Annotated in this window: 54 protein-coding genes (2 of these 54 only partly in view); 21 read left to right on the top strand and 33 right to left on the bottom strand. The window is 62.1% G+C overall.

What is annotated here, in order from left to right:
* Both R8871_RS02065 and R8871_RS02070 read right to left on the bottom strand, forming a co-directional pair.
* Nucleotides 1-201: the 5' portion of a DUF6765 family protein gene (locus tag R8871_RS02065; protein ID WP_175048823.1), read on the bottom strand. Its footprint begins 873 nt before the window's first position; only the first 201 of its 1074 coding nucleotides appear in the window; the start codon lies at nt 199-201; its stop codon lies off the left edge, out of view.
* Between the two features lie 408 nt (nt 202-609).
* Nucleotides 610-957: an FKBP-type peptidyl-prolyl cis-trans isomerase gene (locus R8871_RS02070; RefSeq protein ID WP_246287459.1), complete on the bottom strand. Its 348-nt coding sequence runs from the start codon at nt 955-957 to the stop codon at nt 610-612.
* Nucleotides 958-1229: 272 nt separating this feature from the next.
* On the opposite strand from R8871_RS02070, the gene R8871_RS02075 reads away from it, so the two are divergent.
* Nucleotides 1230-2519 (top strand): NRAMP family divalent metal transporter, encoded by a 1290-nt coding sequence (locus tag R8871_RS02075; protein WP_175048825.1) that lies wholly within the window; start codon nt 1230-1232, stop codon nt 2517-2519.
* A gap of 76 nt (nt 2520-2595) precedes the next feature.
* Here R8871_RS02075 and R8871_RS02080 read toward each other — a convergent pair whose 3' ends face one another.
* Together R8871_RS02080 and R8871_RS02085 are read right to left on the bottom strand one after the other, a co-directional pair.
* Nucleotides 2596-3462 (bottom strand): carbon-nitrogen hydrolase family protein, encoded by an 867-nt coding sequence (locus R8871_RS02080; RefSeq protein WP_175048826.1) that lies wholly within the window; start codon nt 3460-3462, stop codon nt 2596-2598.
* Between the two features lie 269 nt (nt 3463-3731).
* A complete protein-coding gene (locus R8871_RS02085) occupies nt 3732-4718 on the bottom strand; it encodes a zinc-dependent alcohol dehydrogenase family protein (protein ID WP_175049939.1) in 987 nt (328 codons plus the stop codon).
* Between the two features lie 420 nt (nt 4719-5138).
* Between R8871_RS02085 and R8871_RS02090 the strand changes: the two genes are divergently transcribed.
* Nucleotides 5139-6527: an FAD-binding oxidoreductase gene (locus R8871_RS02090; protein WP_175048827.1), complete on the top strand. Its 1389-nt coding sequence runs from the start codon at nt 5139-5141 to the stop codon at nt 6525-6527.
* Nucleotides 6528-6751: 224 nt separating this feature from the next.
* A complete protein-coding gene (locus R8871_RS02095; RefSeq protein WP_175048828.1) occupies nt 6752-7342 on the top strand; it encodes a BPSL1445 family SYLF domain-containing lipoprotein in 591 nt (196 codons plus the stop codon).
* A gap of 238 nt (nt 7343-7580) precedes the next feature.
* Here R8871_RS02095 and R8871_RS02100 read toward each other — a convergent pair whose 3' ends face one another.
* Nucleotides 7581-9140, bottom strand: a complete 1560-nt coding sequence (locus R8871_RS02100; RefSeq protein ID WP_175048829.1) for a methyl-accepting chemotaxis protein — start codon at nt 9138-9140, stop codon at nt 7581-7583.
* A gap of 196 nt (nt 9141-9336) precedes the next feature.
* Nucleotides 9337-9876 carry a YbaK/EbsC family protein gene (locus R8871_RS02105; protein ID WP_175049940.1) on the bottom strand — a complete coding sequence of 180 codons (540 nt, stop codon included), beginning with the start codon at nt 9874-9876 and terminating at the stop codon, nt 9337-9339.
* Between the two features lie 207 nt (nt 9877-10083).
* On the opposite strand from R8871_RS02105, the gene R8871_RS02110 reads away from it, so the two are divergent.
* The 3 genes from R8871_RS02110 (at nt 10084) to R8871_RS02120 (ending at nt 13323) form a co-directional block, all read left to right on the top strand.
* Nucleotides 10084-11415 carry a YihY/virulence factor BrkB family protein gene (locus tag R8871_RS02110; protein ID WP_175048830.1) on the top strand — a complete coding sequence of 444 codons (1332 nt, stop codon included), beginning with the start codon at nt 10084-10086 and terminating at the stop codon, nt 11413-11415.
* A gap of 501 nt (nt 11416-11916) precedes the next feature.
* Nucleotides 11917-13104, top strand: coding sequence for a porin (locus R8871_RS02115; RefSeq protein WP_175048831.1), 1188 nt, complete (start codon nt 11917-11919; stop codon nt 13102-13104).
* A 33-nt stretch (nt 13105-13137) separates the two neighbouring features.
* Complete coding sequence (locus R8871_RS02120; protein WP_175048832.1) at nt 13138-13323, top strand: hypothetical protein; 186 nt, start codon at nt 13138-13140, stop codon at nt 13321-13323.
* Nucleotides 13324-13365: 42 nt separating this feature from the next.
* On the opposite strand, the gene R8871_RS02125 is transcribed toward R8871_RS02120, so the two are convergent.
* From R8871_RS02125 to R8871_RS02165, 9 genes are all read right to left on the bottom strand, one after another.
* On the bottom strand, nt 13366-14238 hold the full coding sequence (locus R8871_RS02125) for a proteasome-type protease (RefSeq protein ID WP_175048833.1): 873 nt from the start codon (nt 14236-14238) through the stop codon (nt 13366-13368).
* Nucleotides 14239-14476: 238 nt separating this feature from the next.
* The gene (locus tag R8871_RS02130; RefSeq protein WP_175048834.1) at nt 14477-15304 is read right to left on the bottom strand and encodes a transglutaminase family protein; all 828 of its coding nucleotides are present in this window, start codon (nt 15302-15304) and stop codon (nt 14477-14479) included.
* Nucleotides 15305-15317: 13 nt separating this feature from the next.
* A complete protein-coding gene (locus R8871_RS02135; RefSeq protein ID WP_054040396.1) occupies nt 15318-16268 on the bottom strand; it encodes an alpha-E domain-containing protein in 951 nt (316 codons plus the stop codon).
* 173 nt (nt 16269-16441) lie between these two features.
* Nucleotides 16442-17851, bottom strand: a complete 1410-nt coding sequence (locus R8871_RS02140; RefSeq protein ID WP_054040394.1) for a circularly permuted type 2 ATP-grasp protein — start codon at nt 17849-17851, stop codon at nt 16442-16444.
* Nucleotides 17852-18264: 413 nt separating this feature from the next.
* The gene (locus tag R8871_RS02145; protein ID WP_175048835.1) at nt 18265-18720 is read right to left on the bottom strand and encodes an HU family DNA-binding protein; all 456 of its coding nucleotides are present in this window, start codon (nt 18718-18720) and stop codon (nt 18265-18267) included.
* A 441-nt stretch (nt 18721-19161) separates the two neighbouring features.
* The gene (locus R8871_RS02150) at nt 19162-19932 is read right to left on the bottom strand and encodes a tetratricopeptide repeat protein (RefSeq protein ID WP_175048836.1); all 771 of its coding nucleotides are present in this window, start codon (nt 19930-19932) and stop codon (nt 19162-19164) included.
* Entirely contained in the window at nt 19929-21971 is a 2043-nt protein-coding gene (locus tag R8871_RS02155; protein WP_407673117.1) for a bifunctional 2',3'-cyclic-nucleotide 2'-phosphodiesterase/3'-nucleotidase, read from the bottom strand. Before R8871_RS02155 ends, R8871_RS02150 begins: the two co-directional genes overlap by 4 nt.
* 211 nt (nt 21972-22182) lie before the next feature.
* The gene (pdxR, locus tag R8871_RS02160) at nt 22183-23661 is read right to left on the bottom strand and encodes a MocR-like pyridoxine biosynthesis transcription factor PdxR (protein WP_175048838.1); all 1479 of its coding nucleotides are present in this window, start codon (nt 23659-23661) and stop codon (nt 22183-22185) included.
* Nucleotides 23662-23820: 159 nt separating this feature from the next.
* The gene (locus tag R8871_RS02165) at nt 23821-25362 is read right to left on the bottom strand and encodes a peptide MFS transporter (RefSeq protein ID WP_175049941.1); all 1542 of its coding nucleotides are present in this window, start codon (nt 25360-25362) and stop codon (nt 23821-23823) included.
* Between the two features lie 943 nt (nt 25363-26305).
* Between R8871_RS02165 and R8871_RS02170 the strand changes: the two genes are divergently transcribed.
* The 8 genes from R8871_RS02170 to R8871_RS02205 all read left to right on the top strand — a co-directional run bounded on the left by R8871_RS02170 (nt 26306) and on the right by R8871_RS02205 (nt 33859).
* Nucleotides 26306-26878, top strand: a complete 573-nt coding sequence (locus R8871_RS02170) for a cupin domain-containing protein (protein WP_120294344.1) — start codon at nt 26306-26308, stop codon at nt 26876-26878.
* A gap of 181 nt (nt 26879-27059) precedes the next feature.
* Nucleotides 27060-28676 (top strand): peptide ABC transporter substrate-binding protein, encoded by a 1617-nt coding sequence (locus tag R8871_RS02175; protein ID WP_175048839.1) that lies wholly within the window; start codon nt 27060-27062, stop codon nt 28674-28676.
* 16 nt (nt 28677-28692) lie between these two features.
* Nucleotides 28693-29631 (top strand): ABC transporter permease subunit, encoded by a 939-nt coding sequence (locus R8871_RS02180; protein WP_175048840.1) that lies wholly within the window; start codon nt 28693-28695, stop codon nt 29629-29631.
* Between the two features lie 3 nt (nt 29632-29634).
* Nucleotides 29635-30549 carry an ABC transporter permease gene (locus R8871_RS02185; protein ID WP_175048841.1) on the top strand — a complete coding sequence of 305 codons (915 nt, stop codon included), beginning with the start codon at nt 29635-29637 and terminating at the stop codon, nt 30547-30549.
* 1 nt (nt 30550) lies between these two features.
* Nucleotides 30551-31546 carry an ABC transporter ATP-binding protein gene (locus R8871_RS02190; RefSeq protein WP_175048842.1) on the top strand — a complete coding sequence of 332 codons (996 nt, stop codon included), beginning with the start codon at nt 30551-30553 and terminating at the stop codon, nt 31544-31546.
* A complete protein-coding gene (locus R8871_RS02195) occupies nt 31543-32571 on the top strand; it encodes an ABC transporter ATP-binding protein (RefSeq protein ID WP_175048843.1) in 1029 nt (342 codons plus the stop codon). Before R8871_RS02190 ends, R8871_RS02195 begins: the two co-directional genes overlap by 4 nt.
* Nucleotides 32572-32743: 172 nt before the next feature.
* A complete protein-coding gene (locus tag R8871_RS02200) occupies nt 32744-33370 on the top strand; it encodes a hypothetical protein (protein ID WP_175048844.1) in 627 nt (208 codons plus the stop codon).
* Between the two features lie 21 nt (nt 33371-33391).
* Nucleotides 33392-33859 carry an Imm50 family immunity protein gene (locus tag R8871_RS02205; protein WP_175048845.1) on the top strand — a complete coding sequence of 156 codons (468 nt, stop codon included), beginning with the start codon at nt 33392-33394 and terminating at the stop codon, nt 33857-33859.
* Between the two features lie 152 nt (nt 33860-34011).
* Here R8871_RS02205 and R8871_RS02210 read toward each other — a convergent pair whose 3' ends face one another.
* Nucleotides 34012-34890: an IclR family transcriptional regulator gene (locus R8871_RS02210; protein ID WP_175048846.1), complete on the bottom strand. Its 879-nt coding sequence runs from the start codon at nt 34888-34890 to the stop codon at nt 34012-34014.
* Nucleotides 34891-35193: 303 nt separating this feature from the next.
* On the opposite strand from R8871_RS02210, the gene R8871_RS02215 reads away from it, so the two are divergent.
* From R8871_RS02215 to R8871_RS02245, 7 genes are all read left to right on the top strand, one after another.
* Nucleotides 35194-36285, top strand: coding sequence for an ABC transporter ATP-binding protein (locus R8871_RS02215; protein WP_175048847.1), 1092 nt, complete (start codon nt 35194-35196; stop codon nt 36283-36285).
* Complete coding sequence (locus tag R8871_RS02220; RefSeq protein WP_175048848.1) at nt 36278-37192, top strand: ABC transporter permease; 915 nt, start codon at nt 36278-36280, stop codon at nt 37190-37192. The genes R8871_RS02215 and R8871_RS02220 overlap by 8 nt, the downstream gene beginning before the upstream one ends.
* Before the next feature lie 16 nt (nt 37193-37208).
* Nucleotides 37209-38003, top strand: coding sequence for an ABC transporter permease (locus R8871_RS02225; protein WP_054040373.1), 795 nt, complete (start codon nt 37209-37211; stop codon nt 38001-38003).
* Entirely contained in the window at nt 38003-38434 is a 432-nt protein-coding gene (locus R8871_RS02230; protein WP_246287316.1) for a (2Fe-2S)-binding protein, read from the top strand. Before R8871_RS02225 ends, R8871_RS02230 begins: the two co-directional genes overlap by 1 nt.
* A complete protein-coding gene (locus R8871_RS02235; protein ID WP_175048849.1) occupies nt 38431-39864 on the top strand; it encodes an FAD/NAD(P)-dependent oxidoreductase in 1434 nt (477 codons plus the stop codon). Before R8871_RS02230 ends, R8871_RS02235 begins: the two co-directional genes overlap by 4 nt.
* The gene (locus R8871_RS02240) at nt 39857-40984 is read left to right on the top strand and encodes an NAD(P)/FAD-dependent oxidoreductase (protein ID WP_175048850.1); all 1128 of its coding nucleotides are present in this window, start codon (nt 39857-39859) and stop codon (nt 40982-40984) included. Before R8871_RS02235 ends, R8871_RS02240 begins: the two co-directional genes overlap by 8 nt.
* A gap of 71 nt (nt 40985-41055) precedes the next feature.
* A complete protein-coding gene (locus tag R8871_RS02245) occupies nt 41056-42102 on the top strand; it encodes an ABC transporter substrate-binding protein (RefSeq protein ID WP_175048851.1) in 1047 nt (348 codons plus the stop codon).
* Here the strand turns inward: R8871_RS02245 and R8871_RS02250 are convergent, their stop codons facing one another.
* From R8871_RS02250 to R8871_RS02330, 17 genes are all read right to left on the bottom strand, one after another.
* Nucleotides 42103-42402: a hypothetical protein gene (locus R8871_RS02250; RefSeq protein WP_175048852.1), complete on the bottom strand. Its 300-nt coding sequence runs from the start codon at nt 42400-42402 to the stop codon at nt 42103-42105.
* 63 nt (nt 42403-42465) lie between these two features.
* Complete coding sequence (gene panE, locus R8871_RS02255; protein ID WP_175048853.1) at nt 42466-43401, bottom strand: 2-dehydropantoate 2-reductase; 936 nt, start codon at nt 43399-43401, stop codon at nt 42466-42468.
* Nucleotides 43402-43676: 275 nt separating this feature from the next.
* Entirely contained in the window at nt 43677-44642 is a 966-nt protein-coding gene (locus R8871_RS02260; RefSeq protein ID WP_175048854.1) for a nucleoside hydrolase, read from the bottom strand.
* The gene (locus tag R8871_RS02265) at nt 44639-45028 is read right to left on the bottom strand and encodes a cytidine deaminase (RefSeq protein ID WP_175048855.1); all 390 of its coding nucleotides are present in this window, start codon (nt 45026-45028) and stop codon (nt 44639-44641) included. Before R8871_RS02265 ends, R8871_RS02260 begins: the two co-directional genes overlap by 4 nt.
* A 20-nt stretch (nt 45029-45048) precedes the next feature.
* Entirely contained in the window at nt 45049-46326 is a 1278-nt protein-coding gene (locus R8871_RS02270) for a NupC/NupG family nucleoside CNT transporter (protein WP_175048856.1), read from the bottom strand.
* 194 nt (nt 46327-46520) lie between these two features.
* Nucleotides 46521-47705, bottom strand: a complete 1185-nt coding sequence (locus tag R8871_RS02275; RefSeq protein WP_175049943.1) for a thiolase family protein — start codon at nt 47703-47705, stop codon at nt 46521-46523.
* A gap of 48 nt (nt 47706-47753) precedes the next feature.
* Nucleotides 47754-49184 carry an efflux transporter outer membrane subunit gene (locus R8871_RS02280; protein ID WP_175048857.1) on the bottom strand — a complete coding sequence of 477 codons (1431 nt, stop codon included), beginning with the start codon at nt 49182-49184 and terminating at the stop codon, nt 47754-47756.
* 10 nt (nt 49185-49194) lie between these two features.
* Nucleotides 49195-50766: a DHA2 family efflux MFS transporter permease subunit gene (locus R8871_RS02285; RefSeq protein WP_175048858.1), complete on the bottom strand. Its 1572-nt coding sequence runs from the start codon at nt 50764-50766 to the stop codon at nt 49195-49197.
* Between the two features lie 6 nt (nt 50767-50772).
* Entirely contained in the window at nt 50773-51861 is a 1089-nt protein-coding gene (locus tag R8871_RS02290; RefSeq protein WP_175048859.1) for an HlyD family secretion protein, read from the bottom strand.
* Between the two features lie 87 nt (nt 51862-51948).
* On the bottom strand, nt 51949-52371 hold the full coding sequence (locus R8871_RS02295) for a MarR family winged helix-turn-helix transcriptional regulator (RefSeq protein WP_175048860.1): 423 nt from the start codon (nt 52369-52371) through the stop codon (nt 51949-51951).
* A gap of 80 nt (nt 52372-52451) precedes the next feature.
* Entirely contained in the window at nt 52452-52874 is a 423-nt protein-coding gene (locus R8871_RS02300; RefSeq protein ID WP_175048861.1) for a MarR family winged helix-turn-helix transcriptional regulator, read from the bottom strand.
* A gap of 194 nt (nt 52875-53068) precedes the next feature.
* Nucleotides 53069-54073, bottom strand: coding sequence for a formimidoylglutamase (gene hutG / locus R8871_RS02305; protein WP_175048862.1), 1005 nt, complete (start codon nt 54071-54073; stop codon nt 53069-53071).
* Entirely contained in the window at nt 54070-54843 is a 774-nt protein-coding gene (locus R8871_RS02310; protein WP_281370214.1) for an amino acid ABC transporter ATP-binding protein, read from the bottom strand. The genes hutG and R8871_RS02310 overlap by 4 nt, the downstream gene beginning before the upstream one ends.
* Nucleotides 54840-55508 carry an amino acid ABC transporter permease gene (locus R8871_RS02315; RefSeq protein WP_175048863.1) on the bottom strand — a complete coding sequence of 223 codons (669 nt, stop codon included), beginning with the start codon at nt 55506-55508 and terminating at the stop codon, nt 54840-54842. Before R8871_RS02315 ends, R8871_RS02310 begins: the two co-directional genes overlap by 4 nt.
* Before the next feature lie 17 nt (nt 55509-55525).
* Nucleotides 55526-56281: a transporter substrate-binding domain-containing protein gene (locus R8871_RS02320; RefSeq protein ID WP_175048864.1), complete on the bottom strand. Its 756-nt coding sequence runs from the start codon at nt 56279-56281 to the stop codon at nt 55526-55528.
* 73 nt (nt 56282-56354) lie between these two features.
* A complete protein-coding gene (locus R8871_RS02325) occupies nt 56355-57104 on the bottom strand; it encodes an IclR family transcriptional regulator (protein ID WP_175048865.1) in 750 nt (249 codons plus the stop codon).
* A 225-nt stretch (nt 57105-57329) separates the two neighbouring features.
* On the bottom strand, nt 57330-57671 hold the 3' portion of the coding sequence (locus tag R8871_RS02330) for a transglutaminase family protein (protein WP_175048866.1). It continues 549 nt past the right edge of the window; the window shows 342 of its 891 coding nt (coding positions 550-891); the start codon falls outside the window, past its right edge — the gene reads right to left on this strand; it ends in the stop codon at nt 57330-57332.

The raw sequence follows: 57671 nt of genomic DNA on the forward strand, positions 1-57671 counted from the left end.
TTCCGTGTTGGTGTAGTCGAATAGCTTGTGCGCCGTAGCAAAGCGCTCGAAAGTCTCGCCACCGGCAAAACGCAGTATTCCTGACGTGGTCGCGTCGTCGACATACTGGCAGGCATGGGCCACCGTGAGCGCATCGGCCGGCTCCATCCCGCCGAGACGGGCGACGATATAGACCACCCCGTAGTGAAAGTCGATATTCATGGAAAACGCTCCTGAGGCGCGACGAATGACGGCTAGATCTTCCGGAATGCGCAAAGCGGCGATTGCAGTGTCGCCGCACGCGCAGAGGGTAAACGACCGAGTGCAGCAGGACTTTAAAAAGAACGCTACTACTTTTAGGGGAACGGGCACGCCGCCCCTACCCCACACGTGATCTGAATGCACTCGCCGCGCTGCGTGACAATCGGATTTTCGTCAGCCGGGTGAGGCGAGAACTTCTATTCTTTTAGAAGATCCAGTCGATCGGCAATATGTCAGGTTCGATCATCGCGAGAGTAGCTCGACTTTTATCGCAGACGGATTTCAGTGAACAAATGCAGTGCCCTGAAAAAGAAAAACCCCGCTTCGGTCTCCGGGGCGGGGTTCAGTCTCAGCGCATTTCGTACGGTATTACTTAACGATACCTACGAGTTCGACTTCAAACGTCAGATCGCTATTCGGCGGAATCGGGCCGACTCCGCGCTCGCCATAGGCCGTGGCCGACGGGCAGGTCAGCTTGGCCTTCTCACCGACCTTCATCTTTTGCACGCCTTGCGTCCAGCACGGAATCACGCGATTGAGCGGGAAGGTTGCCGGACCGCCATGCTTCGCCGAGCTGTCGAACTCGGTGCCGTTAGCAAGCGTGCCGCGATAGTTGACCTTGACGACATCGTCTGCGGCCGGCTGGGCGCCCGTGCCCTGCGTAAGATGTTCAACGACTACGCCGGAAGGCAGTTTCTCAGTGGTGGAAGCGGCCATCGCCGTCGAAGAAAGAACAGCCGCGGCGACCAAAGCAACGATAGATTTCAAAGCGAGTCTCCAGGTGGGTAGTGCGTGTCATTGTAGCGGATGACATGTTGCACGCCACCGACCGTCGATGCCGGCCAATCACAGACGCAAAGGCCATTGAGCGGCGGGTGCCCGTGGCACAGAGAATGCTACTTCCTGAGGAGCGACACGCAGGGTCGCCACCCGGCGCGCACGCGCGCTATACAAGCGACTCAATACGGTTCCTTCCGCAGGCGGATACCATGACCACTGAAAACCTGGAACCGGAACTTGTCGTTGAAGATATCGCTGAACGCTCCTGGATGAAGCGGCTAGGTCCCGGCCTGATCACCGGCGCCGCGGACGACGATCCGAGCGGCATCGCCACCTATTCGCAGGCCGGCGCGCAATTCGGCTTCGGATTGCTATGGACGTTGCTGATCACCTACCCGCTGATGGTGTCGATACAACTGGTCAGTGCGCGCATGGGACGGGTGACCGGCAGTGGACTCGCAACCAATCTGCGCCGTCACTACCCCGCTCCGCTCCTGTATCTCGCGATACTGGTGCTGCTCGCGGCCAACACCATCAATATCGCGGCAGATCTCGCAGCAATGGGCGCCGCCGCCAAACTGGTGATCGGCGGGCCGGTACAACTCTATGTCGCGTTGTTCGGCACGGCGTCGCTGCTGATGCAGGTATTCATTCCATACGATCGCTATGCAAGCATTCTGAAATGGCTGACGCTCGCGTTGTTCGCGTACGTCGCCATCATCTTCGTGATTCCGATTGATTGGAAAGCCGTCGGACTGAGCATCGTGAAACCGCCAGTCCAACTGTCCGGCGACTATCTGACGACCGTGGTCGCGGTGCTCGGGACAACCATCAGCCCATATCTTTTCTTCTGGCAGGCGTCGCAGGAAGTCGAGGAGATCCGCTCGAATCCAGCGCAGCGAGCGCTTTTACGCGCGCCGCTGCAGGCGTCCGCACAACTGAAGCGGATCAACACGGACACGTGGGTCGGCATGGCCGTTTCGAACGGTGTGGCGTTTTTCATCATGCTCACTGCCGCCGCCACGCTGCACGCGCATCACATCGAAGTCAAAACCACCGCCGACGCGGCCAGTGCGCTCAAGCCGATTGCCGGCAACCTGGCGTTTGCACTATTCAGCCTCGGCATTATCGGCACGGGTCTGCTGGCGTTGCCGGTGCTGGCGGGTTCGGCCGCCTACGCGGCTGCAGGCACGATGAAATGGCGTAACAGTCTGGCGTTGCAGGTGAATCTGGCGAAGCAGTTTTATGGTGTGATCGCGGTGGCAATTCTAGGCGGCATTGCGCTCACGTTCATGCGACTCGACCCAATCAAAGCGTTGTATTGGAGCGCGGTGATCAACGGTGTCGCAGCCGTGCCGATCATGGTACTCGTGATGGTGATGGCGGCCAGCCCCAAGGTGATGGGCCAGTTCGTCGTGACCGGCTGGTTGCGCTGGCTCGGCTGGATCGCCACCGCAGCAATGGGGCTCGCTGCGGTTGGCATGTTCTGGCCAGGATGATTGCGTCTGAACCTATTCGATGTTCTCGCCGGGAAACGGTAACAGCCCGCTCCCGGCGATTTTGCCGCGCGTGGGGTTAATCCAGACGATGCACCACGTAGCCACCCACCGCCTCGACGGCGTGCGCCTTGAAGTCCGCGAGCATCGTTTCGCGCTCGCGGACATCGGCTAGAACAGCTGGATCGAGTAGCGCGGTAATCACTTCCTCGCGATCGCGGCTTGCTTCCGATACCACGTCGCCATAGGGGCCCCAGACCGCGCTCGCGCCGCACGTTTCCCAGCCGCCGGTTGTGCCGACGTGATTCGACATGAGCACGTACAGCGTGTTGTCAAAAGCACGCGCGGGGAACCAGATGCGTGACTGGTGATAGCCCGTCGTCACGCTGAAGAGCGCACTCACCAGGTAAGCGTGCGCGCCGTTCACCGCAGCGCTGCGTGCGTGCTCGGGAAAGCCGGAGTCGTAGCACACGCCGAGCGCGAGCCGCCATCCGTCGATCTCCAGCATGCAGCCTTGCGTGCCGGGCCGGTAAATCTTTGTCTCGCCGCTATAGAGATGCTGCTTGTGATACGACTCGATCAGCTCGCCGGAGCGGTTGAACACCAACGACGAAATATGAAGACCGTCCACGCCGCCCATGCCACGTGTTGCCGCGCCGACGATTACGGCGATCTCGCGCTCGCGGCAAACTTCGCGAATCGGCTCGAGCCGTGCATCGTGTTCGTCGAATGCGTATCTGGCGGGGTCGCCGGCAATCAGATCAGGCTCGTAGCCGCTTAGGAATTTCTCGGGAAAGACCACCAGTTTCGCGCCGCGGTCGGCGGCGATGCTGGTCAGTTCGACCGTTCTGGCGATGTTTGCCGTGACGTCACCGGAAACCGGTTGCGCTTGCGCTGCCGCGATTCGCAATGGTGCTTGCGGCAGCGGGGCCTGTTTATTGTTCAACGCGGACTCCGTTGTGAATGGACTGATGCGGTGTGGCCGCCGGAGGGGCGGCTCTGGCGTTCTATGCGGTGGGCGTGACCCGGTATTTAATCATGGACGGCACTTTATCAGGCCGATGCTGTTTGTGTTCTTGTGGGCCGCGTCGAATGGATGCTTGCTGAACCGCCGAGGGTTGCAAGACGCGTTAGTGGCCGTGGACGGCGGCCTCGTGAAGGGTTAAATCCAAAGGCGCGCAGCAACGCTGTGCCCAACGTTCCGCACGGTTCCGCTCAGTTCACCTCGACCACGACTTTGCCTCGCGCGCTGCCGTCGGCCAACGCTTCATAAGCACGCTGCGCGGTGCCCAGATCAAAGCGCCGCGCGTCGAGTCGGGGCGCGAGCCTGTTTTCTTCGGCGAGCCGCGCCGCCACACGCAGCATCTCACCGTGATGCGCGCGGCCTTTCCCGGAAAGCAATGCATGCAGCGTAAACACGCCCGAGTAGGTGGCTTCGCGAAACGACAGTGGCGCTAGTGCATGCGTGCCCCATCCGAGCGCGCTCACCACATGGCCAAAATGCCTCACGGCAGCAAACGACGCGTCGAGCGTCGTCCCGCCAACCGTATCGACGACCAGGTCGAAACCCACACCATCCGTCGCAGACTGGACATATTGCTCGACTGACTGTGCACGGTAATCGATCGGCCTGACGCCGAGTACCTCCACCACGCCGCGGTCGCGCTCGCTCACGGTCGCAAAGACCTTCCCACCCAGCGCGAGCGCCAACTGCACCGAGATGTATCCGACACCGCCCGCCCCGCCATGCACAAGCACCGTTTGCCCTGTCTGCAAATGCGCACGATCGACAATGCCCGAGTACGCCGTGATGAAAGCAAGCGGCAAAGCCGCGGCTTCGCGCATGGAAAGATTAGACGGTTTCAAGGCCAGCAGATCCGCATCGACCGATGCATATTGCGCCAGCGAGCCTTGCAGGCCACCCACGCCACCCGTCATTCCGTACACCTGATCACCTGCCTTGAACCGGTCGACACCTGCGCCCACTGCCTCGACGACGCCGGCCATGTCGATCCCCAGCACCGCCGGCAATGGATGCTTCGCGTGCCCGGCGGCGCCGGCACGGATTTTTGTGTCGAGCGGATTCAGGCCGCTCGCGGCGATTCGCACCAGCACATCGCCGCGCGCAGGATCAGGGCGCGGTAGTTCGGTCAGTTCGAACGGGCCGTCGTACTGCTTAAGAACAAGAGCTTGCATGGACATCACGTCTCCCCAGCCGTTGATCGTGAACGAGTCGATACGGGCATATTCCTCCGTGCGATACCACATGTAAATCGACACGTCACCACGGTACGCAGACGAAAATGCCACCGTTCGGCCAAAAGTGTCGCCGCACAGCCACCAGCACGGCGCACAACCAACACTTCCTATCGCGGTCTTTTCCCGAAGCATTTCCACCATACGCGTGAGCGGCGACAGCCATGTCTGGTACCGCAACGCACGGACACTTGCCGCACGTGCTTTCGCGCGGCGTCGATCGTGGACGCGGGTTTACCTTTGTTTGACTTACGGAAGCAGAGCCGTTTACTGGACGCAACTTGAACCTGTCCAGACGCTTTCAATTTGCTTTGTTCAGCTGAATGGTGTTCCGAAAGCGTCTCCTATTATGTCTGGAGGTGTGTCATGGTAAGCGTGTCCAGCAGCGCCGCTGAAGAACTCAAAGCCGCGATCCGGGGCGAACTGTTGCGGCCCGGCGACGCGGGTTTCGACGAGGCCCGCAGCATCTGGAATGCAATGATCGACCGGCATCCGGCGTTGATTCTGCGCTGCGCCGGCGTGGCCGACGTGCGCCGCGGCGTAGCATTCGCGCGCGACAACAATCTGCCGCTGGCAGTGCATAGCGGCGGCCATAACATCGCCGGCACCGCGCTATGCGACGACGGCCTCGTGATCGATCTGTCGCCGATGAAATCCGTCTTCATCGACCCGGTCGCGAAGCGCGCGTATGTCGAACCTGGTGCTACGCTCGCCGATTTCGACCACGAAGCGCAAGCGTTCGGACTCGCTACGCCACTTGGCATCAACTCGACCACTGGCGTGGCAGGTCTGACGCTAGGTGGCGGGTTCGGCTGGCTGAGCCGCAGATATGGCATGACCGTCGACAATCTGATTTCAGCAGACGTGGTCACTGCCGACGGAGAGTTGCTACATGCAAGCGCGGACTCGCACGACGATCTGTTCTGGGCAATTCGTGGCGGCGGCGGCAATTTCGGCGTCGTGACGCGCTTCGAGTTCGCGCTGCATCCGGTCGGGCCGCTCGTATACGGCGGCCTCGTCGTGCTGCCGATCGATCAGGCGAAAAATGCCCTGCTCCAATACCGCACGGCTGCAGAACAGATGCCGGAGGAGCTGAGCGTATGGGCCGTCCTACGGCTTGCGCCGCCGCTGCCGTTCCTGCCGCCCGAAGTGCACGGCAAACCGGTCATCGTATTCGCGATGTGCTACACGGGCCCTCTCGAAAACGGGCCGTCTGTGGTGGAGGCGGTACGCGGCTTCGGCACGCCGGTCGGCGAACATCTTGGGCCGATGCCGTACGCCATGTGGCAACAGGCGTTCGATCCACTACTCACGCCGGGCGCTCGTAACTACTGGAAGTCGCACAACCTCGACAAAATATCGGACGGTCTCATCGATGCGCTGCTCGATGCGATCGGCAAGCTGCCGTCACCGCAGTGCGAAATTTTCTTCGGGCAGATCGGGGCGCAAACGAGCCGGGTGCCGGTCGAAGCCACAGCCTATTCGAGCCGCGACACGCAATATGCGATGAACGTGCACGGCCGTTGGGATGACGCGAGCGATGACGAGCGCTGCATTGCCTGGGCCCGTGCTTTCTTCGATGCAGCCGCACCTTTCTCTCTAGGGAGCGTGTACGTCAACTTCATGACGCAGGAGGAAGGCGGCCGGGTGGCCGACGCGTATGGGCCGAACTACGCGCGTCTCGTCGCCGTGAAGAACCGCTACGACCCGCACAACCTGTTCCGCCACAACCAGAACATCCGCCCGGCGGCCTAGGAATCGAGGAGGATCGAGTGGGATGGGGGAAAGCGGCGTTGAACGCCGTGCATCCCCCCGCGAACGTCAGTGCATGACAGTTGTCTATACTCAGGCCGCGGCGTCGGGCACGCTAAATGCTGCCTGGCAGGTATACGGGCTACAGACGTATGCATGTGCCGAGCTCATGGCACTCACTGTCACACAAGAAAACGCAATCTTCACTACGCACACGGAGAACAATCATGCGCAGACGACAATTCATCATGACCTCGAGCGCCGCTTTGGCTACGGTGGGTCTTGGCCTCGCCGGCTGCACGACCACGTCGCCATCCTCGGGCGCGTCTGAGTCGGCGAATGCCGGCAAGCGCGACACGATCAACGCCGGCGTCGATTCCACCTTGTCGCGGCTCTACGCGAACGTCACCGGCTCGCGTGAACTGGTCGCCAAGGCGCGCGGCGTGCTCGTGTTCCCGTCGGTGATTTCGGCGGGCTTCTGGGTTGGCGGGCAATACGGCGAAGGCTCGTTGCGCGTGGGCGGCCGCACGACCGGTTACTACAGCACCGTTGCGGGGTCGTTCGGTTTGCAGATCGGCGCGCAGTCCAAAGCGCTGGTCTTCCTGTTCATGACGCAGGAGGCGCTGGACAAATTCCTCAGCAGCCAGGGTTGGGCAGCAGGGGCCGATGCAACGGTCGCCGTCCTGAAGGTCGGTGCAAATGGCGCTGTCGATACCTCGACTGCCACCAGTCCGGTCGAAGCGTTTGTGCTGACGAACGGCGGTTTGATGGCCGGTGTGTCGCTCGAAGGCACGAAGGTCTCACGTCTGATCATCTGAGCGATCGCTCGCTAGCTCAGAGTCAGGCGCCGTCATGCAGCTGGTCGCGTGACGCCTCCGTCAGGGGGCGTCACGCGCGCCACGATGACCGTGCTGGTCGTATCACCAGTGAGCATCGCCAGTCATATTGACCAGATCGCGGCAAAAACTCACCCGTTTTACAATTCCGCCAGGCCACCGCGCCACCTTGGCGACGACATTCAGTCTCTGACGAGCGCCGCGCGTGCCTCCACGCGGTTCACGCCCCTTCCGGCAACGTGAACACGGCAATCGCAGCCGCCAGTTGCCCGGTCTGTGCTTTCAGGACGTCAGCGGACGCGCTGGCCTCTTCCACCAAGGCGGCGTTCTGCTGGGTCGTTTGATCCATGCTCGCCACCGCAATGTTGACCTGTTCGATGCCCGAGCTTTGCTCGACCGACGCCGCGCTGATCTCGCCCATGATGTCCGTCACGCGGCGCACTGCGTGCACCACTTCCTGCATCGTTTCACCGGCCCGGCCCACGTACTGCGAGCCGCCTTCGATCTGCGCGGCCGATTCCTCGATCAGCGTCTTGATCTCCTTGGCCGCCGCCGCGCTGCGCTGCGCGAGGCTGCGCACTTCGCCCGCCACCACCGCAAAACCACGCCCTTCCTCACCGGCACGCGCCGCTTCGACAGCCGCGTTCAAGGCAAGAATGTTGGTCTGAAAGGCAATCCCCTCGATCACGCCGATGATGTCGCCAATCCGGTGCGATGACTGCGAGATGCCACGCATCGTCTCGACCACCTGGCCGACCACTTCACCGCCGCGCGCCGCCGTCTCCGATGCGTTGTGCGCCAGCTGACTGGCCTGCTTGGCGTTGTCGGCGTTCTGCTTCACGGTCGCGGTGATCTGCTCCATGCTGGAAGCGGTTTCGCCGAGCGCGGTTGCCTGCTGTTCCGTACGGCGCGACAGATCCGCGTTGCCGGCGGCAATCTCGTTGGACACCGTCGAAATCAGCGTGGCGCCGCTGCGAATCTGCGTGATCGCCTGCGCGAGCCGATGCTGCATGCGCTGCATCGCGGCGAGCAGGCTGACGTTGTCGCCGGCCTTTGTTTCGACCACCACATCGAGGTCGCCGTCGGCGATACGTGAAGCGATCTGTGCCGCGTAAGCCGGTTCGCCGCCGAGTTGCCGCAAGATGCTGCGCAAGATTACGCCGATCACGACGCCCACCACCAGACACAGAATCAGCGCGGCGCCGACGTACTGCACGAGCGTGGTGTAAAACGCGGCGTCGATATCGTCCGTGAACACACCGGTGACGATCGTCCAGTCCCATGGCTTGTAGAGCCGCACGTAGTTGATCTTCGGCGCCATCTGATTGGAGCCCGGCTTCAGGAACTGCAGGTGGATGAAGCCTTCGCCTTCGCGCTGGGCGAGATCCGAGCCGTCCTTGAACACGTGACGGCCTTGCGGGTCCGTGAAGCCGCTCATGTCCTTGCCTTCGAGATCGGCGCGCACGCCGTGCATCAGCACTTTTGCATGCGGGTCCTCGATGACGAGGTAGCCGCCGGCGCCGTCGTAGCGCATTGCGCGCAGGTCGGCCATGGCTGTGCGTTGCGCGTCGGCGAGCGGCATCGTGCCGGCCGTGACGAGGCCGTTATAGCGATCCAGCACGCTGTAGGCCACGCTCACCACGCTTTTCAGCTCGGCCTGCCGGTTGGCGATCATCGTGTCGCGCGTTTTGAACGCGCCCCACAGGCCGATAGCCAGAATCCCCATGCACATCACTGCTAGCGCGAGCCAAAGCCGCACTTTCAGGCGAAAGCGTTCCATCTCCGTATTCCTTTCTACTTATAGCCGGGCGCCACGCGGGCGAGCACCCTAACTGTTCATGTCAATCTTCGGAATAACGGCGGAGCGGGGGAAAACTTCAGCGTTTGTTTGATGGGTTTGTTGATCCTTTCGCGCGTTGGTCCATGGGGTTGAGCTTGACTGGCGCTACTCGCCGGGGCGGCGGCGCCCCAACCCTTCACTCGGCCGGCAGCGCAAGCGAGGCAACTTCACAGCGCGGCCACTGTTTCAGCACCTCGGGCGCCATCAGCAACTTGGCCGCCCGCACCCCCGCCCCCATCACGATCTGAGCACGCTCCATGACGGCGGCGTCGACGAGAATGCGCCAGTCTTCCGGCAAGCCGAAGGCCGTAATTCCGCCGAACTCCATCCCGCTATGCTCCACGGCGGCTTCCCGTTTGGCGAACGAAAGGCGCTGCGCGCCCAGCGCCGCCTTCACCGCGCCGTTGATGTCCAGACGCAGCGAACCCAGCGAGACCAGCGCCGCGTAATGCTCGGCGCCCTCCTTCTTATAGCGGACCACGATCGTGTTGGCGCAGTCCGCGAGGCCAAAGCCGTAGCGTGCGCTGAATTCGACGGTGTCCGAAGCGTCGTCGCTGACGGCAAATACCGTCACGCCGTGGGCCGGCAGATCCTCGACGACATGCGCGGGCAAATGCGCGCTCAGTTGTTCCGCGGGAATGATATCCAGCTGCTTGACGAGTTCGTGCGAGTGCATAGTGATCAAAATGTGAAGGTCCATCGGCATTCTAACGGCACACATGCTGGCGGCGTATCGCGCGCATGGGCATGAAGCGCTTGTTATAGTGACAGGCACAAGGTTTGCGAAAGGCGTCGATGTGAAGGTTGCACATGCTGCATTGAGCCACGTCAACGGCACGCACGCGGCGCTTCTCGCGCCAGTACCTCCTTGAGAAACACGACCATGGACATCGACACGCTCTCCGCCGAGAACCTCCAGTTGGTAGCGCGCAGGCAGGCCAATTGGGCAATCGGCGCATTCAAACAGTTCGCCGACGACCGCTGCGCGGCCATGGCAGCCAGCATCGCCTTCTATGCGGCCTTCTCGCTCGCGCCTACGCTGGTCATGGTGATCGCCGTGGCGGGCTGGTTCTTCGGCGCCGCCGCCGCGCGCGGCGAACTGTTCAACCACATTCACGGCCTGCTCGGCGACCAGGCTGCTGCGGGCGTGCAAACGATCGTCGAGAACGCTCATCACAGCGGCAGCGCCGGCGGCATCGCGGCGATCATTTCGTTTTCGATGCTGGCGATCGGCGCCTCGGCGACCTTCTCATCGCTCAATAGCGCGCTCAATATGGTGTGGCCGTACACCGGGCCGCGCTCGTCGAGCGTGATTGCGATGGTGCGCGTGCGCCTGATTTCGTTCGGCCTGGTGCTCGGCGTCGCCTTCCTGCTGATCGTCTCGCTGGTGCTCGATACGGTCATCACATTTATCGGCAAATGGCTGTGGGGCAACTCGCCTTATGTGGCGATCGGCAACCTGCTGCAACTCGGCGTCGGCCTGCTGGTGCTGGCCTTCGCCTTCGCCGGCCTGCTGAAGTTTCTGCCGGACGCCAAGGTGCAGTGGCGCGATGCGTTCGTCGGCGGAGTCGTCGCGGCTGTGCTGTTCTCGGCGGGCAAGAAGCTGTTCGCGCTGTATATCGCGCATGCCGGGATGGCGAGTTCGTTCGGCGCCGCCGGCTCGCTGGCCGTGCTGCTGATGTGGCTGTACTTCTCTGCTGCCGTGCTCCTGCTCGGCGCGGAGTTTTCGGCGGCGCGCGGGCGCATGCACGATCCGCGCGGCGGCTGGGGCATGCAGGAAAACTCGCCGCCGGGCAGCCGCGCCATGCTTGCTTCGGTGTTGGCGGCATCGACGGTATCGGCCGATGCTGTGCCTCACGTGGACAACCGCGAAACCCCTGCTGCCGGGCTTGCTCCAGCAACCGGAGCGGCTGCGGCTGCGGCCGTGGCGCGGGCCGCAGCAGCGCCGGCATCAGCTTTGCCGCTGCGGGAACCGCGCAAACAGACTTCAGCGCGGGCAACCGCAGTCAAGATCGGCCGCACTGTCGTCCTGACCGAAGCGCAAGCGACACGTGCCGCCGCGGTCACGCTGGTTGGAGCAGGCCGCACGGCCGCCGCCGCCGATCGCTATGTCAAACGGCATCCATGGACTTCGGTGTTGTTTGCGGCGGCGGCCGGGCTGGCTGCCGCGGCGGTGGCGCGCCGCAACGCCGGCGATAACGGCCCCGGTGCGTAAATAGGCGTGAAGACTGAAGCGGGCCGCGGCTCCCGCTGACATAGCCAGAAAAGACTGCCCGGCATGAAGACCATGGCGGCAGCCGACGACGACACACCATCGCGTCAAGTCTGAACCACGGGCTGCAACCGCCGCGGTTACGCACCTGCCCATAACGCATAAATTCTGTCCAGCGCGTCCGTCAAGCGAAACACGGCTCCATTTTTATATGGACGCTGTAAAACGGCACGAATAGCTAGACGACTAAATTACAAAGGCCATTCAAACAAGTGTCCAAATTGAGGGGAGCGAGGCCTTCACTGTCAACAAAACAACAATAATGCGTGGTCAACCAATCAATATTGCGGAAATGGCAATAATCGTTAACGGGCTTTAAATACAAGGCTTTGCGTCGTTTGTCGGTTTTTGGAGACACTCTTTTTTTTCCGGTTCTTACCCGTTGGGGCAGTGAGCTATTCTCCTTTCCGCAACAACAAACTAATCATCTGCGTGGAGAAATGGATGAAACGAGTCGCACTGTCTACCCTCTCGCTGGCGCTTCTGGGCGTCACCGGCATGGCGCATGCTCAAAGCAGCGTTACCCTTTACGGTTTGATCGACGAATCGGTCCAGTACGTCCACAACACGAAGGACACGGCCGGTAACAACAAGAATCTGGTCGCGATGGTTGCCGGCAATCTGCAAGGCGATCGTTTTGGCCTGAAGGGCACGGAAGACCTCGGCGGTGGCCTGAAGGCAATCTTCCAATTGGAAAACGGCTTTGACGTGAACAGCGGCAAGCTGGGTCAAGGCGGCCGTATGTTCGGTCGTCAAGCCTACGTCGGCCTGACGGGCGACCAGTGGGGCACGGTCACGCTGGGTCGTCAGTACGACCCGGTGGTCGACCTGGTTCAACCGCTGACGGGTGACAACTACTTCGGTTCCACCTTCGCAACGCCGGGCGACGTCGACAACAACGACAACTCCTCGCGCACGAACAGCGCCATCAAGTACACCTCGCCGGTGTGGGGCGGCTTCCAGTTCGAAGGCATGTACGCTCTGGGCGGCGTGGCTGGTCAAACGGGTTCGGGTCAAACGTGGTCGGGCGCTGCAACGTACGCAACGGGTCCGTTCAGCGTTGCTGCTGGCTACTTCCGCGCTGACAACGGCAACACGCTGGCTAGCCGCATCGCTGGCACGCCGCCGTCGGCAGGCTGGAACGGCAGCACGTCGGACGGTACGTTCGACGGCCAGGTCAACACGGCGTACGCAGCAGCGAAGTCGATCGGCATCGCTCAAGTTGCAGCGCAATACGTGACTGGCCCGTTCACGGTCAACCTGCGTTACAGCAATGCACAATACAAGCCGGATGCAAATTCGGGCTTCGGTTCGACCGAGAAGTTCAACGTCGGCGGTGTGTACCTTGGCTACCAGGCAACGCCGGCTATGCTGGTGGGCGTGGGCTACGCCTACACGAAGGGTACGGGCGACGCGAGCGCAACGTATAACCAGGTTTCCCTGGGCGGCGACTACAACCTGTCGAAGCGCACGGACATCTACCTGGTCGGCGCATGGCAACACGCAAGCGGCGAACAACGTAACTCGAGCGGCAACCTGGTTTCGGCTGGCGCATCGATCGGTTCGTACGGCTACAACTCGGCTTCCAACTCGCAAGAAATGGTTAGCCTGGGCATCCGCCACAAGTTCTAATCGAACTTGACGGACTGCTGAAGCAACACGCAGTTGAAAACCAGCCACAGGCGCAAGCCTGTGGCTGGTTTTTTTTCGTCTGCCGGTTCTGGCGCATGCGCGCGAATCGACAAGCAGTTCCGCGCGCATCGTGCCGCCCACAGGATCAACGCGATCGGCAAAGCAAAAGAAAAAGGCCGTCAGCAAGCCTTTAAGAGGCTCGTGACGACCTTGGTGTGACGCTCCCGGCCCGTAGTAGGCCTCTAAATCTACGCAGCGCCCCTAGCGCCGCTGCGCCTTGCCCTTCTCCGCCTGCGCCAACGTCTGCGCCGGCTTCGCATCGAGCTCATGCTCCACGCCGTCCGCCCCTACCGGCGCGCGATGCAGCACCAATGCACGCTCACGCTGCAGCAGCGGCACATCGGGCGACTCCTGCCAGTCCGGATCGGGAATCTCGCCGAACACCTGACGCAGCCGCTCGCCCCACGTGCGGTGAATCATCTCGAAGTACGCATTGTCGTGGTCGATCGAAACGAAGCGCGTGACTTGCAGCGAATCTTTCTCGTACACCAGCAGATCCAGTGGCAGCCCGACCGAGAGATTCGAACGCAGCGTCGAATCCATCGAAATCAGCGCGCACTTGGCCGCTTCGTCGAGCGGCGTGGACGGCGTCAGCACGCGGTCGATGATCGGCTTACCGTACTTGGCCTCGCCGATCTGGAAATACGGGTTCACGGCCGAGGCTTCGATGAAATTACCCGCCGCGTAGATCATGAACAGGCGCGGCCGGTTGCCGGCGATCTGGCCGCCGAGAATGAAGCTGCAATTGAACTCGACGCCGAATTCCTGCAACGCATCGGCTTCGCGCTGATGCACGCGGCGGACCGCGTGGCCAATCACGCGGGCCGCGTCGGCCATGGTGGGCGCGCTCCAGAGCGTGGGCTGCGAAGGATCGACGGGCTCGGACAGCTCGTGCAGCACCGCTTGCGTGAGCGACAGGTTGCCGGCGCCCAGCAGCACAAGCATGCGTTCGCCCGGCTGCTCGAACACCGACATCTTGCGCGCGGTGCTGATGTGATCGACGCCCGCATTGGTGCGCGTGTCCGACAGGAACACGAGCCCGTCGTCGACGGACATCGCTACACAGTAAGTCATAAGGAAAAGTACCCGCAAAAAACGACTGAACGGCGCTATTGTAATGCGGCGCGCATGCGCCTTACCCCGTTTTACGGCTGCCGCACGCCGAATCTGAATGGCTATGCGGGCTGACGCTCACTTAAACGGCTCGCCAGCCCTCCTGGCGAGCTGTCCTGTGACGGACAGCCAAGGCGGCCGCGGGAGGCCTGTCCTGCAGCCTGGCAAGCCTATTGAGTTGGCCGCCAGCCCCAACCGTTTATTGCGGCATCTGTCCGCTGACCGTGACGGACACCTTCAACTGTTCCTCCAGCCCGCCGATCCGTCGGCCGCGCACCGGCGCGGCGGCTTCGTAGTCGCGCGCCACGGCGAGCCGGCAGTAGATCTCGCTGGCGAACGCGGCGTGCGTGACGTCGACGGAAATCCAGCCCTTGCCGTCGAGCCACACGTCGACCCATGCGTGGCTCGCGCCGTGGTCCGCCCCGAGGGGACTTCCTCCTGCGCTGACGTCGCCGGGTTCAATGTAGCCGCTCACGTAACGCGCCGGGATGCCGCGCGCGCGGCAGCAGGCCAGCATCAGATGCGCGTGGTCCTGGCACACGCCGTTGCCGAGCGCGAGCGCCTGGGCGGCCGTGCTGGTGACTTCGGTGATGCCAGTGTTGTACTTCACGCGCTGCACGATCTGTTCGGCCAACTCGATCAGATTGCCGGAAGTCGCGAGACTCGGCACCGATGCGGCCAGCTCGCGGACTGCCGCATCGGCCTCGGTGAGACGCGTCGAGCAGGTGAAATGCTCAAGCGGAATCGGGCCGACCGCGTCGGGCAATTGACCATCTTTCAGCGCAATCGTGTCCACTTCGCCCGCTACGTGCAGACGAATCTCGCCATGTGGCTTGTTGATGACGAGCGTATGCAGCACATTGCCGTAGGCATCGAAAGTAGCGTCGAGCTTGCCGGGCGCATCGATGCTCCAGCGCCGCACCACCTGCGAGGCGCCGCTTGCCGGCGTCAGACGCAGTTGCTGGATCGAATAATGGACAGTCGCTTCGTAGCGATAGGACGTGTCGTGGCGGATCGTCAGGTACATAAAAAGAACTCCGTCAGGCGACTGGCAACATCAGATAGGTACGCGCAACCAGATTGCCGAGCTCGAACACGCGAGCCAGGAACTGTGTCAGATAGGCGTGCAGGCCGGCTTCGAAAATCTGCCGGATGTCGGAATACACCAGCTCGGCGCGCAGCTTGCCGGCGAACCGCTCGCACTGGTTCGAGCCGGGCGTGCGCAGCATCGCCAGATTTGTGCAGACGCCTTCGAGCGAAGCGAGCAGCGAGCGCGGCATCTGCTGGTTCAGGATCATCAATTCGACCACCCGCGCTGGCGTGACGACATCGCGATACACCTTGCGATAAATCTCCAGCGCCGACACCGAACTGAGAATCGAGGTCCAGTAGTAAAAGTCTTCGAGCTGGCGCGCGGCATCGCGTGAATTCGGCTCGACGTCGGCAAAGCGCACGTCGAGAATCCGCGCAGTATTGTCGGCGCGTTCGAGGAAGGTGCCGAGCTGCGTGAAGAAGAACGCGTCGTCCTGCAACGCTGTGCCGATCGTCACACCGCGCGACAGATGCGAGCGGAACTTCACCCACTCGAATAGCGCGCCCGGATTGCTCACGGCCTGACCGGACTGGCTCCGTTCGTTGAATTCGAGCCAGGTGTCGTTGATGGTTTCCCACCATTCGGTCGTCAAGGTGCCGCGCACGGCGCGGGCGTTTTCGCGCGCGGCCTGCAAACACGAGTGAATGCTCGACGGATTGTTTGCGTCGGCCACCATGAAATCGAGCACATGCTCGCGGGTCGGTTCATCGTAGCGCTGCGCGAACGCACTTTCGAGCTCGGAAATGCGCAGCACCGAGCGTTGTGCGCGCGCCTCCTGCTCGGGCGTTTGCGGCAGCAGCAACGCCTTCAGGTTGATGTCGAGCATGCGGGCGGTGTTCTCCGCGCGCTCCATGTAGCGGGCCATCCAGAAGAGGTGATCGGCGGTTCGGCTTAGCATGACGGCGTTCCGTATCTGATGACGCGAGACCCTGGTAAAAGTAAAAAGGCTCGCGCTGGTTATCCGTGTGCACCGGCGGCGGTTCGACTACTTCGCCGGCACGTTGGGTTGCGGGTGCGGTTGCATGAATTGCTGCACCAACTCCAGCATGAGCAACCGCATTGGCAACCGCGTCAGTCGACCATCCACGTATCTTTGGTCCCGCCTCCCTGCGACGAATTGACGACGAGGGAGCCCTCCTGCAACGCCACGCGCGTGAGACCGCCCGCGCACATCGTCACGCTCTTGCCCGACAGCACGAATGGCCGCAAGTCGATATGGCGCGGCGCGATGCCGGACTCGACGAACGTCGGACACGCCGACAATGCAAGCGTCGGCTGCGCGATATAACCTGCGGGCCGCGCAATCAGGCGTTCCCGGAACGATTCGATTTCGGCTTTCGTCGACGCCGGTCCCACCAGCATTCCGTAGCCGCCCGCGCCATGCACTTCCTTCACGACCAGCTCGGGCAGATGCGCGAGCGTGTACGCGAGATCGTCAGCCTTGCGGCACTGGAACGTGGGGACGTTGTTGAGGATCGGCTTCTCACCAAGGTAAAACTCGATCATTTCCGGCACGTACGGGTAGATCGATTTGTCGTCGGCGATACCGGTGCCCATGGCGTTCGCCAGCGCTACACGTCCGGCTCGATAGGCAGTCAGCAGACCCGGCACGCCCAGTGCCGAATCGTTGCGGAAAGCGAGCGGATCGAGAAAATCGTCGTCGACGCGGCGATAGATCACGTCGACGCGCTTCGGTCCCTGCGTGGTGCGCATGAACACATAGTTGTCGTCGACGAACAGATCCTTGCCTTCCACCAGTTCGACACCCATCTGCTGCGCGAGGAAGGTGTGCTCGAAATACGCGGAGTTGTACATGCCCGGCGTGAGCACCACCACGACCGGATCGTCGACGCCTTCGGGCGCAACCGAGCGCAGTGTGTCGAGCAGCAGATCGGGATAATGCGCGACCGGCGCAATGCGGTTCTGCACGAACAGTTCGGGGAAAAGCCGCATCATCATCTTGCGGTTTTCCAACATATAGGACACGCCCGACGGCACCCGCAGGTTGTCTTCGAGCACGTAGAACTCGCCCTCGTCGCCTGCGCGCACCACGTCGACGCCGGCGATATGCGCGTAAACACCGAGCGGCACGTTGACGCCCTGCATTTCAGGCCGGTATTGCGCGTTGGTATAGACCTGTTCGGCCGGCACGATACCGGCGCGCACGATGTTGCGATCGTGATAGACGTCGTGGATAAACAGATTGAGCGCCTGCACCCGCTGGCGCAAACCGGCCTCCAGCGTCTGCCATTCGCTGCGCGGAATGATGCGGGGAATCAGATCGAAAGGGATCAGCCGCTCGGTGCCGGACAAATCGCCGTTCACCGCAAAGGTGATACCGACCCGGCGGAACAGCAGGTCGGCTTCCGCACGCTTGCGTGCGATCGCCTCATTGCCCTGCTTTACCAGCCACCGCTCAAAGCGCGCGTAGTGTGGCCGCACGGCATCGTCATGATGACGCATCTCGTCATAGCATCGCATGTCACGCCCCGCTCTTGTTGTCGGATAGAAGGCGAATGCGCTGCGCATTCGGTGTTCGACAATCGTTCAAGCAAGCGCTATGCCATTGAGCTTTTCGCGCGCCAGATACAGTGCATGCACGCTAACAGCGCATCCCGACCGGCATGGCTTCGCTGCCATCGTACTGCGGCGGCTCATGATGCGCTAGTACGGTGCATAAGCGGCACCTTGGCGGGCAGCGGCGAGTTCGCCAATCCACGGCAGGCGCGCATAAAAAATCCCCGTGGATTCGCATCCACGGGGATTCGGACAACTCGCACTGCGGGTCGGCTCAAACGTTAACCAAGGTTAAAAGCGCAGGGTTAAAAGCTCACGGTTAAAAACGCACCGTTAAACAACCACGCTCAAAAACCGCGGTAACGCGTGAAGCACGATCAGCCTGCTGCTGCGTCTTTCAGCTTCTTCAGCGGACGTGCCTTGATGCGCACGCTAGCCGGCTTGGCCGGGAACCAACGCTCTTCGCCCGAGAACGGGTCTTTGCCGAAGCGCTTCTTCTTCGCCGGCACAGCTTGCACGACGATCTTCAGAAGACCCGACAGCGTGAATTCGCCAGCGCCCTTCTTGTGCACAGCGCCGAGGATCGTGTCTTCGAGCGCGGCCAGAACGGCCTTGGCAGTCTTCGGTTCCACAGCAGCGCGTTCAGCGACGTGTGCAGCCAGCGAGGCCTTCGTGAAGGTGTCCTTGATCGGCGACGGAGCGCTGGAAGCCTTCACGGCGACCTTCTTAGCTGCGACGGCCTTCTTCGCAGGAACAACTTTCTTTGCAGCAACCTTCTTGGTCGGTACCGGGGCAGCAGCCTTCTTGGCCACCTTTTTTGCGGAAGTCGGCATGTTTCTCCTACCTGTAGTGGTCAGTGAATTGCACGAAGCGCACACGGTATGTGCACGCTTCAACGCCGGATTCTACAAGCGCTAATACGATTTGCGCGAATCTTTTGTGTATAACAGCGAAGGTTTGTTGCGCGGCGCAGACTGCGCAACACATTTTGATCCTTGTTTTAGCGGGTAAACGTGCGTCGGCGAGCCTCGGACTGGTCTGCAACACGAACACGTAACGTGCGTTACAAGTCATTTCGATGCCTGAATAGAGGCACTTTCGGCACCGGGCGATCGTCGACGGATAGCGGCTCGATGTCGAAACCATGGTTCGCCGACACGTTCGCCACGCCGATTCACGCGACGGAAAAAACACGCCCCCTGCAGCGAAAGTCTCTGCAGGGGGCGGCTAACGTTGCTCTGCGACAGAAAATCGCAGGCGGTTTCAACGCGCGATCATGGCCGGCTGATGTGTTTCAGATCATGCTCGCTCTCTTTCACATACGCCCAATACGCGTCTTCGTCGCGCGCCATGCCGAGCTCGCCGTTGCGATAGGCGATCGCCAGCGCCAGATTCGCCTCGGGTAACTCCGCATTGGCCGCGCGCTTCAGCCATTGCAGCGCTAGAGCGTCGTCGTGCGGCAGCGTCGCGCCGAAGCGATACTCGTTGGCGAGCTGGAATTGCGCGAGCGGCACGCCCGCCTGCGCCGCCTGTTCCAGCCAACGGATCGACAGGAGCGAATCGCGCGCGACGCCGTAGCCATTGCGATAAAGCGTTGCAAGATCGTAGGCAGCCTGCGGATCATGCGCTGCCGCTACGCTCAACCAGCGACGGCTTTCCGCGTAATCCGGCGTAATGCCGGGCACCCCGCGCAACAGCAGATGCCCGAGCGTGGCTTGCGCATTCGGCACGCCGTCGAGCGCAAGTTGACGGTACAACTCGACGCCCGCGCGCCGCTCGTCGAGTTGCGCCGAACTCACCAGCACGTCGGCCAAGGCCTCGCGCGCCGCTGCGTTGCCGAACGCGGCGGCAAGGCGCAGACGCCAGACCGGCCACGCCGCGTGCGTGGCCGAGCCCTGCATTTGCCAGTCGTCGATCTGCACGTTGGACACTCGCGTGGCCATGACCGTGGCGACCGTACCGGCCGCGATCGCGACGGATAGCGCGACGGACAGCGCGAGAGCCGCCGCCGCAGCCGCCGGGCTCAGAGAAAACCGCGCCTTCATTGGTTGAGGTCCACAGCGTAGACCGCGAGACCCTTGCCGGTGCCGTCGTCGGTCTGGAGCTGGGTGACGTTGGTGATGCCGTTGGTCTGCGCGAGCGCTACCAGGTTCGGCGCCGCCTTGAATGTCACCTGCCCGGCCGTCGCCACCTTCGTGAAGCGCCAGCTACGGTCGCTGCCGTTGTTCGCCACCTTGATGGCCTGCACTTTCTTGATGTAGGCAATCAGGACATCCCGGCTCGCATCGGGCGAGGCATAAATCGTCTTGCTGCCGTCCAGTCCCGGAAAATTGCCGCCGCCGCTCGCACGATAATTGTTGGTCGCGACGATGAACGCCTGCGTATCCGAAATCGCCGCGCCCTGATATTTCAGGTTACGGATCCGGCTGCCGACTGCCTGCGTCACGTCGATTTCGTAGCTGAAATCCTTCGAGGTGATCATGTCGAAGTTGTAGCCGGGGTAGGTGCTGACCAGCGCCTGCGCCGCAGTATTGGCCGGATCGATCTTGTTGAAGCGCTTCGCCGCGGTTTCGAGCCACGCCTTCAGATCGGCGCCCGTCACCTTCACCGCGTAGATCGTGTTCGGGTAGAGGTAAAGGTCGGCGGCATTGTTGATCGCGACATTGCCTTGCGAAACGTCGGTGAAATCGTTACCGCCGCCAAAACCGCTCTTGAACGGCGCGCTCACCGACAACACCGGAATGCCCGCATATTGCGGCAGATTCGCGCTGATGTAGTCCTGCACGTAGGCAGCCTGCGCCTGATTGACGATCTCGATGGCCGACACATCGCCTACGTCCGCAAAGTAGGTCGTCATGCGGAAATCGGTCGTGCCGATCGGCGTTTTCACGTAGTTGATAGTCGCGCTGTGTTCAGCCGCGATCGCTTGCGAGATCGACGGATCGACCGCTACATAGCTGTTATCCGCGTTCTGGATCGAGCGCGCTTCGGCCGTGCTCGAATTGCGGTCCACCGTCCACGTGCCGTTCGTGTAGTTCAGCGCGAGCTTGATCACGCCGAGATGCTTACCCCAGAAATTCGCCATCACGGTCGGCACGCCGTTGACGGTGCCCTTCACCTTGTCGACGCCCGGCAGGTTGAATTGCGTGACCGTGCTGTTCTTGTCGGGGAACACCTGATGCGAGTGGCCGATCAGCATTGCGTCGACGCCGGGCACCTTCGACAGATAGTAGCTGCCGTTTTCCATCGACGGCGAATAGGCCGAATTGTCGAGCCCGCCATGCGACATCGCGACGATGATCTGCGCGCCCTTCGCCTTCATTTCCGGCACGTACTTCGATGCGCTTTCCACCAGGCCTTGCGTGTAGACGTTGCCGTCGAGCCAGCGCTTGTCCCACGCCATGATCGCGGGTGGCGTAAAGCCGATCACGCCGATTTTCACCGGCGCGCTAACCGTCTTGCCGTCGGGCGTCGTAGCGGTCAGCGTGCGCTCGAGGATCGTGTACGGCTTGAAGATCGGCTGCTGCGATTTCGCGCCGAGCACATTGGAGAGCACCAGCGGAAAATTCGGCCCCGCGCACGCCGGTTGCGACGCCACCGGGCTCATGTTCGGCACGTCGAACGCACTGCCCGTGACCTGCGCGAGAAACGGCAAACCGTAGTTGAATTCGTGATTGCCGATCGTGCCCGCGTCGTACTTCAGCAGGTTCATCACCTTGTAGACGCCGAGCGTCGTCTTGCAATCGATCGGTGCGACCTGCGCCTGATAATCGGCGAGCGCGGTGCCCTGAATCGTGTCGCCGTCGTCGAGCAACACCGTGTTCGGGAATTCCTTACGCGCCGCCGCGATCAGCGTGGCCGTGCGCTCGAGTCCAAGCGACTTGTCTTCGGCCAGCTTGTAGTAGTCGTAGCTGAGCAGATTGGTATGGATGTCGGTGGTTTCGAGCAACGCGAGCGTCGCCTTCGTGCCGTTCGCCACCTGCGGCTGCGGCGTTTCAATATCGCTGCTGCTGCATGCCGTGATGCTGATCGCGCTCACCGCGCCTAATGCGCCCAGGGCGCTGGCCGCGCGAAGCGCGCGCATCCTCTTCGTTGCCATAAACGTCACTCGCATCCGTACCGCCCTCAAATGTGTTGTGTTGTCGTGGCCGGTCCATCCGGGCCGGCGTTGCATTACAAACAATTACAGAGGCGCAAGAGTACGGTTGCTTTATGACAGTGATTTGTATGCTATTAGATATGAATAAGTAATATTCGAGCGAGGCCGGCGCGAGGTCCTTGCGTGCTGCCGGTTGTCAGCGGACGAGGCGCGGCAGAATGTCGGTGAGCCTGGTAAGCGCCGCGTCGATATGTTCGACAGCGATGCTGCCGTATCCCAGCATCAAGCCGGGCTGCGGCTTCGCGCGCTGATAAAACGGCGCGAGTCCATACAAACCGATCGACGCTTCACGCGCGGCGTTCACTAACGTCTCCTCGGTCAACGGCGCCTTCAGCCACGTCGCCATGTGGATGCCGGCAGTCGGCACGATCGGTTCGAACCACGGCGCGAGCTCACCCTGCAAATGCTTCAGCATCATCGCGCGGCGTGCCGCATAGGTCTTGTGCATGCGCCGCAGATGCTTGGCGAAGTCGCCATTGAGCATGAAGGTCGCGAGCGCGGTTTGCGTGAGGGTGCAGCCGTGACAGTCGGCGATCTGGCGGGCCTTGAGAAGCGGACCGTAGAGGGAGGCTGGCGGCACCACGTAGCCGACCCGCAGCTCCGGAAAAATCGTCTTCGAAAACGTGCCCACGTAAGCAACCAGACCGGCGCGGTCGAGACTTTTCAGCGGCTCCATCGGCCGGCCTTCGAAACGGTACTCGCAGTCGTAGTCGTCCTCGATGATCACGGCGCCGCGTTTCTGCGCCCATTCAAGCAACTCGACGCGGCGCTCGAGACTCATCGGCATGCCGAGCGGGAACTGATGCGAGGGCGTTACGTAGACGAGCCGCGCCTTGTCCGGGAGCTTGCTCACGATCAGGCCTTCGGCGTCCACCGGCACCGGCACTACGCGTGCGCCCGTAGCCGTGAAGCACGCCTGAACCGGCGGATAGCCGGGGTCTTCGAGCGCCGCAATCTCGCCGGGCCGCAATGTGATGCGCGCGATCAGATCGAGCGCGTGCTGCGCGCCTTGCGTGACGATCACGTCGTCCCAGTTGCTCGCGACCGCCCGGTTGAACGCCAGGTAACGCGAAATCGCGAGGCGCAATTCCTGCTCGCCGGCTACGTCGCGATACGTGCCTGGACCGCGCGCCTGCACACGCAATGCATGGTTCACGCAGCGGCGCCAGACGTCGAAGGGGAACAGCGATTTGTCGGTTGCGCCGCCGATGAAATCCTGCGGCGAGGCCACCGTGGGCCGCGGCAACGGCAACGTCTCGGGCATCTCCTCCCACAGCGGCTGGGCGCGCGCCGCAGTTTTCTGTTTCACCTTCACCCGCTCGCGCGCGGACTCGGCCGCCCATGCATGCGACGAACGCTCCGCCGGCAGACGCTCCAGACCATCGGCGACGAAGGTGCCCGAACCGGCACGTGCGCTCAGATAGCCTTCGGAGAGCAAGCGTTCGAACACGTCGAGCGTCGTCTTGCGCGAGACACCCAGTTGCGTGGCGAGATCGCGCGTGGAAGGCAAACGCGTGCCGCCGGCGAGGCGCCCTTCGAGTATGCCGGCGCGCAACTGCCGGTAGATCTGTCCGGACAGATCGTGACGCCCGTCGACCGCGATATGGATGTCCATCCGAGTGGCTACCTTAAATGTCCGTGAAATGCTTATGTCGAAAGACCAATCTCGACCGTAAGCTTACCTCCGTCGCCGCCTTCGGAGCGGACATAAAACGCAAAATGGCGCGCCTCTGTCATACGAGGCGCGCCATTTTTGTTGCACTACCGGGAGTGATTACTCCGCGACTGCCCCATTCAATGCAGCCGTTTGCCGCGCGTTCTCACGCGCTTCATCGCCGCAACGCTGATGCTCACGCGAGAGCTTGCGCATCAGCGGCAACAGCAGCACGGCGATCAGCGCGCCCAACGCCGCAAGCCAGCCCAGGCCGTTAAACAACTTGGTGTACATCGGCAGCGATTCAAGCGGATCGAGATTGCCCGCCGGCATCTGCGCGAAATTCGCCACCACGCTGCCCAGATACTGCGACACACCGGTCGCCACAAAGTAAGCGCCCATCATGAAGCCGCTCATTCGCGCCGGCACGTAGCGCGCGATCATCGCGAGGCCGAGACCGCTCACCAGCAGTTCGCCGAGCGAATACAAACCATAGCCGCCCACCATGAACCACGACGACACGCGGCCGTTCACCGCATAGTTGCCGCTCGCCGCATAGACGAAGAAGCCTGCCGCCACCACCGCGAAGCCGAACGCGTACTTCACCGCCACCGGCACGTCCTTGCCGCTCTTTGCGAGCTTCGTGTAGAGCAGCGCGAGCACCGGGCTCAGCAGCATGATCCAGATCGGATTGAGCGCCTGGAACTGCGCGGCGCTCCACGTGAACCACGTCTGACCGAACAGAATGAAACGCGGATCGACGTTGCGCAGCGCGAACAGCGTGAGCGAGGTCGACATCTGCACGTAGAACACGAAAAACAGGATCACCTGCGCGGTCAGGATCAACGCCGCTACCAGACCCGAGCGCTCCGAGCGTTCGCACTTCAGCAGCATGTAGCCGAAGATCGCCAGAATCGCGACGCCCGCCGTGTACACGCAGGCCACCGCAATCGCCTTGTGCTGCAGCACGAACATCGTGACCGTGCCGAGCACAATCCCGCCCAGCGCAACCGCGCCGACGCGCTTCCAGCGGATCGGTTCGGCGTCCGGCGTGGAGCCGATATGCGCGAGCGTGCGGAACATGACGAAGTAGTTCAGCACCGACAGCAGCATGCCGGCGCAGCAGACCGCGAATGCCGTATGCCAGCCCCAATGGTCCTTGATCCACGGCGTCGCGAGCATCGACACCGTCGAGCCGATATTGACCGCCATGTAATAGATCGTGAATGCGCTGTCGATGCGCGCGTCGTCGCCTTCGTAGATGCGGCGCACGAGGTTTGCGGCGTTGGCCTTGAACAGCCCGTTGCCCACCACGATCACACCGAGCGACGCGTACATGTAGCTCAATTGCTCATTGGGCAGCGCCAGCATGAAATAGCCGGCTGCCAGCACGCCGGCGCCGAAGATCATCGTGCGGCGCGCGCCGAGAATCTTGTCGCCGATCCAGCCCCCGATCGACGGCGATGCGTACACCAGCGCCGTAAATGCGCCCCACGTGAGGGTGGCATGGCTGTCGGTGAAGTTCAGCTTGTCGATCATGAACAGGACCAGCAGCGCGGCCATCCCGTAGTAGCCAAAGCGCTCCCACATCTCGATCAGAAAGACCGTCGAGAACGAACGGGTCTGCGAGACCGGCGCGCTGCTCGGATTGGACGAATTCATCATGTACCTCTTGTTCTTACGGTTGCAGCGACGCGCGGACTCGCCACGCGGCGCGAAAAACTGGATCTGGGAAAACGGTCGGCGGAGCCCGCGCGACGCGGCACACGCATTTCAACAGGCATGTGCGTAGCCAGCGGCGCGCTCATCTGCAAACCAGGCCGCAAATTGAGGCGCCTGCACCAGCAAAACCAGCAGAAAAACCAGGGAATGGGATGGAGGCCCGCCACGCGGGACGTCCCGAAGGAACTGCCCTTGGGGGACGCTGCGCCACATCGGGCTCGGGTTCCGGCAAGCAGAACGGGCTCAATGATAAAGCATTGTGGGAAACGGCTATCCGGCGGGCGGCAGATGGCGGCCGCGCCGGGCGGCGGGCAGGCAGCCCGCGGCAGGAAAAATCGGCAGTGATAGTCATGTCCTCATGCCGGCGAGCGTTCTGATGGAACGTGCCGGACGATGCTCCGCCGCGCAGGATCGCTGCGTGCGGAATAAAAAACAGCGGCCGGCGTTGCGTCTGATACAAACACATGCGCCTATCCGCCAAGCGGGCCTGATTCTGCAAACAGAAGCACCGTTCGTCACTCAGGGAATTCACTGATGCCACGCCAATTACCTGTTCTTACACGCCATATTCCATCGTTCCCCATTGGGGCGTGGCTGAAAATAGTCTTTGATGTCATGCCTTTAACGTCTCCTGATACTCAATCCGCCTCAATGCCGATACCCCTTGGATACAGCACTCTTTACCGCATCCGCTTTCAGTTTCTCGTCGATTACCGGTCAAAACGGCTGGCGCGGATTTCGGTTCTGGCAACATAGAGCGTTGTCTCGAATTGCGGCCCCTTGCACGACCGGGCGCTGAACGGCCCGCCACCCCGGCCTGGACCGCAATCAAACCATATTTACTTATATCAAACAAATTTTGACGGGCTAATTTCCTCCTGCTATGGTCACGACAATTCAAAAGAAGAATCCGGCACTCGAACTCGGCAGTAAGATCCGCGCGCTGCGGCAACGGCTCAAGCGCACGCTGGATGACACGGCAACAGCAGCGGGTATTTCCAAACCGTTTTTGTCGCAAGTCGAACGGGGTCTGGCGTCACCGTCCATCACTTCGCTGGCCGGGATCGCCCACGCACTCGGGGTGACGGTGCAGTATTTCGTCGACACACCAAGCGAAGAACGCTCAGTGTGTCGCAGCGATCAGTTGAAGTTTTTCGGTTTTGCGGACTCGGCCAATCTGTTTGCACGGCTGACCAATCTGACGGGCGGCCGTCAGCTCGAAGCGATCCTCGTGAGGATGCCGCCCGGGCAGAAACGCTCCGAAGTCACCACACATGCCGGGGAAGAGTTTGTTTATGTGATCGACGGCGAGGTGTCGTTGACGCTGGAAGGCAAGACGTTCGTGTTGCACGCGGGAGACAGCGCGCATTACGAATCGACGGTGCCGCACAGCTGGGTGAATACCGCACGCAAGGAGTCGGTAGTCGTCTGGGTGGGCACACCGCGACTGTTTTAAGAGGCAGGCACCTTTTCCGGTTGATCCGGCCAGGGTTTGCCTGCATTACGAAATGTAAGGAATCCTGCATGTCGAGCAACCATCACGGGCAACAAGGGCCGCCCCGGCCCGAGCACGGCAGATAACCGGGCGCCCTGGCGCCAGCGCGTTCTTCTCTCGACCTTTCCTGCGACCTCAACCGATGAAAACCCCGTTTGCTTACGCGACGGCGCTGACTGCGCTCGTCCTTACGTTTCAGCCCTCCGCCTTCGCCGTCAACGTACCCGCAGGCGTCACCCTCGCCGCCAGCCAGGAAATGACGCGCCAGGTGCCGGCCGAAACCGAATCGCTCGACCCCGCTCATATCGAATCCTGGACCGGCGACACGATCGCGCTCGACCTGTTCGAAGGTCTGACGCGCATCGACGCAGCCGGCACGATCGTGCCGGGCGTCGCGCAATCGTGGACGCGCACCGGGCCGACGACGTGGGTTTTCAAGCTGCGCCACGATGCGCGCTGGAGCAATGGCCAGCCGGTCACGGCGGCTGACTTCATCTATGCATGGCAACGCGTGCTCGATCCTAAAACAGGTTCGAAATACACGATCCTGGTCGAGTTCGTGAAGAACGCCAAGGCGATCCTCGCCGGCAAGGCGCCGCTAACGAGCCTTGCCGCGCGCGCCATCGATTCGTACACGCTCGAGGTCACCACCGAAGTGCCCGCCGCCTTCTTCCCGCAACTGACCGCCATGCCGGCCATGGCGCCAGTTAATCGCGACACCGTGACCAAATTCGGCGGCGACTGGACCCGCCCGGGCAATTTCGTCGGTAACGGCCCGTACGTACTGACCGACTGGCAGCCGAGCAACCGCCTGGTGGCATCCAAAAGCAGCACGTACTGGAACGCCAGCAAGGTCGTGATCACGAAAGTGACCTATCTGCCGATCGAAAACGACGAAACGGCGATGCGTATGTATCAGGCCGGCCAGTTCGACTACACGTACTCGATTCCGTCGGGCATCTACGCGCAGGTCAGCAAGCAGTTCGGCTCCGAACTCAAAACCGGCCTGCAGATTGCCACTTACTACTACAGCCTGAACAACGAAGACCCGGCGTTCAAGGACAAGCGGGTGCGCCAGGCGCTGGCGATGGTGCTCGACCGCGACCTGCTGACCAAGCGTCTAACGGCCGACGGCGAGGTGCCGATGTACGGCCTGATCGCCAAGGGCACAGAAGGCGCGGGCGTCTTCACGCCGGATTGGGCAAGCTGGCCGATGGCCAAACGCGTCGATTACGCGCGCAACCTGCTGAAGGCCGCAGGCTATTCGGACGCGAAGCCGCTGACATTCACCCTCACCTACAACACGAACGACCTCCACAAGAAAGTCGCGCTCTTCTCGACCTCGGAATGGCGCACCAAACTGGGCGTGAACGCCAGGCTCGAAAACGTCGAATACAAGGTTCTGCTCAAACAGCGCCACGACGGCAAGGTGCAGGCCTCGCGCGACGGCTGGTTCGTCGATTACAACGACGCCAACTCGTTTTTCGATCTGATACGCTGCAACAGCGTGCAGAACGATCAGCGCTACTGCAACCCGCAAGTCGACAAGCTGGTCGATGAAGGCAACCAGCAGCTCGACGAGGCGAAACGCACCGCCCTGCTCACGCAGGCACACGATCTGGCCATGAACGACTACCCGCTGGTATCGCTCTTCCAGTACTCGGCGGACCGGCTCGTCAAGTCGTATGTCGGCGGCTACACGTCGACCAATTACGTCGACCAGCGCGCCACGCAAGACATGTATCTGATCAAGCACTAAGCGCGGGAGCACCGTCATGCTGGCTTACACGCTGCGCCGCACGCTCTGGGCGATCCCGACGATTCTCGCCGTGATCACCGCGTGCTATCTGCTGCTGCACCTCACCCCGGGCGGGCCGTTCGACACGGAGAAACACCTGTCGGCGGCCGTGCTCGCGAACCTCAACGCCAAGTACCACCTCGACGAACCGTTGTGGCTGCAGTATCTCCACTACCTCGGCTCGTTACTGCACGGCGACCTCGGCCCGTCGTTCCGCTACGCCGACTGGAGCGTCAACGATCTGGTGTGGAAAGCGCTGCCAGTGAGTCTCGGCGTCGGCGGCGTATCGGTGCCGATCGCGCTGGTGATCGGTGTCGCACTCGGCACGCTGGCCGCGGTGCGGCGTGACCGCTTCATCGATCACTTCGTGATGGTGCTCGGCAATATCGGCAACGTAGTGCCGCCGTTCGTGCTCGGACCGGTGCTGGTGTGGATCTTCGCGATCCTGCTGAAGACTTCCGAAGGCCGCGGCTGGCTGCCGGCCGGCGGCTGGGGCGAAGGCGAATGGCGCTATCGCGTGCTGCCGATTGTGCTGCTCGTCATCATCAACGTCGCAGGGATCGCGCGCGTGATGCGCGGCAGCATGATCGAAGTGCTGTCGGGCAACTTCATCCGCACGGCGCGCGCCAAAGGTCTGCCGGGCCGCACGATCGTGTTGCGCCACGCAATGAAGCCCGCGTTGATGCCCGTCGTGTCGCTGCTCGGCTCGATCTGCATTTCGTCGATCACCGCGGCCGTGGTCACCGAATCGGTGTTCGCGCTGCCGGGTCTCGGCCAGCTGGTCGTCAACGGCGCGATCAATCGCGACTACACCCTCGTGCTCGGCCTCGTCGTGCTGACGACCGCCGTCGCCGTGCTGTTCAATCTGCTGGTCGACCTCGCGTATGCATGGCTCGATCCGCGCATCCGGTACTGATCCATGGCCCGCTCATTTCAAACGACTGCCGCGGCGCTCGATCCGCTCGCGGCCATTGCCAACGCGCCGCGTTCGCGCGGCCCGCTCGCCACCGCGGCCGCGCGCTTCGTGCGCAACCGCGCGGCGTTCACCGGCTTTGTCGTCCTGCTGCTGATCGTGATTGCCTGCGTGGCCGGTCCGTGGTTCCTGCCGAACAATCCAATCGATAGCGACTGGGGTGCAATCAGCCTCGCGCCCACGCTGCAAAACATGCACTGGTTCGGCACCGATGAACTCGGCCGCGACCTGCTCGCGCGCACGCTGCAAGGCGGGCGCGTATCGCTCGAAGTCGGCCTGCTCGGCACGCTGGTATCGGGGCTGATCGGCGTGGCGTACGGCGCCACTGCCGGCTACCTGGGTGGCCGCGTCGACGCGGTGATGATGCGTATCGTCGACATGATGTACGCGATCCCCTACATGCTGATCGCCATCCTGATGATGACGCTGTTCGGCCGCGCGTTCTATCTGGTCGTGCTCACCATCAGCGCGTTCTCGTGGCTCGACATGGCGCGTGTGGTGCGCGGTCAGACGCTGTCGCTGCGCTCGCGCGAATTCATCGACGCCGCCCGTGCGATCGGTGTGAGTTCGCGTTCGATCATCGCGCGTCACATCGTGCCGAATCTGTTCGGCGTGGTGGTGGTGTACGCGAGCGTGACGGTGCCGAATATCGTGCTGACCGAATCGGTGCTGTCGTTCCTCGGCCTCGGGGTGCAGGAACCCATGACGAGCTGGGGCGTGCTGATCCAGGACGGTGCGCAGAAACTCGATTCGATGCCCTGGCTGCTGTTGTGCCCGGCCGTGATGCTGTGCATCGCACTGTATTCCGTGAATTTCGTCGGCGATGGTCTGCGCGACGCGTTCGACCCGAAGGACCGCTGAGATGCCACTACTCGAAGTCAAAGACCTGAGCGTGCGCTTCACGCGCCGCGAGGGCGCACCCGTCGACGCGGTGCAGCGCGTATCGTTTTCGCTCGAAGCGGGCCGCACGCTTGGCATCGTCGGTGAATCGGGTTCAGGCAAAAGCCAGACGGTGATGGCGCTGCTCGGCCTGCTAGCCGGCAACGGCAAGGTATCGGGCAGCGCGACCTATCGCGGCGAAAACCTGCTGACGATGAACGAAGCCGGATTGAACAGGATTCGCGGCGACCGCATCGGCATGATCTTTCAGGACCCGATGACCTCGCTCAATCCGTTCCTGACGATCGAACGGCAAATGACCGAGACGCTGCAACTGCATCGCAAGATGTCGCGCCGCGAAGCGCGCCGCCGCGCGATCGAAACGCTCGAAACGGTGCGTATTCCCGACGCCGCACGGCGCATCAACATGTATCCGCACGAGTTCTCCGGCGGCATGCGGCAACGCGTGATGATCGCAATGGCGCTGCTCTCCGAGCCGGAAATCCTGATCGCCGACGAGCCGACTACCGCGCTCGACGTGACCGTGCAGGCGCAGATCATCGAACTGCTGCGCGAACTGAACCGCGAACGTGGCACCGCGATCATTCTGATTACGCACGACATGGGCGTCGTGGCCGGTTTGTGCGACGACGTAATGGTGATGTACGCCGGCCAGACCGTCGAGCAGGCGAATGCCGCCACGCTGTTCGCCGCACCGACCCATCCGTACACGATCGGTCTGCTGAACGCGCTGCCGCGCCTCACCGACGACGATGACCGTCCGTTGCAAACCATTCCAGGCAACCCGCCCTTGCCCGGCGAAGTCGGCGAGGGCTGCGCATTCGCACCGCGCTGCACGTATTGCTCCGACCGCTGCCGCGAGTCTCGGCCTGCGCTCATCGCGTCGCCTACGGCTTCCGATGCGTTGCGTGCGTGCCACCGGCCGGTGCAGGAAATCATGGAGGTACAACACGTATGAACGCCACTTCCATTGCAAGCCATAGCCTGGATCCGGCAACGCTGTTGTCGGTCGACAATCTCAAGGTGCAATTCGGCGTGCCGCGCGGCGGCTTTCCGTGGTCCGGCAAAGCGACGCTGCGCGCGGTGGACGGCGTGTCGTTCAGCGTGCGGCGCGGCGAAACCGTGGGCCTCGTCGGCGAATCGGGCTGCGGCAAGTCCACCCTCGCGCGCGCGATCATCGGGCTCGCACCGGTGGCGAGCGGCAGCGTGCGCTGGCTCGACAAGGAAACCGTGCTGACGGGTGCGCAGCGCGATACCTCGCGCTTGCGCCGCGACGTGCAGATGATTTTCCAGGACCCGCTCGCCTCGCTCGATCCGCGCATGACGATCGAACAGATCGTCTCCGAACCCTTGCGCACGCATGGCCAGGATATTGCCCGCGCCGACGTGCAACGGCGCGTTCTAACCATGCTCGAACGCGTCGGCCTCAATGCGCAGCATCTGCGCCGCTATCCGCATGAGTTTTCCGGCGGGCAGTGTCAGCGCGTCGGCATTGCGCGCGCGTTGATCGGCGAACCGCAACTGGTGATCTGCGACGAGCCGGTGTCGGCGCTCGACGTCTCGATCCAGGCGCAAATCGTCAACCTGCTGCGCGATCTGCAGCGCGAGTTGTCGCTGTCGCTGCTGTTCGTCGCGCACGACCTCGCCGTCGTCAAGGCAATCAGCCACCGCGTGCTGGTGATGTATCTGGGTCGCGTGATGGAGTTCGGCGATAAGCGCGACGTATATGGCACGCCACGTCATCCGTACACGCGTGCGTTGCTGTCGGCCGTGCCGGTGCCCGATCCGGTGGTTGAACGCGCACGCCGTCATCTGCTGTTGCGCGGCGAGATTGCGTCGCCGCTCAGCCCACCCTCCGGCTGCGCGTTTCGCACGCGCTGCCCGGACGCGATCGAGGCCTGCGCCAACGAGATTCCGCAGGCGGTCACGCATGGCGCGAGCGCGACACGCGTCGCGTGCATTCGCGTGGGGGACGCCGCGTAGGAAGTCTCCTCGACGGGTCGCTAAAGAACCAGGTCTGAAAACCTGAAACCGTATTCCCCGGCGCGGCGTGCCGTCGCGCCGATGGATTCGTTCGTCCAGCGATCGGGGCAAGAAGTTCTCGCAACGCGCACATGCCGATATATGGGCTCTCGATGCTCCACTCGTCCAGCGCGTGCGCGCGTTCCTCGGGACGAACTTCCATTGGCACCAGCAGTTGGCAGAGACCGGCGCTGACGTCGAGGTTATGCAGACCTTGCAGTCCATGATCCGCGGCGAAAGTGTCGTCCTCGTTGCCGAGCAATCACGGACAGGCGGCACGCGGATCGATCCAGCGCCTAAACCCAAAGATTTTCCCAGTTTCCGCGAAGAGTTGATGACGAAGTTGGGTATGTCGTATGACGCTGCAACGGCCTACATGGACCGCTACGACGACATGGTGGACAAGGCCAATGCAATTACGGCCCGCTATGCGAACGGGGCCGCGGCGTCACTGGCCGACGCCGAGAGCGACTTGCCGACAACCGCAACACCGTTAAGCGATGCGCAACATTTCGAATACACGCCGGGCACGCTCGGTGGCGATACAGAGGAAGTAGCCGCACGCGGGGTCAGCATGACAGGTAATGAACCGGGCGGATACCGCATCAACCCGAATGGCCTCGATGTAGACTACTTCGATTCGAGCGGCAACCTTTGCGCCCAATACCACGAGAGCCACGGGAAAGCGCACGGTCATAATTTCGACGCCGGAGTGAGAGATGACATTCATCTTCCAATGTCACCGATCAGCTGCAGGTAGAGCGTATTGCGAGGGTAAACAATGAGCATCGAAAATAGGACGTGGGGCTGGGAACTGGCGAGGAACGGCAGTTTGCTCCTTAAGATTTTTGGAGAATACCCCTCCTTTCACGACTCCGCCGTGACGACGTTCTCTTTGCAAAGAAAGCGACGTTCATTTGAAGGCATGGACTCGAAGCCGCTGCCGGCTGGCCGCGCGCGCTATTTAGTCGATCTCCAGCTTGAGGTGCTGCACAATCGCTACGCGGCTCCTCGCGCTGATGGAGGTCCCGACTATCTGGTCGTGTTAGATATTCTGGACATCCGAGGTTCGGAGATAGACGTAAACGCCATGCTCGAAGAAGCCTCGATTATGGAGATTTCTTTATCCAATACGCCCGACGGTTTGATCCGATTCGACCTCGAACCCAATATCGGACTCGATATCCGTTTAGCTTGCAAAGAGGTCGTCGTCGGCGCAATCCGGCCATACAGCCGCAGCGAATTTTAAGCCTCGCAGCTGGTGCACCGGCGACGTGGAGCGACGTTTGATGCTCGATAACAAGTTCGCTCGGCCCATGTCACGTTTTGACTTAACGTGACGCCCTTTGCGCTTTCAGCTTCAGCTTCGGCTTCGGCTTCGGCTTCGGCTTCGGCTTCAACCTACCCCGCGATCCGCTCCGTAGTCATCGCCCGCGACAAACCATGCATCGGCCGGCGCAGCGCGACGTCGAAGGGATTGGTTTGCGGGCCGATCGCATCTGCCTGACGGCGCAGCAACTCGACCACCATCGGCAGACGATCGTCGCCTAGACGCGCCGCCAGCGTGCCCACGCTCAGTGCCGCCACCGCCACACCAGTGCGATCCAGAATCGGCACCGCCACGCCCGCCATGCCGTCGAGCACGCCGCTATTGCGGCCCGCGTAACCGAGTTGGCGCACACGCTCGATCTCGGTGCGCAAATACACTTCGTCGAGCACGCCATAGCCGCGAATACGCGGCACGTTAAAGCGAATGATCTCTTCACGCTCCGCTTCCGGCAGGAACGCGAGAATCGCCAGACTCCCCTGACCGACACCCAGGGCCACGCGCCCGCCAATATCGCCGGTGAACGAGCGAATCGGAAACGGCCCTTCGCAGATGTCGAGGCACACCGCGTCGAAACTGCTTTTGACCAGCAGAAAAATCGTGTCGCCAAGACTCGCGCACAACCGCAGCAGCGCGGGACGGCACAAGGTACGCATGCCGCTCGGATTGCCGGCCTGCGCGGCGAGCGCGAAGAAATCGACGCTCAGCCGATACAGCTTCGAATTTTCGTCCTGTTCGACAATGCCTTCCGCGATCAGCGCGTGAAGAATGCGGTGCACCGTGCCTTGCGTGAGGCCCACCGCCTTGGCGAGACGCGTGACGCGGCCGCCGTCGGGTTGCGCTTCGGATAACGCACGGATCACCGCAAAGGCACGCTCCAGCATTCCCGGGCCGGGTGGGCTGCCCGTATCGGCTAGTGCGGGATCGGCATCTCGTTTGGTGGCAGCATTCATCTCAGGCGCTCCGAATTATTTCATTGACCGGAACACTATAGAGGGAATTATCCGTGAATGGAACATTCCCGGCACGTCCGTTCCATTTGTACTTCGTTCTGATTCATAGGGATTTTCCGGAGATCATGGAACGGAAGAGTTGATGCCAGTCTTGCCGAATATATTCCGTTCATCGGAATTTTTTCCAAACTTATACCGGCAAACGGAATTTGAAATTGACGCCATGCAATTTGGCTGGATAGAGTCGGCTCCATCGAGGCAGTAGCCGATTGAACCGGTGTCGATCCATCCAAAGGCCAGATCATGTCGTTCCTCACACTCACGGACGTAGCGAAATCGTTCGGCGATCTGCAGGCAGTCGCCGACGTGAACCTGTCGGTTGAAAAAGGCGAGTTCGTTTCGCTGCTCGGACCGTCGGGTTGCGGCAAGACCACCACGTTGCAGATGATCGCGGGCTTCGTTGAAACGACGCGCGGCCGCATCACGCTCGACGGCCGCGACATCACGCACATGAAACCGAACAAACGCGGCCTCGGCATCGTGTTTCAGAGCTACGCGCTGTTTCCACATATGAGCGTCGCGGACAACGTCGGCTTCGGTCTGGAAATGCGCAACATCGACAAGGCCGAGCGCAAGGAGCGTGTGCGCGAAGCACTGGCGCTGGTGCGGCTCGATACGCTCGCGCACCGCTTTCCACGCGAGTTGTCAGGCGGTCAGCGGCAGCGCGTGGCGATTGCCCGCGCGATCGTGATCGCGCCGCCCGTGCTGCTGCTCGACGAACCGATGTCGAACCTAGACGCCAAGCTGCGCGAAGACATGCAGTTCGAACTGCGCGCCATTCAACGCAAGATCGGCACGACCACCATCATGGTCACGCACGACCAGTCGGAAGCGCTGTCGATCAGCGACCGCGTGGTGGTAATGGAAGCCGGCCGCATTACGCAGATCGACACACCGTACGAAGCGTACGAACGGCCTGAAAACAGATTCGTCTCGCAGTTCATCGGCAAGGCGAACATGCTGGCGGGCACCGTGGTGGCGCGCGACGGCGACGCGATCCGCATCGACCTTGGACATGATCTTGCGGAGACCGGCCACACCGCGCAACTACCCGCGCGCGAGCGCGTGATCGGCGTCGGCGACGCGGTCACGTTGTGCATTCGTCCGGAAAAGCTGCGCCTGTGCGCGCCAAACACGGGACGTCTGGCCGCCACCGTGACGAGCCGCTTCTTCCTTGGCAGCCAATGGCTGTACCGCGTGGACAGCCGGCTCGGCGAAGTGCTGGTGTGCTGCCAGAACGAAGGCACCGAGCCGCTGCCGGAAGGCACGGCGGTCGGCGTCGACTGGAATAGCGAAGCGATCCGCTTCATTCAACGGGATGCGCATCATGGCTAGTACGCTGCCCGCTTCGAACAACGACAGCGTGAAAACCGGCAACGCGCGCCGCGCGCCGTGGCATGCGTTCCTGCCGTTGTGGCTGATGTGCGCACCGGCTTTCCTGCTGTTCGCGACGCTGGTGCTGGTGCCGCTCGTCATGACGCTGGTGCTGACTTTCTACCGCTTCGATCCAGCGAGCGGCCCGCTCGCCGCATTCCAGTTCGGCAATTACGCGGAAGTGCTGCAATCGTCGTATTTCCACACGATCTTCCTGCGCACCTTCGGCACCGCCTTTCTGACCACCCTGCTGTGCGTCGTGATCGGCACGCCAGAAGCTTACGTGCTGTCGCGCATGCGCGATCCGTATCGCTCGATGTTCCTGCTGATCATTCTCGCGCCGCTGCTGGTCTCGGTCGTGGTGCGCGCGTTCGGCTGGAGCATGCTGCTCAACAGCAACGGCCTCGTGAATCAGGCATTCGGTCTTATCGGACTCGGACCGTACAAGCTCGAATACACCACTTTCGCGATCGTCATCGCACTGGTGCACGTGATGCTGCCGTTCATGGTGATTCCGGTGTGGACCGCGCTGCAGAAGCTCGACCCGCAAACAGAAAACGCCGCGCTTTCGCTGATGGCGTCGCCCTTCACGACCTTGCGCCGCATCGTGTTGCCGCAACTCACGCCGGGCATTCTGTCGGGCAGCCTGATGGTGTTCGGCCTCTCGGCAAGCGCGTTTGCGATTCCCGGCCTGCTCGGCGGACGGCGCCTGAAAGTGGCCGCCACCGCCGTCTATGACGAATTCCTCGGTTCGCTGAACTGGCCGCTCGGCGCGACGATCGCGCTCCTGTTGCTGGTCGCGAATCTGATCGTGATGCTCACTTACTACCGGGTTCTGGAACGCAAGTACACCAGAAGCCTCGGCTGAACCTCCCGAGATCATCATGAGAAAAAACGGCCCCATTGCGCTGATTTTCCACACGCTCGTCATCGCGTTCGTGCTCGCGCCGCTTGTGATCGTGGTGCTGGTCGCCTTCACGCCCGATGAAACGCTCACACTGCCCACGCATGGCGTATCCCTGCGCTGGTTCCGCGCGATTCTCAACTACCCGGACTTTATCTCGGCGTTCTTCAACAGCCTGAAACTGGCATTCGCCTCAGCGACGTTGTCTTTGATCGTTGCGTTGCCGGCCGCGTTGGCCATCGGCCGTGCACGCTTTCCGGGGCGCGGATTTCTTAACGGCTTACTGCTGTCGCCGCTGGTGATTCCCGGTCTCGTGCTCGGCATCGCATTGCTGCGCTTCTTCGCGCTGATCGGCGCGACCGGTTCGTTCGCATGGCTCGTGCTTGCACACATGATCATCATCACGCCGTTCGTGATGCGGCTCGTGCTGGCCTCGGTCAGCGGCCTCGACCGCAGCGTCGAACATGCCGCGCACTCGCTCGGGGCCGACGCGTGGACCACGTTTCGCCGCATCACCTTCCCGATGATTCTCCCGGGCATTACCGGCGGCTGGCTGCTCGCGTTCATCAACAGCTTCGACGAACTGACCATGTCGATCTTCGTCACCTCGCCGCAAACCGTCACGTTGCCGGTGCGCATGTACATGTACGCGACCGAATCGATCGACCCGATGATGGCCTCCGTCTCCGCACTGGTGATCTTCATCACGGCCGGCGCGATGCTGCTGCTCGACCGCGTGTACGGGCTCAACCGGATTCTGATCGGCCAGCACTGATGTCTTCCACTGCTCTCTCAAACATGCCGTCGAATTTGCCATCCTCCGAATCCGCCGCGCCGAAACGCGATGCGCAATTCGTTCGCGTCGCGGAGACGCAGCGTGAATCGCTTAGTTTTTTTATCGACGGTCATGAAGTCAATGCGTTGCAGGGCGATACGCTGCTCACGGCCGTACTGATGCAACAACGTCGCGTGCGTGAAAGCGAATTCAGCGGCGCGCCACGCGCCGGCTTCTGCCTGATCGGCGCTTGCCAGGATTGCTGGATGCGTACCGAAGAAGGTCTGCGTTTGCGCGCGTGCTCGACGCTGGTGACACAGGGTATGCGTGTGGTCACGCGGCTCGCTGAGGTTGCTTTCGTTGCCGGTCCTGCTTCCTCTGCTTCAGGTGCTGCTTACTCCGCCGTGACGGCAAACGGAGACACGCAATGAGCAACGAACACCACGTGGTGATCGTCGGTGCGGGACCAGCGGGCGTGCGCGCCGCCGAAACGCTCGTTGCAGCGGGGGTCAAACCCATCGTGCTGGACGAAAACGCCCGCTGGGGTGGGCAGATTTATCGTCAACCGCCTGCGAACGGCGCGTTCCAGCGCTCGAAAAAAACGCTCTATGGTTTTGAAGCGCATAAAGCCGAAGCGTTGCATACGACGATGGCCTCGCTGCTTCCGCATCTCGACTATCGCCCCGACACACTGGCCTGGGCTTGTGCACCGGGTCGCCTCGATACGTTGCACGCAGGACGCGAAATCAGCGTGCCGTTCTCGCATCTGATCATCGCGAGCGGCGCCACCGATCGCGTGCTGCCGGTGCCGGGCTGGACACTGCCTGGCGTCTACACGCTGGGCGCGGCACAAGTCGCCTTGAAGGCGCAAGGCTGTGCGATCGGCCAGCGCGTGGTGCTCGCAGGCACTGGACCGCTGCTCTATCTCGTCGCCTATCAGTACGTGAAAGCCGGCGCACAGGTGGTAGCTGTACTCGACACGAGTCCCCTATCGCAACAGATTGCCGCGGCGCCGAAACTCGCGCGGCAACCGGTTACGTTCGCCAAAGGGCTGTACTACGTCGGCTGGCTAAAGATGCGCGGCGTGCGGATCGAGCGCGACGTGAAGCTGATCGGTATTCATGGTGACCAAGGCGTGAGTGCAATTGAATGGCGCTCTTCAGCCGACAGTTCGAAGGCCGAAACCCTCGCATGCGACGCCGTCGGCATCAGCTTCGGCCTGAAGCCTGAGACCCAGCTTGCCGATCTCGCCGGGTGCCGCTTCCGGTTCGACGCCCACAATCGTTGCTGGCTACCCGAACTCGACTCCGCCGGCCGCAGCTCCGTGCGCGGCATCTATCTGGCGGGCGACGGTGCGGGCATCGCGGGCGCCGATGCAGCCGAGCTCGCCGGCCGTCGCACGGCGCTCGCGCTACTCGACGACCTCGGCATCGCGCATCCGCGTGGCCTCGGCATGCGTGATGCGGCTTCCCTCGAGCGCAGCCTGCACCATATCGCTGTATTTCGCCAAGGCATCGAAGCGGCATTTGCACCGCCCGCAAAATGCGCGGCGCAATGGCCCGACGACATGACCGTGTGCCGCTGCGAAGAAATCGATGCAGGCACCTTGCGGCGCTGCATCCGCGGTGGCGAAGCGAATGAGATCAATCGCCTGAAAGCGCTCACGCGTGTCGGCATGGGCCGTTGCCAGGGACGCATGTGTGGCGAAGCGGCATTGACGCTGCTCGCGGAAGAAACCGGCAAACCCCTCGAAGCCGTGGGCCGTTTGCGTAGCCAGCCGCCTGTCAAACCGATCCCTCTTTCGCCCGCTATGTATGCCGACGACGTCGCCGAGATTCCCGAGGAGGCGCGCGATGAGTGACACCCTCCACTACGACGTGGCGATTGCGGGCGGCGGCCTGGTCGGCTCATCGGCAGCGTTGGCGCTCGCGCGGCGCGGCTTGCGCGTGGGCCTGTTCGAGCGGCGCTATTGCGGCGCGCAGGCAAGCGGCGTGAACTACGGCGGCGTGCGAGTCCAGGGACGGCCGGCCGAACAGATGCCGCTCGCCATGCGTGCACGGCGCATCTGGGACGGCTTGCCGGAGCTGATCGGCATCGACGGTGAATTCACTGTGTCGGGGCATTTGCGGCTCGCGCGCAGCGAAACCGATCTCGCCGCGCTCGAAGCATGGGCGGACATGGCGCGTGGCCATGGACTGCAAGCGCAGGTCATCAGCGGCGCCGCGTTCCGGCAACGTTATCCGTGGCTGGGCGCTGCAGCGGTCGGCGGCTCGCTTTGTGCGACCGATGGCCATGCGAATCCGCGTCTGGTCTCACCCGCGTTCGCACGCGCCGCGCGAGCCGCAGGCGCGGACGTACGCGAGCAAACCGAACTGACCGACATCCATCACGACGGTACGCGCTTCCAGTTACGTGCAGGCGACACCCGCATCAGCGCCGACTGGCTGATCAATTCCGCCGGCGCATGGGCGAATACGGTTGCCGGTTATTTCGGCGAAACCGCGCCGATGAAACCGATCTACCCGAACATGTGGGTCACCGAGCCGCTGCCGCATTTCATCACGCACAACCTCGGTGTGTACGGCGGCGGCATCTACGCACGGCAAGTGGCGCGCGGCAATTGCGTGATCGGCGGCGGACGTGGACATGGCGACGGCGAATACGGTCAACCGTCGACGGAAACCACCCGCGCGGTGATGCGCGATGCGTGCGCCCTGCTGCCGCCGCTGCGCGAGGCGCTGCTGATCCGCACATGGAGCGGCGTGGAAGGTGAAACGCCTGACAGCAATCCGATCATCGGTGCGAGCCGCACGGTACCGCGCTTGTTGCATGCGTTCGGATTTTCAGGCGGCGGGTTTTTGCTGGCGCCAGGCGTCGGCGAAATACTCGCGGATCTCGTGATCGACGGCGCCACAGCCACACCGCTCGACGCTTTCTCGATCAATCGCTTCGCTGCTGTTCCTGCGCCATCCGTCGCCTAGTTATTGCTTATCGCTTTGCTATCGCCTCGTCATCGCCTCGTTATCGCTTAATGAAACTCAGGAGCCCCTCAATGAAACTGTTCAAGACGATCGCGGCGCTGGCCGCATTGTGCGCATTCGGTGCGGCCGCGCCGGCATGGTCGGAGACCAAGACCATTTACATCGGCATGAACGGCGGTCCGATGGAAAAGGCCTATACGAGCCAGGTCCTGCCCGACTTCGAGAAGGCCAACAACGTCAAAGTGGTCGTGGTGCCCGGCACCTCGTCGGACATTCTCGCCAAGCTGCTCGCCAACAAGGCCAATCCGCAAATCCACGTAGTGTTTCTCGACGACGGCGTGATGGCGCGCGCGGTCAGCATGGGCGTGTGCAAGAAGCTAGACGACGCGCCGGTGCTCAAGGAGCTCTACCCGTTCGCGCGCATGAAGGACGACATGGGCGCGGGCGTGCAGCTCGGCATGACCGGCATCGCGTACAACAAGAAGCTGTTCGCTGAAAAAGGCTGGGCGCCGCCGACTTCGTGGATGGACTTTGCCGATCCGAAGTACAAAGGCAAGGTGGTGTTCCAGTCCGCGTCGAGCAGCACCTTCGGGCTGCACGGTTTCCTGGCGATCAACCGTTTGATGGGCGGCAGCGAGCAGAACGTCGAACCGGGCTTCACGAAATGGGCCACGACGGTCGGCCCGAACGTGGTGGAGTACGTGCCGAACTCAGCGAAGATTTCCGAAATGGTCCAGACCGGCGAAGCGGGCCTGTTCCCGTTGACGCCGACTGCCGTCAGCGATCTGCAGGACAAGGGCATTCCGGTCGCCTATGTGAGTCCGAAGGAAGGTCCGGTGTTGCTGCTCGTCGATCTGTGCGTGGTCAACAACAACCCGGACCCGCAACTGGCGCAGAAACTCGCACAGTTCCTGCTGTCCGCGCCGGCTCAGACCAAAGCGGCCGAGGCCGGCAAGCAGATTCCGACCAACCGTCTCGCGAAGATGACGCCGCCGATGCAGCAAAGCCTGGGCAACGTCGACGATCTGGTGAAGAAGGTGACCGTGGTGGATTGGGACACGATCAATGCGCATCGTGCGCAGTGGGATACGCGCTGGAACAGGCAGATCGAGCGTTAATCAGAAGATCACCGAGATCGCCACGCCGAGCCAGATCGACAGCACGCCGACAAGAAACATGTGCCGGGCGATACGAATGCGGGAATCGTTGTTGTCAGGCTCGACCGGGCTCGTCGCCATCCACGGCACGAGTCCGAGGCAACCGAAGCCGATCATCGCAAACACGAAGACGAAGACGTCGGACACGTGCCATTTCGATTGATCGTACAGGCCCCAGTAGCCGAGAAAGACGATGCCGATCGAGAAGATCGTCGCCGAAGCGGCACTGAGCGCGGGTACAGATCCGGTTGGACTCGGCATGCTTCACCTCCGAAACGTTAGGCTGCTTGCTGTTGCCGTCTCCGTCACCCGCGCTCCCGTCATTCAGGATGTACGGGCCTGCCTTGCTTCATACGTCTTCAGATGACTATAGGCGATACGCAGCAACGACAGGCCGTGCTCGCCCTTCTGCGCATCGCCGCCGCGCGAGATCAGGTCGCCGAGAATGTGATCCGCCTCGGTATGCGAGTGATTTTCGACGTCGCGCAGCATCGAAGCTGTTAGCGGCGACGGCGTAAAGAGCGTTTGGGTAGCGCGGGCGTCGAAGTCCGGGCCCATCGTAAAGCCGTTGTGCTCCGCGACGCCGCGGCACTCACCGAGCAGGTTTTCGATGATGCGCTTGCCGTCCGGCGCAGCCAGAATATCGCCGACCGAACCGCGCATCAAGCACGTACTCGCCGCGAGTGTGGCCAGGAACACCCACTTTTCCCACATGCGCAGCAGGATGTTGTCGCTAACCACGGCATCGAAATTCGCGCCGGCCATCGCATCCGCAATGGCCTCTACGCGCTCGGACGTGCCGCCTTCCAGTTCACCGAAGGTGATCGCGTGCGTTTCGTTCAGATGCATGATGTGCTGCTCGGGGCTGAGCGTGGCCGCGATCACGCATTGACCGCCCAGTACGCGTGACGCACCGAACTTTTCCTTGAGCACGTCGATATGGCGCATGCCGTTGAGCATCGGCAGAATCGATGTGGATTCGCCGACCAGCGGTGCGAATGAATCGATCGCGTCGTCAAGACTGTAGGCTTTGCAACTAAGCAGCACCAGATCGAACGGCTCCGCGCTGACACCGGCGAGTATCGTCTTGACATCGTGCAAGGCGAGATTGCCGCGCGCGCTATTGATGACGAGACCGTCACGCGCAAGCTTTTCCGCGCGGCCGGGGCGCACGAGGAAAGTCACGTCCTGGCCCGCCGCTGCGAGGCGTCCGCCGAAGTAGCCGCCCACGGCGCCTGCCCCTACTACTAGAATTCGCATCTTTTGCCTCTTGATAGATTTGGGTCACGCGCGCCGGGTCGGTATGCCAGGGCCTCGAAGACCGCCTGCGCAGCACGTCTGCAGAAATGTAGCAAAGATTGACGATATGCATCGGCCACAATGGCGGGCCGGTTTGCTGCATTGCACCGCGGCCCCGGTGTTTCGCCACCGCGTTTCCGCTTTATTCCCGCATTGTTTCTTACGTCAGATCAATCGCCGCGCCGACTTGAAGATACGACGCCCCTAGCAAACGGCCGCAGCGTAACAAGATCGCCCTACAGCGTGCCGCAAATGGTGCGCTCGTAAAGCGCGAGCATTCCGGGCACATCCACGTCCAGGCAGACCGTGCTGTCGGGCCGGCCGTCCCAGTCAGGCGCGGGCACCGGCATCGTAGAAGGCTTCTGGATGGTTTGGCCCACCGCGATCCCGTCCGTCAGCACACGCACAGGACCACGGCGAGTCGTATAAAGATGCGGCGCCAGCACATAAGTGACCGCCGACGAGTCGTGCACGTAAATGCCTTCAAGTTGCGCGCTTTGCTCATGAAAGGCTTCGTAGTGCCGCGACACGTCCCACACGAACTGCCCTGCTGCACCGCCGCGCTCGCGCAGCGACGCCAGATAATCGCGGCTCATGATGGTGCGCTGCGTGACGTCGAGCCCGACGATCGCAACCGGCCACGGTGCGCCGAACACGATGTCGGCAGCATCGGGGTCGCCGAGGATGTTCGCTTCCGCCGCCGGCGTTACGTTGCCGAGCACGCCGTCTGTGCCGAACGCGCCGCCCATGATGACCACCTGTTTGACGAGCGGCGCGATCTGCGGATCGTCAGCCAGCGCCAATGCCAGGTTCGTGAGCGGCCCCACCGCGATTAACGTGACTTCGCCAGGATGGGCGCGCACCGTGTCGATGATGAAGCGGTGTGCGGGGCGCGCGTCGAGCGCCGCTTCAACACCGGTTTCGATTGCGATATTGCCAAGCCCGTTGTCGCCGTGAATCCATGCGAGCGGCTCGGGCGCTGCGCGCTTGAGCGGTGCCGCTGCACCCTGCGCAACCAGCACGCCCGGCGCGAACCGCCCGGCCAGGAACCGCGCATTGCGCGTGGTGGTCTCGATCGTGGCGTTGCCGAATACGCTCGTCAGGCCCAGCAATTCGATGTCCGGATGCAGCGCCTGAAAAACGAGCGCCATCGCATCGTCCACACCGGGATCGGTGTCGTAGATAACCTTGTGCGTGCTCATAGATAAAACGCGTCCGGCAATTGTTCACGCGCGGTGGTGTCGCGAGTGACGCCATGCAGATTGCCAAGCCGGATCGGCAATTCGGGGCCGCCCAGTTCGATGATCACCTGGCGGCACGCGCCGCACGGTGCGATCGGTCCATCCGTATCGCCGATCACCGCGAGCGCGGCGAACTGGTCGCGCTGATAGCCCGCGGCAATTGCACTGAAAAACGCCGTGCGTTCAGCGCAATTGCACAATCCGTACGAGGCATTCTCGACGTTGCAGCCGTCGAATACCGTACCGTCTTTGGTCAGCAGCGCAGCGCCGACCTTGAACTTCGAATAAGGCGCATAGGCCTTTTCTCGCGCAATGCCCGCGCGTTCCAGCAGTTGTTCCATATTCATGCAACGATCCTCAATTCGATTCAGTTCAGCGTCAGGAACATACCCGCAATCGTGGCGCTCATCAGGTTCGAGAGCGTCGCAGCGAGCACGACACGCAGGCCGTAGCGCGCGACTTCAGCGCGGCGTTCCGGCGCGACGGCGCTAAAGCCGCCCGTCAGCACCGCAATCGACGCAAAGTTCGCGAAGCCGCACAACGCAAACGACAGAATAGCAAGGGTTCGCGGATCGAGGGCCTGCAGGCCGGCGGCGCTTACGCTAGCGGCATCTTTCAGATACGGCGACAGCGACGCATACGCGACGAATTCATTGAGAATGATCTTCTGGCCGAGGAAATTACCGGCGATTGCGGCTTCGCTCCACGGCACACCAATCAGATACGCGAGCGGCGCGAACACCGTGCCGAGCACTGATTGCATCGACAGTTGCGGATGGCCGAACCAGCCGCCTATGCCACCCACAATGCCGTTGAGCAATGCGATCAGGCTGACGAACGCGATCAGCATCGCGCCGACCATCACGGCGATTTTCAGACCTACGGTCGCGCCGGAACTCGCCGCTTCAATCACATTCGCTGGGCGCTTTTCATCGAAGCTCAAGTTCTCGAGATGCACGCGGCTTGGCTCAGTGGTCGGGTGAATGATCTTGGCGAACAGCAAGCCGCCGGGCACCGCCATGAACGACGCGGCCAGCAGATATTCAACCCGCACGCCAAGGCCCGCGTAACCCGCCAGCACCGAACCGGCAACCGCCGCCATGCCGCTCGACATCACCGCAAACAGTTCGGCGCCGGTCATGTCGCGTGTGAACGGTTTGACCACGGCCGGCATTTCGCTTTGCCCGAGGAAGATCGTTGTAACGGCTGAGAAGGATTCGAGCTTCGATACGCCGAGCAGTTTCTGGAATATCGTGCCGAGCACGATCACGATCCAGCGCATCACGCCCAGGTAATACAGCACGGAAATAAGCGCGGTCACGAAGATGATGGCCGGCAAAACCCGCACGGCGAAAACGAAACCACCGTCACCGAAGACCTGGAACATCTTCGCCTGCACGAGGCCGCCGAACAGGAACTCGATGCCCGCATTGCCATAGCCGAGTATGTGATTGACACCGGACGCAGCGGCAGCCAGGACAGTCTTACCAATTGGGACGAAGAGAATGAAAGCGCCGATACCAATCTGCGCAAGCAGCGCCGCAATTACAGTCCGTAAACGGATGGCGCGACGGTTGGTCGAAAAGATAAAAGCGATGAGAAGCAGTACGGCAATACCGAGGATGTTTCGAGCGATCAGTGCCATGTCTCTTGGTGTTCTTGTGAAAGTGGCAATGATGCTAAACGAAACTGACGCTGGAGAAAAAGATTTCAACATCGAGCGACGACTGTTCGCTGCACGTCGCCGCTCGATTGATGCACGTCGCATCTAAACGGCATCAAAACGACTGCGACGCGATCGCGGTTCGTGACACGGCGATCGCGCCGCGGCAGCCGGCCTCAGATCACTTCCAATGCCAGCGCAATCCCCTGCCCGCCGCCGATACACAGTGTAACGATGCCGCGTTTCAGGCCGTCACGGCGCATCGAATGCAACAGGCGCGTCGTCAATACCGCACCGGTCGCGCCGATCGGATGACCGTGCGCGATCGCGCCGCCCTGCACGTTGATCAGTTCTTCCGCGATGCCGAGTCTGCGCGCCACGGCAAGCGGCACGGCAGCGAAGGCTTCATTGATCTCGAAGCGTTCGACGTCATCGAGTTGCCAACCCGCGCGAGTCAAGGCCATTTGCACAGCCGGCACCGGACCGAGACCGAACATGCCCGGCTCGACGGCCGCGACGCCAAACGCCACCAGCCGCGCAAACGGTTCGATGCCGCGCGCCTCGGCGAACCCGCGATCAGCAACCAGCATGGCTGCCGCGCCGCTGTTCAGGCCCGGCGCGTTGCCTGCTGTAATCGTGCCGTCCGGGCGGAATGCCGGACGCAACTTGGCGAGCGTTTCGACCGTGGTATCCGGGCGGGGCTGTTCATCGCTCGTAAAGTGCTGCGGGCCTTTGCGCCCCGGAATTTCCACGGCGACCAGTTCAGCGTCGAAATCGCCGCGCGCCTGCGCCTCAGCGAAACGCTGTTGCGAACGCGCGGCCCAACGATCCTGCGTTTCGCGCGTGAGGTCGAACTGCGTGACGAGGTCTTCGGTATGCCAGCCGGAATGCTCGCCGGAAAACGCGTCGTTCAGGCCGTCGCGCAGCAGACTGTCGTGGATTTGCGCGTTGCCCATCCGGTAGCCCCAGCGGCCGCCGTCGAGCAGATACGGTGCGCGGTCCATGTTTTCCATGCCGCCGGCCACGGCTGCATCGCCGAGACCGAGCCAGATTTCCTGGGCTGCAGATGCGATCGCCTGCGCGCCCGAACCGCACACACGATTGACCGTCAACGCAGGCACAGCCACGGGCACGCCGCCGCCAATCGACGCCTGACGCGCCGGATTCATCCGGTTGCCGGCCTGGATCACGTTGCCCAGCACCACCGAGGCCAACGCGGCCGGATCGAGACCGCTGCGCCGCAGCGTTTCGCGCACCGCAACCGCGCCGAGTTCAGTTGCGGGCACTTCTTTCAACGATCCGCCGAATGCGCCGATCGGCGTTCTCACCGGATTGCAGATCACTACTTCACGCGTACTCATCATTCATCTCCAGTTGGACTACAACTTTCACCGCCACATTCACGCGGATCAATTCGCCGACGCGGCCGTCACCGTTTCGGGCACATCCCAGCCGCCGCCGAGCGAGCGGTACAGCGCCACAGCTGCGAGCGCATGCTCGCGTTTTGCCTGGTTCAACGATTCCGCATCGCGCAGATACGCCTCCTGCGCGGCGAGCACATCGAGGAAGTCCGTCGCGCCGCCCTTGTAGAGTTCACTCGACAGACGCAGCGCGTGGTTCGACGCATCAAGCGCGCCGCCCAGGCGTTGCACCTGCACCGCACCGCTCACCAGGTCGCTGCGGTTGTCCTCGATTTCCTTAAGCGCCAGCAGCATGGTTTGTTGCAGGCCGAGTTGCGACTCGCGCATCCGGCTTTCGCTCGCATCGATATTCGCGGTGATGCGGCCGGCGTTGAAGATCGGGCTCGTTGCGTTCAAGGCGGCGCTGAAGAGGTTATCGGTCAGCGTCGGCAAGCCGAGATACGACGAGGCCAGCAAGCCGTCGGCGAGATTGAGCCTGAATTGCGGGTAGCGCTGCGCTTTTGACACGCCCACTTCTGCGGCGCGCTGTTCGACCGTGGCGTAGGCATTGCGCACGTCCGGGCGCTGCAAGAGCGCTTCCGACGGCAGCATCTGCGGCACGTTTTGCGCCGGCACAGGAATGTCGCGTGCGTTAGCGAGCAGCAAGCCGTCGACGCTCTCCGGCGTACGTCCCGAATAAACCGCGATCAGACTCAGTTGATGCTGCACGGCCGACTGGATGCGCGGAACCTGTGCCTGCAAATCTTCCAACTGATTCTGTGCTCGCGCGACGTCAAGTTGCGTCGACAGTCCGTAGTGCAAACGCTCCTGCGTGAGTTTCAGAGCGCGGGCGCGGATCTGTTCGTTGTCGCTGAGAATCTGCAATTGCGATTGCGCCCAGCGCAGATCGATATACGCCGCGGCCGTGTTCGCCGCGAGTGCGAGACGCAGTTGATTCAAGGCCGCCTGCCGACCCGACACTTGCGCCTCGGCGGCGAGAACAGCAAGACGTTCGCCGCCGAAAACGTCCGGCGTCCAGCTCGCTGTCACGCCAACGCCGGCCTGACGCACATAGCCGAGCGGCGGCGGCGTGTTCTGCCGGGAGTCGGATGCAGTGGCGCTAGCATTCAATTCCGGCAGCAAGGCCGCACGATTCTGCTTCGCGAGATCCTGCGCCTGTTTGACGCGTTCCACCGCGGCCTGCACGTCGAGATTGCCCGTCAGCACCGATTCCACCAGTTGATGCATGACAGGGTCGCCGAATTGCGCCCACCATGTATTGGCGTTGATGCTGTCTTGAGGCGCATCGACATTCCACGCGGCCGGCGCGACAGTCTGAACCGTATGCTGCAGGTCCGCGTGCGTTTCAGGCTGCACCGCGCATGCCGCCAGTGTCAGCAGTGCCGCGCTCGCGAGTACTTTCATTACGATTGGTTTCATGCTGAGTTCCTCAATGAGCATCGGGCGGTGGCGCGCTATTGCCAAACGGGCGCGAGAACAGCACGCTTAGTAACCCCACGACGAAACAGAGCGACAGCGCAAAGAACGTGTCGGAGAACGTGAGCACGAGCGCTTCGCGCATCAGCAGCCCATGCAACGCCCCGAGGCCCGCGTTGGCCGCATTCAGCGCATCGCCGCCGACGGCCGCGAAGTGCGCGCTTTGCTGCTGCAAGATCGACTCGATCACCGGACGGCCCGCGCTCGCATGTTCGTCGAGCCGCTCGTAGTGGAGATTCAAGCGGTCGTTGAGCATGGTGCTGCTCACGGCAATGCCAATCGCGCCGCCGAGATTGCGCATCAGGTTGAAGAGACCGCTGGCGGATCGAAGCCTCGACATCGGCAATGAACCGAGCGCCATCGTGACGATGGGCGGAATGCAGAACTGCTGGCCAATGCCGCGCAACGCCTGCGGGATCAGCAATTCCTGCCAACCCCACTGATTGGTCAGCGGCACATACAGATAACAGCCGGCACCGAACAGCACCAGGCCGAACACCAGCAACACGCGCATATCGACGAAACGCGCGACCACCGAATACGCGACCATGGCGACCAGTTGAAAACATCCCACCGACAGCAACGCCACGCCGATCTGCAACGAATCGAAACCGCGCACACGCGACAGGAACACCGGTGTCAGGAACACCGCGCAGAAAATTCCAATCCCTGTGATGAAGGACAGCAGACTGCCAATGCCGAAGTTGCGGATCGCCAGTGCGCGCAAATCGACGATCGGCTCTTTTGCGGTGAACGCGTGCACGATGAACAGGAATCCGCAGATCGCCGCTATCCAGGTGCACGTCACGATCACGTCGTCGCCGAACCAGTTCTTGCGTGGCCCTTCCTCCAGCACGTATTCAAGGCAACCGAGAAAACCGGACATCAACAGGATGCCGAGATAGTCGCCCTTTTTCAGCAGTGAGAGATCGACGTTGTCGAAGTGCACGTACTTCGGCACCATCAGCGTGACGACGAGACCCGGCACGAGGTTCAGATAGAACAGCCAGTGCCACGACCATTGCGAGGTGATCCAGCCGCCGATCACCGGGCCGACCGTCGGTGCGAGCGTGGCGAGCGCGCTGATGGTGGTGGACGCAATCAGGCGCTGCTTGCCGGGGAACAGCACGAATGCTGTCGTGAACACGGTCGGAATCATCGCGGCGCCGAGCGCACCCTGCAAACCGCGAAACAGGATCATCGAGTTGATGTCCCATGCCAGGCCGCACAACATACTGGTGACCGTAAAACCCAGCGCGGAAAATGCGAACACCCAGCGCGTCGAGAACACACGCGTGAGCCAACCGGACATCGGGATCACGAGAATCTCCGCGATCAGATACGCGGTCTGCACCCACGAGAGCTCGTCCTGACTCGCGGACAAGCCGCCGCCAATATCCTTGAGTGAAGACGCCACGATCTGGATATCGAGTGTCGCCATGAAAAAACCGAGGCACATCAGCACGAACGCGAACACTTTGGTGCGCGTCGGCAGGTCGGCGGGATTGGCAAGGACCTGAGTCATGATCGTTTAACCGCGCGCAGCGTCGAGATGCACTTTCACCGTCGCCGACAGGCCGGGGCGCAGCACGCCCTCCATATCCTTCGGCACTTCGAGACGCACGCGCACCGGCACGCGCTGCACGATCTTCGTAAAGTTGCCGGTCGCGTTTTCTGCCGGCAGCACGCTGAAGGTCGCACCGGTCGCCGGAGCGAGACTTTCAACTACGCCGTGAATCCGTTTGCTCGATGCATCGAGATCGACGTCGACACCGTCGCCAACGTGCATCTTCTTCAACTGGTCTTCCTTGAAGTTGGCGTCGATCCACAGTCCACTCGACGGCACCACCGTCAGCAGCGATACGCCGACGTTCGCCAGCAAGCCGACACGCGCGGTGCGATTGCCGACGTAACCGTCGATCGGCGAGCGGATCGTGGTGTACTCCACATTCAATGCCGCGACCCGCTGCGCCGCCTGCGCGGTGGCGATGCGCGCCTGTGCGTCACCGATCTGCGCGTCGAGCACGGCGATCTGCCGTTGTGCCGCGATCAAGGCCGCGCTGCTGCGGTCGACCGCGGCATGCGCCTTGGTCAGGTCGGCATCCGCGCGTTCCACGACCTGGTTCGATACCGCATCGTCCTTCACGAGTTCGCGATAGCGCGTCTGGTCGGCAGTGCTGCGCGTCAACTCGGCGCCGGACGCGCGAACTTCGGCGGCCTGCTCGTTGATGGTGGCAAGCTGCAGGGACTTCTTCGCCTGCAACTCGGTGACAGCCGCCTGCGCGCTCTCGACTTCCGCGCTGGCCTGCGCAAGACGAGCATCGTAATCGCGTGCATCGAGCCGGATCAGCACCTGATTCGCGTGGACGAACTGGTTGTCCCGCACCAGCACGTCCGTGACGAAGCCGTTCACTTTCGGCGACATCACGGTCACATCACCGCCTACGTACGCATCGTCCGTCGTTTCGACAAAGCGGCCGACGAAGAACCAGTACGACGCTGCCAGTGCCAGCACCGCGAGCACAGTGATGACCGCGAGCAGCATCCACGGAATGCGCCGTGCCGGTTTGGCGGCGTTCGCGGCGCTGGGCGGTGCAATAGTCGAGGGTGTAGTGGACATGATGGCTGTATGTGTGTATGCACTCGTTAAGCTTGAAAAAAAGCGCGTTGCACTGCGCCGGCTTGACCCGCTTCACGCGGGGCAGATTCAAACGGGGTCTTTTGTGATGGCGAACAATTCAGTACGCAATGCCGCCGCGCGCTCCTCGCCGAAACGATCTTCGAATTCGGCTTGCGCCGCATACCAATGCTTTCGCCCGGCCTGCAGACGTTCCTCGCCGGCGGCCGTCAGTGCGATCGACAACGCCCGCACGTCCACTCCGAGCGTCTCGCTCGACACCAGCCCGTTACGCCGCAGCGGCTGGATCGTGCGGACCAGCGTGGTGCGCTGCATGCGCATGGCTTCCGCCAGTTGCTTCATAGTCATCGGACCCACGCGCTTTAAGCGCCCCATCAGCGAAAACTGCGTGATGGTGAGGCCGACATTTTCCAGGTGACGGTCGTAAATCTGCGACACATAACGCGCGGCCTGGCGGATCGCAAAGCAGTCGTCGTCGAAAAGCCCGTCCATCGTTGCGCTTCCTTTTCGTGAGTGCGTATGCACATAATCAGGCGTAAAAAAGCTCGTCGAAGCGAGCTCATACGCCTTGTTTATCCGGTGATGCCGAAGAGTTCGGAGCGCAGCGCCTTGGCACGCGCGTGGCCGAACTTTTCCTCGAACTCGTCCTGCGCGGCACGCCATGCGATTGCCGCCTGATCGAAAGTTGTTTCGCCCTTCTCCGTGAGACTGAACAGAAACGTGCGACCGTCATGCTCCGCCGATTCGGCGACCACCAGCCCGTCACGCTGCAACGGTTTCATGGCGCGAACCAGCGTGGTGCGCTCCATGACCATGGCGTCCGCGAGGTCCACCATTGGCAGGTTCGGCGTGCGCGCAAGCTTGGCGAGAATCGTGAACTGCGCGGCCGTCAACCCTACTTCGCCAAGATGGCGTTCGTAGATTTGCGTGACGTGCCGGGCCGCCTGGCGCAGCGCGAAACAGTTGCATTCGTCGTAAGAGATAGGACGGGTCATGTTGCGCAGTGTATATGTGCATACGCACTATGTCAAGATCACTTTCGGTCCGAAAGTATCCTCCAGGGTTCGACAGGCCGGTTTGCGGTCTGTTGCTGAAAGGGACGAATCAGCCGCGCGTGACCTACGATCCGGCGAACGGTGCCGGCAAATGCATCCGCTCCTGTCGATTGGGGCGTTGGAGTGAGGGAGCGCTAAAGCAACCGATACGCCAACCTGGCCGCCGCCCTCGCCGTGCGCTTGTCCTGATCGAGCGACGGGTTGTACTCCGCAATATCCGCCGCGCGCAGCTTGCCCGAAGCACGCACGCGCCGCACCATCGCTTCGACCACCGACAAGGGCACACCCAACGCGGCAGGCGCCGATACACCCGGCGCAGTAGCGGCCGGGAGCACGTCGAGATCGATAGTCAGATAGACGTCGTCCGCTGAATCCAGCAATTGCTGGAGGTCGTCCAGACGCTGCGGCAATTGCGGTTCCTGCATGTCGGCGTCGAGCACGTAGCGCACGCCGAGTTCTTCCGCATGCGCGAACAGCGAAGCGGTGTTGCCCAGATCGCTGATGCCGAAGCAGGTGTAGTTGAACGGCACGCCCCGCTCGGCGCAGTCGTTCGCAATCTGATCGAAAGGCGTGCCTGAATTAGCGGGCCGCTTCTGACGCAGATCGAAGTGGGCGTCGAAGTTGATGATGAGTAGCTTGCGGGTTGCAGCGGCCACGGCCTCAACTTGAGCCTCATCCAGGCGATCCTGATGCAAGCGCAAACCGCTATACGTTCCCCACGCAACCTCGTGACCGCCGCCGAACACCAAAGGCCGCCCGCCGCTCGCGAGCACGTCGCTCACTACGTTCGCGAGTTCCGCCTGCGCGCCTTCGAGGTCGCCGTCGTCGCACACCACATCACCCGCATCGGCGAGCGATGCCATCGACGTTTTCGCCGGCAGACCGGCCAGCACGCGGCGCAACTCTTTTGGCGCATGCGCCGCGCCAACACGCCCCTGATTGCGGCGCACGCCTTCGTCAGAACCGAAGCCGACGATCACCGTCGTATCGCTTTCACCGAACGGCGCGGCGCATGAAACATCCTCATGCCGCCGCGCGCCGCCGAACGGCACTACCTGATTGAAAATACGCCGGGTGTCGCCCTGCTCCCCATCATCGGAACGGCCGCTCCACACCTTGTCGTCGAATGGAACTCTCATGCGCGCGACAACACCGCCTGCAGGAAAGCACGCGTGCGCGGCTGCGACGGCGCCGAGAAAATCTCAGCAGGCGGCCCCGCTTCGACAATCACGCCGCCGTCCATCACCACCACCACGTCAGCGACTTCTTTCGCGAAACCCATTTCGTGCGTGACGACCACCATCGTCATGCCTTCGCTCGCGAGCAGCTTCATCACTTGCAGCACTTCACCGACCAGTTCGGGATCGAGCGCGGAAGTCGGCTCATCGAACAACATCACGCGCGGCTGCATCGCCAACGCGCGAGCAATGGCAACGCGCTGCTTCTGACCACCCGACAAACTCGCCGGCATCACATGCGCCTTGTGGGCAAGGCCCACTTTTTCCAGCAACGCGGTTGCAGCCGCTTCGGCCTCGGCCTTGCTGGCTCCACGCAACATGCGCGGACCGACCGTGATGTTATGCAGCACAGACAAATGCGGAAACAGATTGAACGACTGAAACACCATACCCACTTCGGTGCGCAGCGCGTTCAGCGAACGCTCCTTGAGCATCTCACCATGATCGACCAGCCGATGCCCGCAGATATCGATCGTGCCGCCTTCTGCCTGTTCAAGCCCGTTGCAGCAACGCAGGAACGTACTCTTGCCCGAGCCGCTCGGCCCGATCACGACCACCACCTGCTGCGGCTGAATGTCGAAGTCGATGCCGTTGAGCACGGTATGCGAACCGAACGATTTGGTCAGCCCACGAATGCTGACGATAGGTTCTTCTACTTTCACGGTGTTCATTGCACCATCCCTCCTGCACGCAAGCGGCGCTCCACACGATGCAGCGCGTAATTTGTCACCTGCGTCAGCACCAGATACACCAGCGCAATGGCCAGATACACTTCGAGCGAACGGTACGACACGCTGATGATCTTCTGGCCTTCATGCATCAGGTCGTCGATCGTCAGCAGCGACACCAGCGCCGAGTTCTTGATCAACGCGATGAACTCATTGCCAAGCGGCGGGATCATCCGCACGATCGCCTGCGGCAGAATGATTGCGCGCATGGCCTGCCCGGACGACATGCCGATCGAACGCGCCGCTTCCATTTGCCCGCGATCCACCGACTGAATCGCACCGCGCACGATCTCCGACACATAAGCCGCCGAATACAGGCCGAGCCCCAGCATCCCGCACACGAAAGCCGGCAACAGAATGCCGAATTGCGGCAAGCCGAAAAACAGCAGGAAAAGTTGCACGAGCAACGGCGTGCCGCGGAAAAACGTGAGGTAGGCCGTACAGAAGGCGTACACGATGCGCCGCTTCGGCGTGAGCCGGCCGATACCGATCAGCAGGCCCAGCACGCAGCTCAGCGCGAGCGCGGCGGCGGTTACTTCGACCGTCACCAGCGCGCCATGCATGATGTCCGGCCAGCCGGCAATCACCGGCGAAAAATCGAGTTCCATTATGTCTGCTCAGCCGGTTATTGCGCGGTGGCGCCGAACCACTTCTTGACGATCGCCGCGTACGTGCCATCCGCCTTGATCTTCGCCAGCGCCGTGTTGAATGCCGCCTTCAACTGCGGTTCGTCCTTGCGCACGGCAATACCGTAGGCTTCGGTCGTCAGCGGCTTCTCGAGCACGCGGAAACCGCCGCGAGTCTTCACCAGCTGGTAGGCGGCCGGCTTGCCGGTCACGGCTGCATCGGCACGGCCAATACCCACCAGGTCGAACATCTCCTGATTCTTTTCGACTTCGACACGGTTGATTTGCGGGCAGTTGTCGCGCAGGAAGTTGACGGACTTCGTGCCCACCTGGACCGAGACTTTCTTGCCGTTCAGGTCGGTCACCGACTTGATCGGCGAATCGCTTTTCACCAACGCGACAAGGCCGCCGGCGTAGTACGAATCGGTGAAGTCGACCACTTTCGCGCGCTCATCGGTGATGTAGATACCCGAGATCGCCGCGTCGAAACGATGCGCGATCAAGCCCGGAATCAGGCCTTTGAAGTCGATATCCGTCCATTGCACACGCTTGCCCATAGCTTTCGCGAGCGCATTCATCATGTCGACGTCGAAGCCGGTGCGTGCGCCGTTTTCGGTGTATTCCATCGGCGGGAAGGTCGCGTCAGTGGCGACGTTCAGCACGTCCGGCGTCTGTGCGGATGCCGCGCCGGAAAAGCCGGCAAACGTCACCGCAAACGTGACGCATGCGAGGGACAACAGTCGATTCAGTTTCATGGGAGGGCTCCTTGTGGTTCGTTCAGTTCGTTCGGTATCCAGATCGAATACGGCCGCGAGCGGCCCTGCCCGATCAATCGGTTTGCATATGCTCGGAAATGGCGCGGGCCGTACGTAGCGTCCCGTCGATGAATTGGCTTTCCCGGCCAATGGCGCGCGTAGACGGCGCCATTAGCGTGATCGACGCGCTGCTTCCGGCGCCGCGTCCGCTGCGATGAAATATCGGGGCGCTCACGCCCCACACGCCCGGATCGACTTCGCTGTCGCTGACTGCGTAGCCCTGCGCGCGAATCTGTTCGAGTTCGGCTTCGATTGCGGCGCGGCCGGCGGGGTCGTTGTCGAACACGCTGTCGAGCACTTCAGTGCGCGCCTTGTCGGCCATGAACGCCAGCAGTGATTTCGCCGAGGCGCCGGCTTTCAGCGGCACGGCGCGGCCTTTCTCGAACGAGCAGCGCAATGAGTGCTGGCTGTCGACCATTTCAAGGCACATCACCTGATGCTTGACCGCGACCACCAGCCCGATGCTTTCCTGCGACGCGCGCGCCAGTTGCTGCATCTCCGCACGACTCGCTTCGACGAGCAGCGAATTCACGTCGAAGCCGAGCGCGAGTTGGAGGCTGATCGGACCCGGCGCGTAATGCCCCGCGTTTTCAGCGACGAAACCCCAGCGCTTGAGCAGCGCGATTTGCCGGTACAGCGTGCTTTGCGCGAGACCGGTGACAGCGAGCAGATCCTTGACCGACATGGCCTTGCCATGACTGGCGAGTGCCGCCAGCACCAGCAGCACCCGTTCAGCCCCTGTCACACTCTGTTCCGCGTTCACGATGAAAACTATCCGCAATGAATAACGGATTCAGAATGCCAGAACATTCTCGGATTTCAAAAATCGAATTCCCGATGAGTGGGAATGAAGAGAGAGGGTTTTCCCCGAAAGCGGGATAAAAGAGCGTGCCGCAGCGGACGCGCGGCACGTAGGGCGGATTCGTCCAACCAGAAAGTGGCTTGCTGAAGGGGGAAAACGTGTAGAAGTGGCCGGTAAAGCAGCAGCTTAGAGCGCGAGCACCGTCACGCCCACTTCCACCCGATGCGCCCCGCCTCCCAGGATCATCCCGCGCAACAAGGACACGTCGCTGTAGTCGCGGCCAATTGCGAGCGTCACATGATCCATATCGGCGAGCACGTCGTTGGTGGGATCGAGATCGATCCAGCCGCTCTTCGGGCAATACACGGACACCCACGCATGCGAGGCATCCGCACCGATCAACCGCGGCTGCCCAGGCGGCGGATCGTTACGCAGATAACCGCTCACGTAGCGCGCCGGCAAACCCAGCGAACGCAAACAGCCGATCATCACCTGCGCGAAGTCCTGGCACACCCCGCTCTTCAATTC

It is taken from the genome of Paraburkholderia sediminicola (assembly GCF_902859805.1).
Taxonomy (GTDB): Bacteria; Pseudomonadota; Gammaproteobacteria; order Burkholderiales; family Burkholderiaceae; genus Paraburkholderia; species Paraburkholderia sediminicola.

Coding starts and splice junctions, on each gene's coding strand:
- R8871_RS02070 (WP_246287459.1), bottom strand. CDS start 957: ATGGCCGCTTCCACCACTGAGAAACTGCCTTCCGGCGTAGTCGTTGAA.
- R8871_RS02075 (WP_175048825.1), top strand. CDS start 1,230: ATGACCACTGAAAACCTGGAACCGGAACTTGTCGTTGAAGATATCGCT.
- R8871_RS02085 (WP_175049939.1), bottom strand. CDS start 4,718: ATGTCCATGCAAGCTCTTGTTCTTAAGCAGTACGACGGCCCGTTCGAA.
- R8871_RS02090 (WP_175048827.1), top strand. CDS start 5,139: ATGGTAAGCGTGTCCAGCAGCGCCGCTGAAGAACTCAAAGCCGCGATC.
- R8871_RS02095 (WP_175048828.1), top strand. CDS start 6,752: ATGCGCAGACGACAATTCATCATGACCTCGAGCGCCGCTTTGGCTACG.
- R8871_RS02100 (WP_175048829.1), bottom strand. CDS start 9,140: ATGGAACGCTTTCGCCTGAAAGTGCGGCTTTGGCTCGCGCTAGCAGTG.
- R8871_RS02105 (WP_175049940.1), bottom strand. CDS start 9,876: ATGCACTCGCACGAACTCGTCAAGCAGCTGGATATCATTCCCGCGGAA.
- R8871_RS02110 (WP_175048830.1), top strand. CDS start 10,084: ATGGACATCGACACGCTCTCCGCCGAGAACCTCCAGTTGGTAGCGCGC.
- R8871_RS02115 (WP_175048831.1), top strand. CDS start 11,917: ATGAAACGAGTCGCACTGTCTACCCTCTCGCTGGCGCTTCTGGGCGTC.
- R8871_RS02125 (WP_175048833.1), bottom strand. CDS start 14,238: ATGACTTACTGTGTAGCGATGTCCGTCGACGACGGGCTCGTGTTCCTG.
- R8871_RS02130 (WP_175048834.1), bottom strand. CDS start 15,304: ATGTACCTGACGATCCGCCACGACACGTCCTATCGCTACGAAGCGACT.
- R8871_RS02135 (WP_054040396.1), bottom strand. CDS start 16,268: ATGCTAAGCCGAACCGCCGATCACCTCTTCTGGATGGCCCGCTACATG.
- R8871_RS02140 (WP_054040394.1), bottom strand. CDS start 17,851: ATGCGATGCTATGACGAGATGCGTCATCATGACGATGCCGTGCGGCCA.
- R8871_RS02145 (WP_175048835.1), bottom strand. CDS start 18,720: ATGCCGACTTCCGCAAAAAAGGTGGCCAAGAAGGCTGCTGCCCCGGTA.
- R8871_RS02150 (WP_175048836.1), bottom strand. CDS start 19,932: ATGAAGGCGCGGTTTTCTCTGAGCCCGGCGGCTGCGGCGGCGGCTCTC.
- R8871_RS02155 (WP_407673117.1), bottom strand. CDS start 21,971: ATGCGCGCGCTTCGCGCGGCCAGCGCCCTGGGCGCATTAGGCGCGGTG.
- pdxR (WP_175048838.1), bottom strand. CDS start 23,661: ATGGACATCCATATCGCGGTCGACGGGCGTCACGATCTGTCCGGACAG.
- R8871_RS02165 (WP_175049941.1), bottom strand. CDS start 25,362: ATGAATTCGTCCAATCCGAGCAGCGCGCCGGTCTCGCAGACCCGTTCG.
- R8871_RS02170 (WP_120294344.1), top strand. CDS start 26,306: ATGGTCACGACAATTCAAAAGAAGAATCCGGCACTCGAACTCGGCAGT.
- R8871_RS02175 (WP_175048839.1), top strand. CDS start 27,060: ATGAAAACCCCGTTTGCTTACGCGACGGCGCTGACTGCGCTCGTCCTT.
- R8871_RS02180 (WP_175048840.1), top strand. CDS start 28,693: ATGCTGGCTTACACGCTGCGCCGCACGCTCTGGGCGATCCCGACGATT.
- R8871_RS02185 (WP_175048841.1), top strand. CDS start 29,635: ATGGCCCGCTCATTTCAAACGACTGCCGCGGCGCTCGATCCGCTCGCG.
- R8871_RS02190 (WP_175048842.1), top strand. CDS start 30,551: ATGCCACTACTCGAAGTCAAAGACCTGAGCGTGCGCTTCACGCGCCGC.
- R8871_RS02195 (WP_175048843.1), top strand. CDS start 31,543: ATGAACGCCACTTCCATTGCAAGCCATAGCCTGGATCCGGCAACGCTG.
- R8871_RS02205 (WP_175048845.1), top strand. CDS start 33,392: ATGAGCATCGAAAATAGGACGTGGGGCTGGGAACTGGCGAGGAACGGC.
- R8871_RS02210 (WP_175048846.1), bottom strand. CDS start 34,890: ATGAATGCTGCCACCAAACGAGATGCCGATCCCGCACTAGCCGATACG.
- R8871_RS02215 (WP_175048847.1), top strand. CDS start 35,194: ATGTCGTTCCTCACACTCACGGACGTAGCGAAATCGTTCGGCGATCTG.
- R8871_RS02220 (WP_175048848.1), top strand. CDS start 36,278: ATGGCTAGTACGCTGCCCGCTTCGAACAACGACAGCGTGAAAACCGGC.
- R8871_RS02225 (WP_054040373.1), top strand. CDS start 37,209: ATGAGAAAAAACGGCCCCATTGCGCTGATTTTCCACACGCTCGTCATC.
- R8871_RS02230 (WP_246287316.1), top strand. CDS start 38,003: ATGTCTTCCACTGCTCTCTCAAACATGCCGTCGAATTTGCCATCCTCC.
- R8871_RS02235 (WP_175048849.1), top strand. CDS start 38,431: ATGAGCAACGAACACCACGTGGTGATCGTCGGTGCGGGACCAGCGGGC.
- R8871_RS02240 (WP_175048850.1), top strand. CDS start 39,857: ATGAGTGACACCCTCCACTACGACGTGGCGATTGCGGGCGGCGGCCTG.
- R8871_RS02245 (WP_175048851.1), top strand. CDS start 41,056: ATGAAACTGTTCAAGACGATCGCGGCGCTGGCCGCATTGTGCGCATTC.
- R8871_RS02250 (WP_175048852.1), bottom strand. CDS start 42,402: ATGCCGAGTCCAACCGGATCTGTACCCGCGCTCAGTGCCGCTTCGGCG.
- panE (WP_175048853.1), bottom strand. CDS start 43,401: ATGCGAATTCTAGTAGTAGGGGCAGGCGCCGTGGGCGGCTACTTCGGC.
- R8871_RS02260 (WP_175048854.1), bottom strand. CDS start 44,642: ATGAGCACGCACAAGGTTATCTACGACACCGATCCCGGTGTGGACGAT.
- R8871_RS02265 (WP_175048855.1), bottom strand. CDS start 45,028: ATGAATATGGAACAACTGCTGGAACGCGCGGGCATTGCGCGAGAAAAG.
- R8871_RS02270 (WP_175048856.1), bottom strand. CDS start 46,326: ATGGCACTGATCGCTCGAAACATCCTCGGTATTGCCGTACTGCTTCTC.
- R8871_RS02275 (WP_175049943.1), bottom strand. CDS start 47,705: ATGAGTACGCGTGAAGTAGTGATCTGCAATCCGGTGAGAACGCCGATC.
- R8871_RS02280 (WP_175048857.1), bottom strand. CDS start 49,184: ATGAAACCAATCGTAATGAAAGTACTCGCGAGCGCGGCACTGCTGACA.
- R8871_RS02285 (WP_175048858.1), bottom strand. CDS start 50,766: ATGACTCAGGTCCTTGCCAATCCCGCCGACCTGCCGACGCGCACCAAA.
- R8871_RS02290 (WP_175048859.1), bottom strand. CDS start 51,861: ATGTCCACTACACCCTCGACTATTGCACCGCCCAGCGCCGCGAACGCC.
- R8871_RS02295 (WP_175048860.1), bottom strand. CDS start 52,371: ATGGACGGGCTTTTCGACGACGACTGCTTTGCGATCCGCCAGGCCGCG.
- R8871_RS02300 (WP_175048861.1), bottom strand. CDS start 52,874: ATGACCCGTCCTATCTCTTACGACGAATGCAACTGTTTCGCGCTGCGC.
- hutG (WP_175048862.1), bottom strand. CDS start 54,073: ATGAGAGTTCCATTCGACGACAAGGTGTGGAGCGGCCGTTCCGATGAT.
- R8871_RS02310 (WP_281370214.1), bottom strand. CDS start 54,843: ATGAACACCGTGAAAGTAGAAGAACCTATCGTCAGCATTCGTGGGCTG.
- R8871_RS02315 (WP_175048863.1), bottom strand. CDS start 55,508: ATGGAACTCGATTTTTCGCCGGTGATTGCCGGCTGGCCGGACATCATG.
- R8871_RS02320 (WP_175048864.1), bottom strand. CDS start 56,281: ATGAAACTGAATCGACTGTTGTCCCTCGCATGCGTCACGTTTGCGGTG.